The sequence below is a fragment of the Streptomyces sp. CBMA152 genome (genome assembly GCF_014596475.1).
GTDB lineage: Bacteria > Actinomycetota > Actinomycetes > Streptomycetales > Streptomycetaceae > Streptomyces.
The window spans coordinates 1-56,824 of the sequence record NZ_MECJ01000036.1; the positions used below are offsets into that span (position 1 = coordinate 1).

A 56,824-nucleotide genomic window follows, 5' to 3' on the forward strand; every position below is an offset into this window, starting at 1 on the left:
CCCCCCCCCCCCCCCCCCCCCCCCCCCCCCCCCCCCCCCCCCCCCCCCCCCCCCCCCCCCCCCCCCCCCCCCCCCCCCCCCCCCCCCCCCCCCCCCCCCCCCCCCCCCCCCCCCCCCCCCCCCCCCCCTCCCCCCCCCCTTCCCCCCCCCCCCCCCCCCCCCACCGCCCCCTCCGGCCCCCCGCCCCGGACGGCACGGCCGTGCTCGGCACCGGGCCGCGCGGCCCGGTCGGCGTCGACCTCGCCTCCGACGGCCCGCATCTGCTGGTCGAGGGACCGGCGGGCAGCGGCCGTACGGAGCTGCTGCGGGCGGTCGCGGCGTCGCTCGCGGCCGGGGCGCGGCCGGACCGGCTGGGGATGATCCTGGTCGACGGGGCGGGCGGGGAGCGCGGCGACGGCCTGCGCGCGTGCACCGAACTCCCGCATGTCTCCACGTACTTGGTGGCCTCCGATCCCGTCCGGATGCGGGAGTTCGCGCAGGCGCTCGGGGCGGAGCTGAAGCGGCGGGCCGAGCTGCTCGACGGCGTCGGGTTCGCGGAGTGGGTGGCGCGGGCCGCCTCGGACGCGCAGGAGTCGGCCGGGCGGTCCGCCGGTGAGCAGCGCGGGTCCGAGCGCGGGGATGTGGACGGGCCGTCCACCAGCACGCTGCGACTGCGCCCGCTGGCCCGTACGCGTACGGAGGCGGGGCCGCCGCCGCTGGCCCGTCTCGTCGTCCTCGTCGACGACCTGGACGCGCTGGTCGCACCCGCGCTCGGCAGCCCGGGGCGGCCCGCTGCGGGGTCGGTGGTGCGGGCGCTTGAAGCCGTGGCTCGGGACGGGGAGCGGCTGGGGGTGCATCTGGTGGCGACGTCGGCGCGTCCTGAGCGTACGGGGGACACGGAGCTGGCGCGGGGGGTACGTCAGGTGGTGCGGCTCGACGCGCCGCCGCTCGTCCCTTCGCCGGACGAGCCGTCGCCGGGGCGGGGGCGGCTGTTCGGGGCGGACGGTGTTGTCACGCCCTTCCAGGGCGGGCGGGTCACTGGGCGGATACCGCGTACGGCGACGCTGCGGCCCACGGTCGTGCCCCTGGAGTGGGAGCGCATGGGCGACCCCCCGGCCCGTCGGCCGGTCCGTGAACTCGGCAATGGGCCTACGGACTTGGCGCTGCTTGCGAGTGCGCTGGATCGTGCGGCGAGACTGGTCCACGCGGCCCCGCCCGCGGCGCTTTAGCCCCCACCCCGCCCCTTCCCTAAACCCTGCCGGGGGCGGGTGGGGGTGGTTACCCGGGCCCCTTTTGCGGGGCCTGCGGCCCCTGCACCCCGCTTTCGTCTGCGGACCATGCTGGGTCGCTCGCGCAGTTCCCCGCGCCCCTTAATGGGCCCTTCGGGCCCTCCTAGGGGCGCGGGGAACTGCGCGACCAGCCCCCACCGGCCCGCAGACAAACGACACCCGCCGGAGGCTTTCGGGAAGGGGCGGGGTGGGGCCAAACCCGCCTGACGTAACGTCACGAGCCCATCACGATCGACCCGTTGGGGGCGAGAGCGGTATTGCGGGGCCCCCGCGCCCGGCGTAGGACTGTCCGGACGGGACGACCTCGGCGGCGAGAGGCGGACAGCTCATGCGTACGGGTCGGACAGGGCGGACAGGGCGGAAACTGGCAGGGGTGGCGGCCATCGGCGCGCTGGCCCTCGTCGCCACCGCGTGCAGCAGCGACAGCAAGACGGTCGGTGGCAAAGCCACCCCCTCCAAGAGCGGCGGCGCCCCCGCCCTCCAACTCCCCCGGCTCGACGGCCAGAAGATCGAGGTCGCCGCCGTCTGGACCGGGCCCGAGCAGGCCAACTTCCTGAAGGTGCTGAAGGAGTTCGAGGGCCGTACCGGGGCCAGTGTCACCTTCGTCCCCGCTCAGGACCCCATCGTCAACTTCCTCGGCACCAAGATCGCCGGTGGCAGTCCCCCCGATGTCGCCATGCTCCCGCAGGTCGGCGCCATCCAGCAGGCCGCGCAGAAGAAGTGGCTCAAGCCCGTCGGCGCGGACGCCAAGGCGCAGCTCGACAAGAACTACGCCAAGGTGTGGCGCGACCTGGGGCAGGTCGACGGGACGCAGTACGCCGTGTACTTCAAGGCCGCCAACAAGTCCCTCGTCTGGTACAACACCAAGGTCTTCGAGACCGCGGGCGCCCAAGTGCCCAAGACCTGGAAGGACTTCCTCGCCGCCGCCGACACCATCTCGGCCTCCGGCGTCACCCCGGTCTCCGTGGGCGCCGCCGACGGCTGGACCCTCACCGACTGGTTCGAGAACGTCTACCTCTCGCAGGCCGGGCCGGACAAGTACGACCAGCTCGCGCAGCACAAGATCAAGTGGACCGACCCGTCCGTCAAGGACGCGCTCACCACCCTCGGCCAGCTCTTCGGCAAGCCGGATCTCATCGCGGGCGGCACCACCGGCGCCCTGCAGACCGAGTTCCCGGCCTCCGTCACCCAGACCTTCACCGGCGGCGACCAGCCCAAGGCGGGCATGGTCTTCGAGGGCGACTTCGTCAGCGTCAACATCGCGCAGACCTCGGCGAAGATCGGCACCGACGCCAAGGTCTTCCCGTTCCCGGCCGTCGGCGCCAAGGCGCCGGTCGTCACCGGCGGCGACGCGGCCGTGGCCCTCAAGGACACCAAGGGCGCCCAGGCCCTGCTGACCTGGCTGGCCTCCCCGGACGCGGCGAAGATCTGGGCGGCGGCGGGCGGATACGTTTCGCCCAACAAGGCCACGGACCTGGCCGCCTACCCCAATGACGTGCAGCGCGACATCGCCAAGGCGCTCGTCGGGGCCGGGGACGACGTCCGGTTCGACATGTCCGACCAGGCCCCGCAGTCCTTCGGCGGGACGCCGGGCAAGGGCGAGTGGAAGGACCTTCAGGACTTCCTGAAGAACCCGAAGGACGTCGCCGGCGCCCAGGCCAAACTGGAGGCCGACGCGGCCGCGGCGTACAAGAACTGATCCGGCGATGACCACCGCGCCCGCCACCGGGTCCACCACCCCGGTGCCCGCCCCGCGTCCGCGCCGCAGCGTGACCGGGACGCGGAAGTACCTCGCCGCCGCCTTTCTGCTGCCCGCGCTCGTGCTGCTCGGCGCGCTCGTCGTGTATCCGATCGGCTACTCGGTCTACCGCTCGTTCTTCGACCAGTCCGGCAACGGATTCGCCGGGTTCGACAACTACAGGACGCTCTTCACCGACGACACCATCCGTACGGCGGTCAAGAACAACGCCATCTGGGTCGTCTGCGCGCCCACGATCGCCACCGCGCTCGGGCTGATCTTCGCGGTGCTCACCGAACGGGTGCGCTGGGGAACGGCGTTCAAGCTGATCGTCTTCATGCCGATGGTGATCTCGATGCTCGCCGCCGGGATCATCTTCCGCCTGGTGTACGAGCAGGACCCGGACCGGGGGGTCGCGAACGCCGTCTGGGTGGGCGTGCACGACACGTTCGCGCAGTCCGCCGGGTTCCCGCGCGCCCATCCACTGCCCTCCGCGCCCCTGAAGGCGGGCGGCGGCGGCTCGTTCGTCACGAAGGACGTCGTCCACGCCGGGACCCCGGCGCTGCTCCCGCTCGTCGGGGTCGCCGCCGACAAGATGCCGTCCTCGGCCAAGCCCGCGAAGGCCGCACAGCCGGTGCCCGGGCAGATCACCGGTACGGCCTGGCTGGACTTCACCAAGGGAGGCGGCGGCACCCCCAACATCGTCGACCCCAAGGAACTGGGCCTCAAGGGCCTGAAGATCGAGGCCGTACGAGACGGTTCAGTCGTCGCCACCGCCACCGCCCGCGCGGACGGTACGTTCACGCTCCCCGCCAAGGCCGACGGGGCCCAACTGCGGCTTCCGCAGAGCAACTTCCACGAGCCGTACAACGGCGTCAACTGGCTCGGCCCGAACCTCGTCACCCCGGCCATCATCGGCTCGTACATCTGGATGTGGGCCGGTTTCGCGATGGTGCTCATCGCGGCCGGGCTCGCGGGGCTGCCGCGTGAGCTGCTTGAGGCGGCGCGGGTGGACGGCGCCAACGAGTGGCAGGTGTTCCGGCGGGTGACGGTGCCGCTGCTCGCGCCCGTGCTCGCGGTCGTCCTGGTCACGCTGGTGATCAACGTACTGAAGATCTTCGACCTGATCTTCATCATCGCCCCGGGCTCCAGCCAGGCCGACGCCAATGTGCTGGCGCTCCAGCTCTACCGCTCCTCGTTCGGCACGGACGCGGACCTCGGCATCGGCAGCGCGATCGCCGTACTGCTGCTGATCCTGGTCCTGCCGGTGATGCTCTTCAACATTCGCAGGATGCGGCGGGAGGCGCGGCGATGACGGCTGTCGACGGAATCGTCCGGGCCAAGCAGTCCCTCCCGGCCCGGATCGCCGCGCGGGCCGGCGGCGGGGCGATGCGGGTCTTCCTCATCCTCGTCGGGCTGTTCTGGCTGATGCCGACCGTCGGGCTGCTGCTCTCCTCACTGCGCGGCCCCTCCGACATCGCCTCCAGCGGCTGGTGGAAGATCTTCAGCCACCCCTCCCAGCTCACCTTCCACAACTACTCCACCCTGCTCGACAACAAGACCGTCACCGACTCGCTGCTCTCCACGGTGATCATCACCGTCCCGGCCACCGTCCTGGTCGTCGTGATCGGCTCGCTCGCCGGATACGCCTTCGCCTGGATGGAGTTCCCCGGCCGCGACTGGTGGTTCATGATCGTGGTGAGCCTGCTCGTCGTGCCGGTCCAGATCGCCCTCGTACCGGTCGCCAAGCTCTTCGGCAAGATCGGGATCTTCGAGACGACGGTCGGTGTGATCACCTTCCACGTCGCCTTCGGACTGCCGTTCGCGATCTTCCTCCTACGGAACTTCTTCGCGGAGATCCCGCGCGAGCTCCTGGAGGCCGCGCGGCTCGACGGGGCGGGCGAGATACGGCTGTTCACCCGGGTCGTGCTGCCGCTGGGCGGCCCGGCGATCGCCTCGCTGGGCATCTTCCAGTTCCTGTGGGTCTGGAACGACATGCTGGTCGCGCTGATCTTCGCGGACTCCAAGCACCCGCCGATCACGGTCGCCCTCCAGCAGCAGGTACGGCAGTTCGGCAACAACATCGACGTGCTCGCGCCCGGCGCGTTCGTCTCGATGGTCATCCCGCTGGCCGTCTTCTTCGCCTTCCAGCGCCAGTTCGTCTCCGGCGTGATGGCGGGCGCCGTCAAATAGCCGCCGCGGGTTTACCCCGTCTGCCGCGAGCGGCGTAACCCGCTCGCGGCATTCGCCGTTCTACGGGCCATGCCCCGGTTCAGCGTGATCGTTCCCGTGTACAAGGTCCAGGCGTATCTCCACGACTGCCTGGGTTCGGTGCTCAGCCAGACCTACGACGACCTGGAACTGATCGCGGTGGACGACTGCTCACCGGACGCGTGCGGGGCGATCATCGACGAACTCGCCGCCCGCGACCGCCGCGTCACCGCCGTCCACCTCGACGTCAACACGGGTCTCGGCCCCGCCCGCAACGCCGGACTCGCCCACGCCACCGGCGACTACATCGTCTTCCTCGACGGCGACGACACCCTCACCCCCGGCGCCCTCCAGGCCATCGCCGACCGCCTCAAGGAGACCGGCGACCCGGACGTGCTGGTCTACGACTACGCGCGGACGTACTGGAACGGCGAGCGGGTCCGCAACAAGTCGGCCGCCCAACTCGCCGAGACCGGGCCCGCGAGCTTCACGCTCGCCGACCGGCCGGGGCTGCTCAAGCTGCTCAGCGTGGTGTGGAACAAGGCGTACCGGCGCGAGTTCGTCGAGGAGCAGGGCTTCCGCTTCGCGCCCGGCTTCTACGAGGACGCGCCGTGGACGTATCCGGCGCTGATGGCGGCCGGTTCGCTCAGCACGCTCGACCGCGTCTGCGTCCACTACCACCAGCGCCGCCAGGGCAGCATCCTCTCGACCACCAGCCACCGCCACTTCGACCTCTTCGACCAGTACGACCGAGTCTTCGCGTTCATCGACTCCCGCCCGGAGCTGGCCTGCTGGCGGCCGCTGATCTTCCGCAAGATGGCCGACCACGTCCTGACGGTGTTCACCACGCGGGTGCGGCTGCCGCGCGGGAGCCGGGCCGAGTTCTTCCGCCGCGCCCGCGCCCAGTACCGCCGCCACCGCTCCCCCGGTGCAGGCCCGCGCACCCTGCGCGTACGGGTGCGGCACGGTCTGGTGCGGCTGGGCGCCCACCGTACGTATCGCAGCCTGGGGGCGCTGCGGGCACTGCGCGCCCGCGTGGTGCGGCACACCCCGGCGCTCGGGCGGATGCTGCGCGCCGCCGTGCTGCGCCTGCACTACCGCGTCCAACTGCGCCTGCCGCTGCGGGAGGAGGCGGTCTTCACCGCGTACGGGAACCGGGGGTACGTCTGCAACCCGGCGGCGATCGAGGCGAAGGTGCGCGAGCTGGTGCCCCGGGTGCGGACCGCCTGGATCGCGGCGCCCGAGCATCTGCACACCGTGCCGCCCGCCACCCGCAAACTGCGACCCGCCACCTTCGCGTACTGGACGGCGCTGGCCCGCGCCAAGTACCTGGTCAGCAACGCCGACTTCGACCACCGGCTGGTCAAGCGGGACGGCCAGACGCTGCTCCAGACCCACCACGGCACCCCGCTGAAGACGATGGGCCTGGACCTGATGGACCGCCCGGCCGCCGCCCGCGACACGGACTTCTCCGCCCTCGTCGCCCGCGCCGACCAGTGGGACTACAGCCTCTCCGCCAATGTGCACTCCACCCTCACCTGGGAGCGCACCTACCCCTCGGGCTACACCACGCTCGAATACGGCTACCCGCGCAACGACGTGTTCCAGGAGGCGAACGCCGCCGACGTGGCCCGGCTGCGCGAGCTGATCGGCATCCCCGCCGACGCCACCGCCGTGCTCTACGCCCCGACCCCGCGCGACTACCGGCGCGGCCAGCACCTCCCGCTCGACCTGGAGCGCGTGGCTCGCCGGCTCGGCCCCGGCTTCGTCCTGCTCACCCGCGCCCACTTCTCCTACGGCGCCCCGCTGACCGGCGACGACACCCACCCCCGCGTCATCGACGTCAGCGCCCACCCGTCGGTCGAACAGCTCTGCCTGGCCGCCGACGCGCTGCTCACCGACTACTCGTCCCTGATGTTCGACTACGCCAACCTGGACCGCCCGATCGTCGTCCACGCCGACGACTGGGAGGCCTACCAGGCGGCCCGCGGCACCTACTTCGACCTGCGCGCCTTCCCGCCCGGCGCGGTCGCCAGGACCGAGGACGAGCTGATCGACATCTTCTCCACCGGCCACTGGCGCGGCTCCCGCTCGGCGCAGCTGCGGGCCGCGTTCCGGGCCCGCTTCTGTCCGTACGACGACGGGCACGCCGCCGAGCGGGTGGTGCGCCGGGTCTTCCTCGGCCAGAACGCGAACCTGCCCGCGTTCGTCCCCGTCGAGGACCGCCGCCCGGCCCCCTCGGCCGTCCTTCGCACGTCCGCGGCCCAGCGCGAACTCGCGGGCCTGGTCTGACCCCCCTGTAATCCCCCGACCCCGGAAGAGGTCCCTCCTTGCCCCGTTTCACCGTCATCGTGCCCGTCCACGACGTCCGCGGACAGCTGCGGGAATGTCTGGAGTCGGTGCTTGGCCAGTCGTACGGGGATGTCGAGGTCATCGGTGTCGACGACGGCTCGACGGACGGCTCGGGGCGCCTGCTCGACGAACTGGCCGCCGCCGACCGCCGGGTGCGGGCGGTGCACCTGCCGCTGACGGTGAGCGCCGGGGAGCGCCGCGACGCGGGGGCCGGGCAGGCGCAGGGCGACTATCTACTCTTCCTGGAGCCGGGGCTCGTCCAGCTGCCGGGCGCGCTCGCCGCGCTCGCGGACCGGCTGAAGGAGGCCGGGGACCCGGATGTGCTGCTGTTCGGCCACCTCCGTACGCCGTTCCTGGGCACCCCCGAGCCCAGCCGCTCCCTGGACGTGCTGCGGGCGGCCGGGGACGCGGTGACGACGGCGGCCGCGCGGCCGGGGCTCCTCGATGTGGCCCCGGTGAGCTGGAACCGCGCGGTGCGCCGCACGTTCTGGCGCGCCGAGGGCCTGTCGTTCGGCTCCGGCGAGCGGGCCGAGGCCAGGTGCGCGCTGACGACGCTGATGGCGGCCGGGTCGGTGGCCTGCCTGCCGACGCCGTGCGTGGACCACCGCGGGCAGCGGGCCGTCACGCGCCCCCGCGTCGACCGCCGTGACATCGTCGCCGAGTACGCGCGCCTGCTCACCGAGACCGCCGCGCGCCCCGGCACCGAGAAGCTGCGCGGCCCGCTGTACGCCCTGGCGGTACGGGAGTTGTTGAAGCTGTACCCGGGCGGGCGCCGGGGGCGGGCGGCCTATGTGCGGGCGGTGGCCGCGTTCTGCCGGACCCACCGCCCGGCCGGGCACCGCACCCCCGGCGGCCGCGCCGGGCTGCGCACCCGACTGTTCACCGAGGGCCGCCCCTTGGCGCTGGCCGCCCTGGACGGGGCCCTGGCGAGCCGTCGCAGGCTGCGCTCGCGCGTACGGGGCCTGCGAAAGTCCGTACTGCGCACGGCGTTTCGGCACTACTACCGCCTTCAGCGGCTGCTCCCCCTCGACCCCCGGCTCGCGGTGTACGCCGCGTACTGGAACCGGGGCGTCAGCTGTAATCCGGCCGCCATCCACAGCGCGGCCGCCCGGCTCGCGCCGCACATCAAGGGCGTGTGGGTGGTCGGCAAGGCGGAGGCGGCCGCCGGGCACGCGTTCGTGGTGCCGGACACACGCGCGTACTGGCGGCTGATGGCCCGTGCCACGTACTTCGTGAACAACGTCAACTTCCCCGACCACCTGGTCAAGCGGCCCGGCCAGATCCACCTCCAGACCCATCACGGCACCCCGCTCAAGCGCATGGGCCTGGACCAGCTGGCGCACCCGGCCGCCGCCAAGGGCTTCAGCTTCCGCCGGTTCCTGGCCCGGGTGGACCGCTGGGACTACTCGCTCTCCGCCAACGCGCACACCACCGAGACCTGGTCGCGCGCCTACCCGAGTGCGGTGAAGCACCTGGAGACGGGGTATCCGCGCAACGACGTGTACGCCACGGCCACCGCCGAGGACATCGCCGCCGTCCGCCGCACCCTCGGCATCGCGCCGGGCCGCCGGGTGATCCTGTACGCGCCGACGCACCGCGACTACGAGCGCGGCTTCCACAGCGCGCTCGACCTGGCCCGGGTCGCCGACGCGCTCGGCCCGGACTCCCTGCTGCTGGTCCGCGCGCACTACTTCTACGCCTCCGCCGCCCTGCCCGAGCACCCCGGGCTGCTCGACGTCTCGGACCACCCGCGCGTCGAGGACCTGTGCCTGGCGGCGGACGCGCTGGTCACCGACTACTCCTCGGTGATGTTCGACTACGCCGACCTGGACCGCCCGATCGTGGTGCACGCCCCCGACTGGGAGGTCTACCGCACGGTCCGGGGCGTCTGCTTCGACCTGCTGTCGGGCCGCCCCGGGGACACCCCCGGAGCGGTCACCACCAGTACGGACGAGCTCATCTCCTGCTTCCAGAGCGGGAGTTGGAACAGCCACGCCAATGCCGCACTGCGGGCCGCCTTCCGCGAGCGGTTCTGTACGTACGACGACGGGCGCGCCGCCGAGCGGGTGGTGCGCACGGTCTTCCTCGGCGAGGAGGCCGAGGCGCCGACGCCGATGGAGCGAGCCGTGGCGCCGCTGCCGGGCCAGAGCGGCGCCCGGCGGGTCAGCCCTGCTGGCCGGCCATCACCGTGACGAGGCCGACCACCACGAGCAGCGAGCCCGCCCACGTCCACACCGAAGTCCGCTCGTGCAGCACGGTGGAGCTGGCCAGGACGATCAGCAGATAGCCCAGGGCGTTGAACGGGTAGGCGATCGACAGCGGCACCCGGGCCAGCGTCGACATCCAGGCGACCGCCGAGACGGCGAAGACCACCAGGCCGATCACGATCCACGGGCTGGTGGCGGCCCGCAGCGCGATCGAGCCGCCGCCCCGCTCCACGGCGGCGGCCGCCGTGCGCATCCCGTGCTTGAGCATGATCTGGCCGCCTGCCGAGGAGAACACCGCGAACAGCAGCAGGGCGAGGCTGGACAGGTTCAACAGCGGCCTCCTGACCGGGACTTGAGATGCAGGCACCGGCTCGGGCTCAGACGCCCACGCGGTCGGCGGGGGTGTACTGACGGTTGAGGATGTCCTGTACATCGACGTGCTCCCCGGCGATGATCGTCTCGGCCGCGTGCGGCGTGAGAACGGCGACGTGCTGATAGCCGAACAGGGTGGGCCGCAGCCGGGTCAGCAGCCGCGAGATCCCGCCGAGCGCTCCGGCGAGCGCCCCCTTGAGACCGCGCCCGCCGAGCAGCGCCCAGAAGGGTGCGCCCGTCGAGGTCAGATGGAGGACGTCGTACCCCGCGTCGCGAACCGTGCGGCGCAGGCTGGCCCGGGTGAAGAAGCGCAGATGCGTCTCGTCGAGGATGCCGCGCCGGTCGTACCCGAACACCCCGAGGACGACGCGAAGCCGCGCGTACCAGTGCCCGAAGTTCGGTACGGACAGCAGCACTTGACCGCCCGGGCGCAGCACCTGGGCGATCTCGGCGAGGACGCGCTCGGGCCGGGAGAGGTGTTCGACGACGTCCCCGGCCACCACATAGTCGTAACCGCGCCCGACGCTCTCCGGCAGCCCCTCCTCCAGGTCGGCGAGGAGGAACCGCGAGCACTTCTCGCGCACCCCCGCCACCTCGACGCAGTCGACGCCGGTCACCTCGTGCCCCAGGGCCTCCAGGCGCTCGGCGAACAGGCCGCCGGAGCAGCCGAGATCGAGCACACGGCCCGGCGGCAGGCCCCGCATGCGCTCCAGGATGACGGAGTGCGAGGAGCCGTCGCCCTCCTTGAAGGCGTATCCGTCGGGCTTGGGAATCCATGGGCAGGTGCCGAACCCCTTGACCGCGAGCCGGTATTCGAGGACGTCCTTCACCACGTCCTTGGCGTACTTGAGACCGTTCACGTAGCAGATCTCGTCGCCGTAATAGGTGGGAATGGGGATCTCCTGGATCCGCATTCCGGCGTCGATGAGCTGGACGATGATCTGGGTGTCGAAGTCGAACGCGTCGGTGTTGCGCCCGATGGGGAGCTTTCGCAGCGCGGCCATGCTGTAGGCGCGGTAGCCGGAGTGGAATTCGGTGAGCCGGGAGCCGAGGAGGGAGTTCTCCAGACGGGTGAGAATCCGGTTTCCCAGCCATTTGTAGAGCGGCATTCCGCCGCGCAGCGCCCCGCCCTTGTGCATCATGCGCGAGCCGAACACGGCGTCGGCCTCGCCGTTCACGAGGGGCGCGACCATCTCGGGGAGCAATTCGGGGGCGTACTGCCCGTCGCCGTGCAGCAGGACCACGATGTCGAGCCCGCGTTCCGCCGCCAGCGCGTATCCCGCTTTCTGGTTCCCGCCGTATCCGAGGTTCTTGGTGTGCCGCATGACGACGGTTCTCGGCATTCCCTCGGCCTGGGACCAGCGGCATCCGGCGGTGAAGGTTCCGTCGTGGCTGGCGTCGTCGAGGATGAGGATGTCCGCGATACGGGAGCGGAAGTCGACCGGAATGCGGTCGAGGGTCTTCTCCAAGGTGGTCTCGGCGTTGTACGCGACGACGAGGATGCCGATCCGGGGGCTGCGGGCGGGGGCGGGGATTTCCTGCACGGGCGTCTCCAGGGACCTTTGCGGGGCGGTCAGTTGACGGAGGTGGGGGTCTGCTCGGCGCGCGGCGCCGGGGCGGGAACGGCCGTCCCGCCGGGCTGTGCCTGGTGTTCGGCGAAGATCGCCCGGTACCCGGAGGCGATCCCGAGGAGCAGCGCCGCCCAGGCGTACGCCCCCAGGACCTGCTGGTCGTACGTCCAGCGGGTGGGCTTCTGGATCGTGTAGACCCAGGACGCCAGCACCCCGGCGAGCACGCTGTAGGCCAGGCCCTCCCAGACGCCGACGGCGAAGAGCGCGGCGACCGGCCAGGCCAGGTACTGCACGCCGGACGCGGTGCTGAGCAGCAGCAACACGCTCAGGGTGACCGCGACCGCCAGCGGCAGCCGGTCCGGGCGGCGCCAGGCCGGCCAGACGCCCGCCGCCACACAGATCAGGACCACCACGAAGTGGCCGGGCCCGCGCAGCGTGGCGATCGACTCGTTGGTGAAGCCCAGCCAGTCGGCGAACTTGACGATCCCCCACAGCCGGAAGTTGCCGCCCTTGTATTCGAGGACGTTGGCCCGCAGCGCGCCCGGCACGGTCAGCAGCACCGGCCCCCACAGCACCAGGAGCACCGAGCCGAGCCCCGCCGTGAAGCGCGCGAACTCCCGCCGCCCGCCGCGCCAGGCCGCCACCGCCAGCGCGGGCAGGGCCACCACGGGCACGAACTTGATGCTGACGGCGACCGCCGCGCACACCCCGGCGGCGAGCGGCGACTTGCGGTCCGCGAGCAGCCAGGCGGCGGCCAGGGCCAAGGTCACCGCCACCGAATCGGTGTTCCCGTGATATCCGGAGGCGGGAATGAGTACGGGCGAAAGCGTCACGCCGATTCCGCACGCGACGGCGATTCGCACGGACTGGCGCCGCCGTACGATTTCGAACACCAGCAGCGCGGCGGCGAAGTCGGCCAGACACGCGGGCGTACGAATGAGTGTGCCGAACTCGATGCCGAGCCGGGCGATGCGGTCGAGTCCCAGGAGCATCCAGCCGGCCAGCGGCGGATGGTTGTAGACCGGCAGCCCCCGCATCGGATGGGCGTAGATGCGGATCGGGCCGACTTTCTCGATGTGCCGCGCGAACTGCGAGAAGAAGTAGACGTCGGCGGGCCCCCGGGTGTTGGCGGCGAGCACCATTTTGGCGAGAAACCCGACCGCGGCGACGGCCCCGACCAGGACCCTGCCCCGCCGTACGTCCCAGTTCATCCCGAATGTCTGCGCGCTCATGGCGGCCGAACGTATCAACCACCGGACGGTACGCGCCGGAGCGATCAAAGCACTTTCACCCCGGGGCAGTTGCTCCGCCTGCGGATCTTGGGCAAAAGCACCATGCGGTGAATCACCCGTATGGTTCACCACCAGGCGTAATCCCCGGCTTCAGCCGTCGTTCACTACCTGTCCCTCGCCTCTCGGAATCCGGTGGTCTGAAGTGAAAGCACTCGTACTCTCCGGCGGCGCCGGCACCCGGCTACGGCCGATCACGCACACCTCGGCCAAGCAGCTGGTGCCGGTCGCCAACAAGCCGGTGCTGTTCTACGGCCTTGAGTCGATCGCGGCCGCCGGGATCACGGACGTCGGCATCATCGTCGGGGACACCGCGGGCGAGATCCGGGCCGCCGTCGGCGACGGCTCGCGGTTCGGGCTCCGCGTCACCTACATCCCGCAGCACGCCCCGCTGGGCCTGGCCCACGCGGTGCTCATCGCCCGGGAGTTCCTGGGCGACGAGGACTTCGTGATGTACCTGGGCGACAACTTCGTGGTCGGCGGGATCACCGATCTGGTCGACGAGTTCCGGGCCGAGCGGCCCGACGCGCAGATCCTGCTCACCAAGGTGCCCGACCCGCGCTCGTTCGGCGTCGCCGAGCTGGACACGGACGGGCGGGTGGCGCGCCTGGAGGAGAAGCCGCTCCACCCCAAGAGCGACCTGGCGCTGGTCGGCGTCTATCTCTTCACCCCGGCCGTGCACCGGGCCGTCCGCGCGATCAACCCGTCCGAGCGCGGCGAGCTGGAGATCACGCACGCGCTGCAGTGGCTCATCGACCAGCGCCTGAAGGTGAGTTCGACGGTGATCTCCGGCTACTGGAAGGACACCGGGAACGTCGAGGACATGCTGGAGGTCAACCGCTCGGTGCTGGAGCTGCTCACCCCCGAGGACGAGGGATCGGTCGACGACGCCACCGAGATCATCGGCCGGGTGCGGATCGGCAAGGGCGCCACCGTGCGCGGCTCGCGGATCGTCGGCCCGGCGATCATCGGGCCGCGCACGGTGGTGGAGAACTCCTACATCGGCCCGTCCACCTCGATCGCCGAGAACTGCCGGGTGACCGACAGCGAGATCGAGTACTCGATCGTCCTCAGCGGCTCGTCCCTGCACGGCGTCGGCCGTATCGAGGCCTCCCTCATCGGCCGCGACGTGGAGATCACCCCGGCCCCGCACATCCCCGCCGCCCACCGGCTCGTCCTCGGTGACCACAGCAAGGTGCAGATCTCGGCATGACGACCACATCCCGCATCCTCGTCACCGGCGGCGCCGGGTTCATCGGCTCGCACTACGTCCGTACGCTGCTCGGCCCGGCGGGGCCCGGCGGCGTCGCCGTGACGGTCCTCGACAAGCTCACCTACGCCGGCTGCCCGGCCAACCTCGACGCGGTCCGCGCCCACCCGCGCTTCGCCTTCGTGGAGGGCGACATCTGCGACGCGCGCCTGGTGGACAAGCTGGTGGGCGAGCACGACCAGCTGGTGCACTTCGCCGCCGAGTCGCACGTCGACCGCTCGATCCTGGGCGCCGCCGAGTTCGTACGGACCAACGTCCTCGGCACCCAGACGCTGCTCGACGCCGCGCTGCGCCACCGCCTCGGCCCGTTCGTCCTGGTCTCCACGGACGAGGTGTACGGCTCGATCGCGTCCGGCTCCTGGCCGGAGGAGCACCCGCTGCGGCCGAGCTCCCCGTACGCGGCCTCCAAGGCGTCCGCCGACCTGGTGGCGCTCTCCTACCACCGCACCCACGGCCTGGACGTGCGGGTGACGCGCTGCTCCAACAACTACGGGCAACACCAGTTCCCGGAGAAGGTGATCCCGCTCTTCATCACCCGGCTGCTCGACGGAGGCACGGTGCCGCTGTTCGGGGACGGGCTCAATGTCCGCGACTGGCTGCACATCGACGACCACGTCCAGGGCGTCGAGCTGGTGCGGACCGGCGGGCGGCCCGGCGAGATCTACAACATCGGCGGCGGCACCGAGCTCACCAACAAGGAGCTGACCGGACTGCTGCTCGCGGCGTGCGGGGCGGACTGGGACCGGGTCGAGTACGTCGAGGACCGCAAGGGCCACGACCGGCGCTACTCGGTCGACTGCGCCAAGATCCGCGCCGAGCTCGGCTACGCGCCCCGCCGGAACTTCACCGAAGGGCTCGCCGAGACCGTCGCCTGGTACCGCGACAACCGCGCCTGGTGGGAGCCGCTGCAAGCAAAGGCCGCCCTGTGAGCGGGAGTTGGCTGGTCACGGGCGCGGGCGGGATGCTCGGCCGGGACGTGGTGGCCCGGCTCACGGACCATCCGACGCATGCGGCCGACCGCTCGGCGCTCGATCTCACCGACGCCACGGCGGTACGGGACACGGTCGCGGCGGCCCGCCCGGCCGTCGTCGTCAACTGCGCCGCCTGGACGGCCGTCGACGACGCCGAGACCCGCGAGCCGGAGGCGCTGCGGATCAACGGCGGGGGCGCGGAACATCTGGCGCGCGCCTGCGCCGAGACGGGCGCGCTCCTGCTGCATGTCTCCACGGACTACGTCTTCACGGGCGACGCCACCACCCCGTACCCGGAGTCCGCGCCGACCGGCCCGCGCACCGCGTACGGCCGGACCAAGCTGGCGGGCGAGCGGGCGGTGCGCGCGCTGCTGCCGCACTCCGGCCATGTGGTGCGCACGGCCTGGCTGTACGGGGCGGGCGGCGCCAACTTCGTACGGACCATGATCCGGCTTGAGTCGGCGCGCGAGCATCTGGACGTGGTCGACGACCAGCGCGGCCAGCCCACCTGGACGGCCGACCTCGCCGACCGGCTTGTACGGCTCGGCGAGGCGGCGCTCGCGGGCGCCGCGCCCGCCGGGTACTGGCACGGCACCAGCGGAGGCCACGGCACCTGGTGCGAGCTGGCCCGTGAGACGTTCCGGCTCCTTGGCGCGGACCCGGCACGGGTGCGGCCCACCACGAGCGCGGCCTTCGCACGCCCCGCGCCGCGCCCCGCGTACAGCGTCCTGGGCCATGACCGCTGGCCCGAGGCGGGCCTCGGGCCGATCAGGCACTGGCGGGAGGCGCTGGCCGAGGCGCTGCCCGCGCTCGTGGCGGCCGAGCGGGTGGGCGCGGGCGCCTCCGGCTCGGCCGCCTGAACGTCACTGCGGGGCGCCCGGACCGAACGTCACTGCTGGGCCGGGATCAGGGCCGCCCGCTGCCGCGCGTACCAGGCCGTGCAGGCCGCGTACGAGGGCAGCAGGCCCCGCTCCCCCGCCTCGGCGAGGCTCGGCGCCCCCGCGTCCTTGGGCGAGAGCAGCGGGGTGAGATGGGTCGGCCATTCGATCGCCAGGTCGGGGTCGAGCGGATGGATGCCGTGCTCGCGGGTGGGCGCGTACCCCTCGGAGCAGAGGTAGACGACCGTGGCGCCCTCGGTCAGCGCCATGAACGCGTGGCCCAGACCCTCGGCGAGATGGACGGAGCGGTGGTCGCGGTCGTCGAGCAGGACCGGCTCCCAGCGCTGGAAGGTGGGCGAGCCGGTCCGCAGGTCCACGACGACGTCGAGGACCGCTCCCCGTACGCACTTCACGTATTTCGCCTGGCCAGGGGGCACATCGGCGAAGTGGACGCCGCGCAGGGTGCCGCGCGCGGAGACCGAGCAGTTGGCCTGCGCGAGGCCCAGCGCGTGGCCGGTCGCGGAGTGGAAGTCGCCCTCCTTGAACCACTCGTGGAAGCTGCCCCGACTGTCCAGGAAGACCTGCGGCTCGCTCACCCAGGCACCCTCGATGCTCAACTCGCGCATACCGACGCCCCCTTGGAGACGACGAGCACCAGCTGGTCGTGGCTGCGGCGCTCGACGGAGAAGGCGCGGCCGCCGATCCTTCGTGCTGCGGGCAGACCGGGGTGCGCGGCGACCGGGACCCGGACCGGCGCGTCGCCGACGTACAGCTGCCAGGTCCCCTCCGCGAGCAGCGTCAGCGCCTCGTACGCCGACTCGACCCGCAGCCGGTCGCCCGCGTGCCGCACCGGCAGCTCGACTTCTTCCTCGGTGGTGGTGCGACAGAGCCGGAGTGGCAGGTCCTCGCCGCCGCCGTAACACCCGTCGACGACCAGCGAGTTGTCGGTCCAGGTGACGCTTTCCGCGTACGCGTGCGGGAGCTGGTCGGCGACGAGCGCGTTGCCCCAGGCGCTGACGGTGACGGCGAGTTCGCGCCCGCCGGGGACCGTGTGGCGACCCAGCGGGAGCCCGGGGGGCGCGGCGACGGCGAGGCGTTTGCCGTCCGGTCTGACCAGCTGGACGCTGTACGAGTCGGCGGGCCGCGCCTCGCCGTGCGGGGCTCTGACCGGGCCCCGGCCGCGTACCTGGGCGAGTTCGTCGAGCGGCACCTCGGCGGTGAACCGCTCGCCGTCGCGGGCCAGCGGGACCTGGATCGCCGCGTCCGAATGCCAGTGGCCGAGCCGCAGCGCCACCGCCCGGCTCTTCGTCTCGCCGGTGAGCGTGAGGCGGCCGTCGTGGCTGTCGTGGCCGGTCAGCCAGGTGTGGACGCGTTCGGCGGTCAGCTGGAACCGGCCGCTAGCGAAGACCGGGACGATACGGGTGTGCTCGTCGAGGTAGTGCACGCCGAGGTGCGCGCCCGCGTCCGCGACCCCGCCCCGGCGCGCGACGCCGTGACCGAGCACCCCGAGGACGAGCTTCCAGGTGGTGGAGGCGGCCTCGGTGAGCAGCCGCGCCGGATCGACGGTGACCTCGAAGCCCGCCCAGTCGTAGCGGTGCAGCTCCTGGCCCGAACGGGCGGTGATGGACGGGTCGTTGACGCGGCGCAGACGCAGCGGGAGCGCGCGCCGGTCGGGGGCGCGCAGCCACGCCGCCTTCAGCGCGTGCCGCCGCACCTGGGCGGGGATGTTGCGGACGTATCCGTACCCGGTCAGCCTGAGCATGCCCTCGTGCCATTCGGCGCCGGTCAGGCAGGCCTCCAGCGGCAGGTCTCCGGGCGCGAGCGCGAGGACGTCGCGCGGGACGGGCGCGGTGAGGACCGGGTACTCGGCGCTGCGCCGCCGCAGCCCGCGCACCCGGTGCGTACGGGGACTGCGGCGCTCGAACTCAAGCAGCGCCACGAGCTCTTCGAGCCGTTTCTCGCGGGCCAGATGCCACTTCACCCGGTGGTGCGGCGGCAGCCCGGCGAGCACGTCGGGGTCCACCTGATCGGTGAACTCCCCTGCGTACCGCAGGAACGCTTCCCGATACGCCGGGTCGCCGTCGGGCAGGACCTGCATGAAGTACCAGAGGTCCTCGCGCAGCACGGACTCGTCGTAACGTTTCTTGTGCCCCGGTGTCCCCATGAGCCCCCGGCTCACCCCGAGCACCGCCGCCGTCCGGTCCGCCACCCCGCGTACGACCGCGCGCTTGTTGGTGATCGAACTGTCCCGGAAACGCCAGTAGTAGACGGCGTCCTGGAGCACGTCGACCGAGCGGGCGGCGAAGTGCGCGCGCAGGATCACCGGGATGTCCTCGTACAGGACGCCCTCCGGGAACGCGAAGGAGTGCGCGTCCCAGAACTCCCGGCGGAACACCTTGTTGCAGGCGATCCGGTCGAGCAGCAGCGGCCAGTGGCCGGTCACATGGGTGGCGCGGCGCGTCGAACGCATCGGCTCGGTGAACAGCGGGTGCTGACGCAGCCGTCCGCCCACGCCCAGGCGCAGCACATTGCCGGACGCGAAGTCGGAGCCGGACTTGTCGAGCGAGCCGACCAGCAACTCGAAGGCGCGCGAGGGCAGTACGTCGTCGCTGTCCACGAAGGCGAGGTATTCGGCGCCGGGCGCGGTGTGCCGTACGCCCGTGTTGCGGGCGGCGCCGAGGCCGCCGTTCTCCCTGCCGACCACGGTGAACCGGTCGTCCCGCGCGGCGAACTCACGGGCGACGGCGGCACTGGCGTCCGTAGAGCCGTCGTCCACCAGGACCACTTCGAGGTCGTCGAGACTCTGCCGGGCCAGCGACTCCAGACACGCGCCCAGATACTCCTCGACGTTGTGGACGGGGACGACGACGCTGAGGCGGGGCGTCATACGGGGAGTACCTTCCTGCCGGCGGGCGGGGCGCTTCCCGCCCCACGCGTGCTCAACCCCCCAACCCGGGGCCGGTCACCTCAGCCCGTCCATCCGGGTGACGGGAGCCTGGGCGGCTTTTCGCCGAGGAAGACGCGGCGCACGACCCGCTCCGCCGCGCGCCCGTCGTCGTACGGGCAGAACCGCGCCCGGAACGCCGTGCGCAGCTTGTCCGTCGCGTCCGTGTCCCACGCCCCTTCGCGGAAGATCCCGATCAGCTCGTCGTCGCTGGTGGCGACCGCGCCCGGGGTCTCGCCGGGGCGCCCCGAGAGCAGGTCGAAGTAGGTGCCCCGGGTGGCCCGGTAGGCGGCCCAGTCGGGGGCGTGCACGACGATCGGCCGGTCCAGGCAGGCGTAGTCGAACATCAGCGACGAGTAGTCGGTGATCAGCGCGTCCGCCGCCAGGCACAGGTCCTCGACGCGGGGGTGCCCGGTGACGTCGAGCAGCCCCGGGTGCTCGGGCACGGCGGCCGACGTCCCGTGAAAGTAGTGCGCCCGCACCAGCAGGACGTACGCGTCGCCGAGTTCCCGTACGAAGGCGGCCAGGTCGAGCGGGGACGCGAACCCGTCAGTCCGCCCTTCCCGGTGAGTGGGCGCGTACAGGATCGCCCGACGGCCTGACTCGATGCCGAGCGAGGCGCGGATCGCGGCGATCTCGTCCGAAGTGGCCGTGAAATAGCGGTCGTTGCGCGGATATCCGAGGTTCAGGTGCGCGTACGAGGAGGACGGATAGACCCGCTCCCAGATCTCGGTGGAGTGGGGGTTGGCGGAGAGGCTGAAGTCCCACTGGTCGACATGGGCGAGGATCTTGTCGAAGTCCATGGTGGCCGCGAGCGCCGGGTAACGCCGCTGGTCGAGCCCCATCGACTTCAGCGGCGTGCCGTGATGCGTCTGGAGATAGACCTGCCCGGGCCGCTTGGTGAACCCGCCGGGAAAGCTGGAGTTGTTCACGAGATACGCGGCGGTCGCCATGGCCCGCCAGTACGCCCGCGACCCCGCCACCACATGATCGGTCCCGGGCGGCAGCCGCTCGGCGTGCCTCGCCCCCACCACCCACAGGTGCCGCAGCTGCGGCGCGAGTTCACGAGCCTTGGCGTGCACGGCGGCGGGATTGCAGGCCACACCCCGGTTCCAGTACGCGCCGTGGACGACCAGATGTGGATCGAGCGGGCGGTGGAGATCGACGCGATAGGCGGTCCGCAGGATGCGGGAACGCGCACTCTTCTTGGCCCGTGTCACCACCTCCCTTGCTTTTAGCGCCTGTTGATCGATTGCCAGCTGTACGCGATGGACGGTGTACGGGCCGAGGGCTCCGCCGAGGAGGCGGTCGGCCGCGTGGTGGAAGGCGCGGCGGTCGGCGGGGCGGATGCGGCCCGGGTCGTCCCGGATCGCCCGCAGGTGCGCGACCGCCGTCGGGCGCAGCCCGGGGTCGGCGGCGAGCAGCGGCGCGTACGCGTCCAGGACCCGGAAGTGCCCGCGCCCCGGCGTGGCCGCGAAGCCCCCGGCACGCCGCTCCCGCACGCGCACGCAGACCCGGTCGAGCGAGGCCGCGCGCCCCTCGGCGACCAGCCGCTCGGCCCGTACGACCGGGTCGATCTCTTCGTACGGCCCGTCGGTGAAGGCGAGTTCGTGCCGCAGCCAGAACTCCCGCCGGAACAGCCGGTTCCAGGCGACCGGCGGGCTCGGGGCGTCCGGGAACGCCGGGCCACCCGGCGTGACCCGCTCCCACCAGTCGATCCGGTCGTGCCCGAACCGCAGCACGTCCAGGGCGTCGTCGCCGCTTTCCCGCAGCCGCTCGGCCAGCGCCCTGAGCGCGCCGGGCAGGAGCAGGTCGTCGCCGTCGAGGAAGAGCAGATGGTCCCCGCACGCGTGCGCCGCCCCGGCGTTGCGGGCCGGGCCCGGACCCCGATGGGTGGACAGGGCCAGCGGCAGCACGCGCGCGTCGACCTCGGCGCACTCGGCGACGATCGCGCCGCAGTCGTCCGGCGAGCGGTCGTCGACGGCGATCAGCTCCAGGTCCCCGTACGACTGGTCGAGCACCGACTCCAGGGTCGCGCGCAGGAAGCCCTGCACGCGGTGGACCGGGACGACGACGCTGAAGAGGGGGCGCGAGCGCGACATGGCAGCCGAGCGTAACCACCGGTCACGGCCCTGCGTACGCCCTCTCACCCGATCGGGTCAGCATCGGTAACCAGTACGGTGGGGCCGGGTTGACCTGGCGTGAACCCACCGCACGCCGTTCCCCCGAAGGCGCTCGTCCCCCCGAACACGCTCGTCTCCCCGAAGCCCCTCGTCCCCACGGCCGCTGAGACGAACGCCCTCGTTCCCCTGGCCGCCAGGACGAACGCACTCGTTCCGACGGCCGCCGCGCCAAGGCTGAGCGTGGTCGTCCCCGTCCACAACGTGGCCGCGTATCTGGAGGAGTGTCTGGCGTCGCTGGCCGCGCAGACGATGGGCGCCCTCGATGTGGTGGTGGTCGACGACGGCTCCAGCGACGACAGCCCGCGCATCGCCCAGGAGTTCACCCGCCGCGACGCCCGCTTCCGCTGGCTGCGCCAACCGCACGCCGGACTGAGCGCCGCCCGCAACACGGGCGTCGCGCACACCGCCCCCGGGACCGAATATCTCGCCTTCGCCGACAGCGACGACGTGCTCGCGCCCGACGCGTATGCCCGCCTGACCTCCTCCCTCGACGCGTCCGGCTCGGACTTCGCCTCCGGCAATGTGTGGCGCCTGGACGCCTGGGGCCGCCGCCAGGCCTGGCAGTACCGCTGGCTGACCGCCGACCGGCCGCGCACCCACATCACCCGCGACCCCCGGCTGCTCACCGACCGGGTCGCCTGGAACAAGGTGTTCCGCCGTTCGTTCTGGGACCGTCACGCCTTCTCCTTTCCGGTGGGCAGGCTGTACGAGGACACGCCGGTGGTGATCCCGGCACACTTCCTGGCCGACGCCGTCGACGTCGTCAGCGAGCACGTCTACTACTGGCGGGTGCGCGAGGGCTCGATCACCCAGCGGCGCACGGACCCGCAGGGCGTCCGGGACCGGATCGCGGGCTGCGAGGACGTCAGCCGCTTCCTGGCCGGGGCCCTGCCCGAGCAGCGCCGCCGCTATGACACCTCCTGTCTGGGGGACGACTTCGGTTACTTCCTGCAGGGCCTGCCGCTGGGCGGCCCGGACTACCGGGAGGCGTTCATGACCGGCGCGCGGGCCTTCCTGGAGCGCGCGGGCACGGACGCCACCCACTGCCTCTCCCCCGACCTGCGGGTCAAGTGGCAGCTCGTACGCGAGAACCGGCTCGACGAGCTGGTCGAGGTGCTGGCCTTCGAGCAGGCCGGCGGCGTGGGCGTCTTCCCGGTGCGGGCGGGCCGGGTGACGTATCCGGGAGTGGGACCACTCACCGGGCGCGCCGCGCGGGTGCGACGCGGCGAACTGCCGGTGGTGGCCCGGCTGTCGGGAGTTCAGCGGCGGCCGGACGGAACCCTGCGGCTGACCGGCTTCGCGTATGTACGCAACGCCGGCCCGGGCAGGCTTCTTCTCGCGCTGGGCCAGGAGCGCGGCGGCCGCCGACTGCGCCGCTTCCCGGTCCGTGCAATCAGCTTGCCACCCACCACTGACAACGCGTCCCCGGAGCCCGCCGCCCCGGCCCGCGCGGGCTTCGAGCTGACCCTCGACCCGGCCCATCTCCGCGACGGCGAGTGGCTGGTGGGCATGGTGCTCGCCGGTGCCGGAGGCGGCGCGGGGATGGTGCGCCGGGCCGCGCTGCGCCCGCTGGAGCGGTGCGGCGACCCGGTTCTGGTGCGGGAACTGCCGGACGGACGGCGGCTGTTGATCGGGGCGCGGGAGGGGCGGGTCGTGGTGTCCGTACGGCGGTACGGGGCCGTGGTCGACACGCATGGGCTTGTGGACGCGGACGTGGACACGGATGCGGATGCGGGCACTGGCACTGGCGCGGTCGAGCTCGGGGGGCGGTTGTGGGGGCCGGGGCCGCATCCGACGCAGCTGGCGGTGCGGCATGCACGGTCGGGGACGGAGTTCGCGAGTGCGGTGCGGGTGGACGGGGGCCGGTTCGCGGTGCGGGTCGCGCTGTCCGGGCTCACTGGTGTGCCGCGTGCGCCGCACGTAGTCCCCCGGGGCGTACGGGCGCCGGACACGGACCGGTGGGAGGCCCGGCTGGTCTACCCCGACGGCGGTCGGCGCGAGATCCCGGCGGCGCTGGACCTCGACTCCGGGCACTACCCCGGCGGCCTGAGCGTGCGGGCGGACGCGTCCGGCGGCCTGGCCCTCGAACTCACCGACCGCCGACTCACCGGCTCCTGACGCACCGACTGCTGATCGGGTGATCGGCGCGGGATGCCGGGACAGAAGCGCACCCCCACGGAACCGATGATCTGTGCGCACGTTTCCTCCCACCGGCCCCGCCCGCCTTCCGGCGCCCCGGCGCGCCCCCGCCCGGCCCGCCGACGAGCCGCCGGCCGGGCCGAACTGGCGCATCACGCCGTACCTCGTCCTCGGCGGGCTGTTCTGGGTGGTGGTGTCGGCGGCGGCCTGGCGGGTGCCGATGTGCTGCGACTTCGGGACGCACGCCGCCGTGGTCGAACGGTTGCGGGCGGATCTGCTGCACCCCGCCCACCCGATGGCCGACCTGCCGGGCGCGGGCAGCCCGTACTACTCGCCGTACTCGGTGGTCCAGGGGCTGTTCGCCCGGCTCACCGAGCTGCCGGGCCGGGTGGTGGTGCGGCTGTGGGGGCCGCTCAACCTGCTGGTCCTGATCACCGGGCTCGGCCGCTTCACCCGGCTGTTCTCCCGTCGCCCATGGGCACCGGTGTTCGCGCTGGCCTTCTCGGTGGTGCTGTGGGGCACCGATGTGACGTGGTGGAGCGGGTTCCTCGGGCTGCTGTCGATGACGGGGAACCTGTCGTACCCGAGTACGTTCGCCATCGGGCTGACCTTCCACATCTGGGCGCTGACGGGTCGTATGACGGCGGCGGAACGTTCATCCCCGACCGCCGCCCGGTCCGCCGGGCCCGCCCGACCACTGGAGTACGCGGCGCTCGGCGTGCTCACCGGTGTGGTCGTCCTCGTCCACCCGATCACCTCGATCGGCGCGGTGCTCGGCATGGCCGGTCTTGCCGTCGCACGGCGCGGGGCGCGGCACCGCGCGGCGGCCGCCCGCTGGGCGCTGACGGGCGCGGCCGCGCTCGTGGTGGCGGCGAGCTGGCCGTACTGCGACATCTTCACACTCGTCGGTGACACCGGCATCGATTCCATGCACAGGGTCCTGTACGAAAATCTGATCGGCCGCTACTGGCTGATCGTCCTGCTGGGCGTGCCCGCGCTGCTGCTGCGCCTGCGCCGCGACCGCCGCGATCCGCTGACCCCGATGACCGTGCTGTTCCTGCTGGTCGTCCTGTACGGCTGGGTCAGCGGCCACTACACGTACGGGCGGCTGCTCGCGCTCGCCCCGGTCCCGGCGCAGGTCGCGCTCGCCGTCGAGCTGGCCCGGCCGCGCCCGTGGTCGACGGCCCGCCGCGTGCTGGCCCCGCTCGCCGCGGCCGGGGCGTGTCTGGGGTTCTTCTGGGCGCAGGCCGGGGCGCTGGCGCCGGGGCTGGGCGTGCGGGGCGTGGAGCGGCCGCCGCGCTGGGACACGTACGGGTGGGCGGCGCGGCACATTCCGCCGGGCTCGACGGTGCTTGCGGACGACTACTACGTAGTCCGTTCGTTGCCGGGGTACGGGCCGTTCCTGGTAGCGCCCGTCTGGCCCGATCCGGCGCTCGCGGAGCCGGAACGCGTGCGGCGCAAAATGGACGTTTCGACGTATCTGGCGCCGTCGACGTCTCGTGCCACGCGCGCGGGGATCGCCCGGCGGTACGGCGTGCAGTGGTTGCTGCTCACTGCCGCTGAGCGGTTGCCGAAGGAGGCGGTCGTGGTGGCGTTCAACCCGCGCAGCGGGGAAGTGCTGGCTCGCGTGGCGTATTGACCTGGACAGCGGTCATTTCAGCTGCGGGCCGGTGGGGGCTTGTCGCGCAGTTCCCCGCGCCCCTTCAAACCCTTACGCGCGCCCCGTCGCCCCCAGTGCCGCCACCGCCGACTTCGCCAAGTCGTCCAGGTACCCCTTCGGGAGGTCCCCACGGACGACCACGAGGCGCCAGTACAGGGGGCCGACGATCAGGTCCAGGGCTCGGTCGGGGTCGGCGCCCTCGGGGAGTTCGCCGCGTTCGACGGCCTCGCGCACCACGACCGCCGCGACGCCCTTCTGGCCGTCGAGCAGCGCCTCCTTGATGGCGTCGGCGATCTCCGGGTGACGCACGGACTCGACGAGGAGGTCGGGGATCACCTGGGAGGCGACCGGGTGGCGCAGGGCCAGTGAGGCCACCGCGAGCAGCGCCCGGATGTCCCCGTACAGCGAGCCCGTGTGGGGCACCGGAAGCCCCTGTGCGGCGAACGCGGAGACCAGGTCGAGGACCAGGCTCAGCTTGGACTTCCAGCGGCGGTAGACGGCCGTCTTGCCGACTCCGGCCCGCCGCGCGATGCCCTCGATCGACATCCGGGCGAACCCGACGGCCGCCAGCTCCTCGAACACGGCCTTGCGGATGGCCTCCGTCACGTCCGAGCGCAGCACGGCGGCTCCGGCGGGCGTGCGACGTGGGGTTTCCGTTCCGGCGGCGTCCGAGTTGGTCATGTCTTGAGCATAGCGATACGACGAGACGGTTGCGTTGCGACGTGATCACGTCCTACTCTCACCGTTACGACGATACGGACCCGTTCCGTCGTAAGACGCCACAAGGGCTCGTACGAACCCGTACGAACTTCTCGTAACACTCGTAAAAGCCCGTCGCCCGCGAAGACCCCCGTCCGCGAAGCCACGTCGAAAGCGACCGTTGTGAGTCAGACCGCAGCACCGCCGGCCCCGCCGGCCTCCGCGCAGGACACCCGGCCGGCCGACCCCGACCAGGGCCTGACCGGCGCCGAACTGGCCGCCAAGTACGGCCTCACCGTCAGCGGCGCCCGCCCGTCGCTGCGCGACTACGTGCACCAGCTCTGGGAGCGGCGCCACTTCATCTCGGCGTTCGCCACCGCCAAGCTCACCGCGCAGTACAGCGAGGCGAAGCTGGGCCAGATCTGGCAGCTGATGACCCCGCTGCTGAACGCGACGGTCTACTACTTCATCTTCGGCATCCTGATGGGCACCAAGCAGGGCGTCCCGGACTACATCCCGTTCCTGGTCACCGGCGTCTTCATCTGGACCTTCACCGCCCAGTCGATCATGACGGGCACCCGCGCGATCAGCGGCAACCTGGGCCTGGTCCGCGCCCTGCACTTCCCGCGCGCCTCGCTGCCCATCGCGCTCGCGCTCCAGCAGCTCCAGCAGCTGCTGTTCTCGATGGCCGCGCTGGCGATCATCATGGTCTGCGTCGGCGTGTACCCGTCGCCGTCCTGGCTGCTCGCGATCCCGGTCCTGACCCTCCAGGCGATGTTCAACACCGGCCTGTCGCTGGCCATGGCCCGGGTCGCCGCCAAGACCCCGGACATCTCGCAGCTGATGCCGTTCATCCTGCGCACCTGGATGTACGTCTCCGGCGTCATGTGGAGCCTGCCGCTCCTGATGACCCGCAGCTCGCTGCCGCACGGCGTGGTGAAGGTCCTGGAGTACAACCCGGCCGCCGTCTACATCGACCTGATGCGGTTCGCGCTGATCCACAGCTTCAAGGCCAAGCAGCTCCCGGCGCACATCTGGGTCGCCGCGAGTGGCTGGGCGATCGTCGCCCTGCTCGCCGGGTTCATCTACTTCTGGAAGGCAGAGGAGCAGTACGGCCGTGGCTGAGAACAACACCTCCACCGACACCCTCGAAGCGCCGAGCGAGCCGCGTGTGCTCGGCGCCCCCACCGTGATCGCCGAGGACGTGCACATCGTCTACAAGGTCAACGGCGGCGCCGGCAAGGGCAAGGGCAGCGCCACCTCCGCGCTCAGCCGGATCACCTCCCGCAGGGGCACCCCGGGCATCCGCGAGGTGCACGCCGTCAAGGGCGTCAGCTTCGTCGCCCGCAAGGGTGAGGCGATCGGTCTGATCGGCTCCAACGGCTCGGGCAAGTCGACCCTGCTCAAGGCGATCGCGGGGCTGCTCCCCACCGCCCAGGGCAAGATCTTCACCCAGGGCCAGCCGTCCCTGCTCGGCGTCAACGCGGCCCTGATGAACGACCTGACCGGCGAGCGGAACGTCACCCTCGGCGGCCTCGCCATGGGCATGTCACGCGAGGAGGTCCGGGACCGCTACGACGACATCGTCGAGTTCTCCGGGATCAACGAGAAGGGCGACTTCATCTCGCTCCCGATGCGCACGTACTCCTCGGGCATGGGTGCCCGGCTGCGCTTCTCCATCGCCGCCGCCAAGTCCCACGACGTCCTGCTGATCGACGAGGCCCTCTCCACCGGTGACGCCCGCTTCCAGCGGCGCAGCCAGGAGCGGATCGAGGAGCTGCGCGCCGAGGCGGGCACGGTCTTCCTGGTCAGCCACGGCAACGGCACCATCAAGCAGACCTGCGACCGGGCGATCTGGCTGGAGTCGGGCGTGCTGCGCATGGACGGCCCGGCGGACGAGGTCGTCGACGCATACGAGGAGTACACCAAGAAGAAATAGGGCAAATCTGCCTAAACTGCTGATCGATGACGATCCAGCAGCTGCGCATCCCCGCCCCGTCCGCCGCCCCCGACCCGGGCGCCGCCGGCCGCCGCACCCGGTACGCCGCCGTCGCCGCCACCTGGCTCGCCACGCGCGCGCTGATGCTGTACCTCCTCGTCGACGACTCGATCGGCGTCGGCGGGGTCACCGGCGAGGTGTACGTCCTCTACCGCCAGTGGTACGACCAGCTGATCACGGGCCACTTCCCGTACGGCGACTCCACCTGGCAGTACCCGCCGGGCGCGGGCGCGGTCATCCTCTCCCCCGCCCTGCTGCCGTTCCTCACCTTCTTCCAGGCGTTCGTCGCCCTCACCCTGGCCGCCGACGCGCTGATCGCCTTCGCACTCGTACGGGCCGGAGCCCGCGCGGGCGGCAGCCCCGCCGGAGCCTGGATGTGGGTCGGCGGCCTCCCGCTGCTGCTGCACCTCCCGTACGGCCGTTACGACGTCCAGGTGACCGCCCTGGCCGTGGGCTCGCTGCTCTGTGTACGGCGTCGGCCCCGGCTCGGCGGGGCGCTCGCGGGGGTCGGCGCCCTGGTGAAGGTCTGGCCCGCCCTGACCCTGCTCGGCACCCCGCGCGGCCGCACCACGCGCGCGTCGTGGACGGCGGCGCTCGCCTCGGCCGGCGCGCTGCTCGCCGTGCTCGCCCTCGGCTTCAGCAACAGCCTGGACTTCCTGCGCCAGCAGGGAAACCGGGGCGTGCAGATCGAATCCGTCGGCGGCACCGCCCTCCAGCTCGCCCGGCTGCTGCTGCACTGGCCCGGCAAGGTCGTCTACCGGTACGGGGCCATGGAGTTCATCGGCCCGTATGTGTCGAGCGTGGCCGCCCTCGCGCTCTCGCTGACCACCGCCGCGTTCTGCTGGCTGCTGCTGTGGCGGGTCAGGGCGTGGCGCTGGACTGCGGCGACCCCGGCGGACGCGGCCCTCTGCGCGGTCCTGCTGTTCACCGTGACCAGCCGCGTGATCAGCCCCCAGTACCTGATCTGGCTCCTCGGCCTCTCGGCCGTCTGCCTCACCTCCCGCCACACGACCCAACGCCCGGTAGCACTCCTCCTACTCCCCACAACGGCCCTGAGCGCACTCGCGTTCCCGACGCTGTACGAGGAGGTGATGGCGGGAACGGCACTGGGGACGACGCTGATGGCGACGCGCAATGCGTTGCTGCTGACAGCGGCCGCACTGTCCTGCCGGAGTCTGTGGCGAGCAACGGCATCCCGCCCGACGGCCGGAGGCCGTTCTTAGGGGCGCGGGGCTGTGACATTTGCGGCTCCGCCGCGCGGGCGCGACCAGCCCAATGCGGCCCGCAGACAAAGGCCGGTCCCCGCGCACGCGGAAGGGGGCGCCCACCAAGGTGAACGCCCCCACGCACGTACGCGCGCGTACAGCTCGTACTAGCTGTGCGACCGCAGCAACGTCCGCATCGTCCGCATCGCCACGGACAGGTTCGCCAGATCGAACGCGTCCGAGCCCTGGATCTCCTCCAGCGTGGTGCGGGCGCGGCCGAGGATCGCCGCGTTCTTGTCCTCCCACGCCTTGAACCGCTGCTCGGGCGACGACTTGCCGTTGCCGACCGAGAGCACGTCCTGGGTGAGCCCCGCGTGCGCCGCGTACAGGTCCTCGCGGATGGACGCGCGGGCCATGGACTGCCAGCGGTCGGCCCGCGGCAGCTCGATGATCCGGTCCATCAGCTGGGTGATCCGCAGGCGGTCGCCGAGGTCGTAGTAGACCTCCGCGACGGCCAGCGGCTCCTTGCCCGTGCGGGCCGCGATCGCCACGATGTCGAGCGTCGGGAAGGCCGAGGAGAACCCGGCGACCCGGCGCGCGAGCTCATCGGGCACCCCGGCAGCGGTCAGCTCGTCGAGGATCGACTGGTACCACTCCAGGTCCGCGCCCTTGAGCATCTTCGCGAGCTCGGACCAGACCTTCTCGACGCCCTCGCCGAAGTCGGCGATGGTCTCGGCGATCTGGAGCGGCTGCGGCCGGTTGTTGAGCAGCCAGCGCGTGCCGCGCTCGACGAGGCGGCGCGAGTGCAGCCGGATGCGGGTCTGGACGCCGGCGTCGACCTTGTTGTCCAGGGCCTCGACCGCGTCCCACACCGCGTTCAGGCCGAAGATCGCGCGGGCCGCGGTCTGCGCCCGGACGATCTCCTCCAGGGACGCGCCGGTCTCCTCCCGCAGCCGGTGCAGGAAGGTCGAACCACCGGTGTTGACCGTGTCGTTGACCAGGACCGTGGTGACGATCTCGCGGCGCAGCGCGTGCCCGTCGATGGCCTCGGGGAACTTCTCGCGCAGCTGCTGCGGGAAGTACGCGTGCAGCAGCCCCTGCAGGTACGGGTCGTCGGGCAGGTCCGTGTGGATCAGCTCGTCGGCCACCGTGATCTTGGTGTACGCGAGCAGGACGGCGAGCTCCGGCTGGCTCAGGCCCTTGCCGCTGTTGAGCAGCTCACGGATCTGGCGGTCGCTCGGCAGGAATTCGAGGCCCCGGTCCAGGTGCCCGTCGCGGCCCAGGCGGCGCATGAACCGCTGGTGCGCGTGGAGCAGTGACGGCGACTGCGCGACCGCGTTGGCGAGCGCCACGTTCTGCGCGTAGTTGTTGCGCAGCACCAGCTTGCCGACCTCGTCGGTCATCTGGGCGAGGATCTTGTTGCGCTGCTTGACGGTCATGTCGCCGTCGGCGACCAGGCCGTTGAGCAGGATCTTGATGTTCACCTCGTGGTCGGAGGTGTCCACGCCCGCGCTGTTGTCGATCGCGTCGGTGTTGACCTTGCCGCCGTTGCGGTCGAACTCGATCCGGCCGAGCTGGGTCAGACCCAGGTTGCCGCCCTCGCCGACGACCTTGACCCGCAGGTCCTCGCCGTTGACGCGGATCGCGTCGTTGGCCTTGTCGCCGACGTCCGCGTTCGACTCGGCGCTCGACTTCACGTACGTACCGATGCCGCCGTTCCACAGCAGGTCCACCGGCGCCTTGAGGATCGCCTTCATCAGGTCGGCGGGGGTCAGCTTGGTGACGCCCTGCTCGATGCCGAGGGCCGCGCGCATGTGCGCGTTGACCGGGATCGACTTGGCGGTACGCGGGTGGATGCCGCCGCCCGCGGACAGCAGCTCCTTGTTGTAGTCGGCCCAGGAGCTGCGGGGCAGGTCGAACAGCCGGCGGCGCTCGGCGTACGAGGTCGCCGCGTCCGGGTTCGGGTCGATGAAGATGTGGCGGTGGTCGAAGGCCGCGACCAGCCGGATGTGCTCCGACAGGAGCATGCCGTTGCCGAACACGTCACCGGACATGTCGCCGACGCCGACGACCGTGAAGTCCTCGGTCTGGGTGTCGTGGCCGAGCTCGCGGAAGTGCCGCTCGACGGACTCCCAGGCACCGCGCGCGGTGATGCCCATGCCCTTGTGGTCGTATCCGGCGGAGCCGCCGGAGGCGAACGCGTCGCCGAGCCAGAAGCCGTAGGAGACGGCCACCTCGTTGGCGATGTCAGAGAAGGTCGCGGTGCCCTTGTCGGCGGCGACCACGAGGTACGTGTCGTCCTCGTCGTGGCGCACCACGTCGGCCGGCGGGACGACCTCGCCCGCGACCAGGTTGTCGGTGATGTCGAGCAGCGCCGAGATGAACGTCTTGTACGAGGCGATGCCCTCGGCCAGCCACGCGTCGCGGTCCACGGACGGGTCCGGGAGCTGCTTGGCGACGAAGCCGCCCTTGGCGCCGACCGGCACGATGACGGTGTTCTTCACCATCTGCGCCTTGACCAGGCCGAGGATCTCCGTACGGAAGTCCTCACGGCGGTCGGACCAGCGCAGGCCACCGCGCGCGACCTTGCCGAAGCGCAGGTGCACGCCCTCGACGCGCGGCGAGTACACCCAGATCTCGAACGCCGGGCGGGGCGCCGGCAGGTCCGGGATCGCCTGCGGGTCGAACTTCATCGAGACGTACGCGTGGGGGTTGCCCTCGGCGGTCTTCTGGAAGTAGTTCGTCCGCAGCGTCGCCTTGATGACGGTGAGGAAGGAGCGCAGGATGCGGTCCTCGTCGAGCGAGGCGACCTGGTCGAGCGCCCCGTCCAGCTCCTCCAGGAGGCCGTCGATGAGCTCGGTGCCGGCGCGCTGGCGGCCCGGCGACATCCGCGCCTCGAAGAGCGAGACCAGCAGCCGGGTGGTGTGGACGTTGTCGCGGAGGGTGTCCTCCATGTAGTCCTGGCTGAAGGTCGAACCGGCCTGGCGCAGGTACTTGGCGTACGCGCGCAGCACCATCGCCTGGCGCCAGCTGAGCCCGGCGCGCAGCACCAGGGAGTTGAAGCCGTCGTTCTCGGCGGCCCCGGTCCAGGTGGCGGCGAACGCCTCCTGGAAGCGCTCGCGGGCATCGTCGGCGAGGTAGTCGCCGTTGCCGTTGATCTTCTTGGGCAGCCGCAGACCGAAGTCGTAGATCCACGCGTGCGTACGGTCCGCACAACGCAGCTCGTACGGGCGCTCGTCGGTGACCTCGACGCCGAGCCGCTGGAGCACCGGCAGCACGGCCGACAGGGAGACCTGCTCGCCGATGCGGTAGATCTTGAAGCGGCGCTCGCCGGGGGCCGCGTTGACCGGCTCGTACAGCGAGAGCGCGAAGTCCTTGCGGCCGTGGGTCAGCTGCTCCAGGTGGACCAGGTCGGCCACTGCCGCGCGCGGCGAGTGGTCGGCCTTGTAGCCCTCGGGGAAGGCGTGTCCGTAGCGGCGCAGCAGCTCGGCGGCGCGCTCCTCGCCGCACTCGGCGTTCAGCGCGTCCTGGAAGCCGTCGGCCCAGGAGCGGGCGGCCTCGACGAGGCGGGCCTCGATGCGCTCGGTGTCCGCGTCGGTGAGGTCGGGCAGCTCGGTGCCGGCCGGCACCCGCACCACGAAGTGGAGGCGGGAGAGGATCGACTCGGTGTTCCAGGCGGTGAAGTCGACGCTGGTGCCGCCGAGTTCTTCCTTGAGGATGTCGATGAGCCGCAGCCGCACACCCGTGGTGTAGCGGTCGCGGGGCAGGTAGATCAGCGCCGAGTAGTAGCGCCCGTACTCGTCCTGGCGCAGGTAGAGGCGCAGGCGGCGCCGCTCCTGGAGGTAGAGCACGGAGGTGACGATGGCGCGCAGCTGGTCGGCCGGGGTCTGGAACAGCTCGTCGCGCGGGTAGGTCTCCAGGATCTGGAGCAGGTCGCGGCCGTCGTGGCTGTTGGGCGAGAAGCCCGCGCCCCGCAGCACCTCGTCGACCTTGCGGCGCACGACCGGCACCCGGCGCACCGACTCGGTGTACGCGGCCGAGGAGAACAGGCCGAGGAAGCGGCGCTCGCCGACGACGTTGCCGTTCTCGTCGAACTTCTTCACCCCGACGTAGTCGAGGTAGGAGGGCCGGTGCACGGTGGCGCGGCTGTTGGCCTTGGTGAGCACCAGGAGCTTGTGCTCGCGGGCCTTGGCGCGCGCGTCGGCGGGCAGCCGCTCGAAGGACAGGCTGACCGGGTGGCTGTCGTCGCCCGCGTGGTGCGGGTCGGAGCGCAGGATGCCGAGACCGGTGCCGGGCACGGCCACCAGCGAGTCGTCCTCGTGCAGCTCGTACTCGCGGAAGCCCAGGAAGGTGAAGTGGTCGTCGGAGAGCCAGCGCAGCAGCTCCCGGGCCTCGTCCACCTCCTCGTCGCGCAGGTCCCCGGCCTTGGGCTCCTTGGGGAGCTCGTCGGCGATGCGCAGCGCCGCGTCGCGCATCTTCTCCCAGTCCTCGACGGCCTCGCGGACGTCGGAGAGCACCCGCAGCAGATCGGCGGTGATCTGCTTGAGGTCGGCGCGGTCGGTCTCGCGGTCGATCTCGACGTGGATCCAGGACTCGATGAGCGCGTCGTGCGGCAGACCGCCGGTCTCCAGGATCTCGATCAGCTTGCCGGTGACATCACGGCGGACGACGACCTGGGGGTGGATGACGACGTGGATGCCGCGGCTCTGGCGGGACAGCTCGTTGGTGACCGAGTCCACCAGGAAGGGCATGTCGTCGGTGACGACCTCCACGACCGAGTGGCTGCACGTCCAGCCGTTCTCCTCGACCGTCGGCGTGTGCACCCGGACGTTGGCCGTGCCCTGGGGGCGGTTCTCGGCCAGCCGGTAGTGCGAGAGAGCCGCACCGAAGACGTCGACCGGGTCGCGGTCGGCCAGGTCCTCCGGAGCGGTGTGCAGGTAGTAGCGCTGGAGGAACCCGAGAACGGCGTCCTGGCCCGGACCTTCCTCCCCCGTGGACCCGGTAGTGGCTGCCCGGTCCTGGGGGGCGCCCCCCAGACCGCCGGGACCCCCCACCGGGCTGTTCTCAGCTACCCGGGCGGCCCGTGCGAGCAGCTCGGCCTTGGCTTCGTCCAGCTTGGTCTGCATGTCCTCTGGCTCCTGTCGCGCGCCGTTGCGTGACGTAGGTATGCGAAGCGACGCAACGCCTCGACGCGGGGTGTCCGGTCGGAGTCGACGTTATGCCGCGATGAGAGATGCCCGGGTCGTTATTGGCCATCTTCGGCGAAGGGCCCGGGTAGCGGGAATCAGCGAGAGCCCGGGCACTGTGGCACTCCGGGCGCAGGGCAGGGGCGTCAGTGCCCCTGCGGGATATCGCGCTGATCACGGGTCAAGGCTATCGCCCCGCCCCCCCGACCCGTCATGAGCCGTATGTGTACAAAAGCAGGGCCCGAAGTTTGACACTCTGGACAGCGACGCGGAGGCCGGGTGCGCACTCTTGGCAAACAGGCCGGACAGAGGCAGGTTTGCGGCGTACGCACCGTGCGCGCAGCGGCACGGTGGGCAGCGCCGTGGACCCTCCGCCGGACAGGGGATTTCGCGCCAAGCGAAGCCCCGCGCGCGACACGGCGCACAGAACGTCTTGGAGCATGTCGCACAGCACGACGATTCCCGTTACGCATCAGGTACGCACCGTCGACCCCGGGAGCACCCATGGCAGCCAAGATCCTGATCGTGACCGGCGACGCGGCGGAGTCGCTGGAGGTCCTGTACCCCTACCAGCGGCTGCGCGAGGAGGGCTACGAGGTCCATATCGCCGCCCCCGCCCGGAAGAAGCTCCAGTTCGTCGTCCACGACTTCGAACCGGGCTTCGACACGTACACCGAGAAGCCCGGCTACACCTGGCCGGCCGACCTGGCCTTCTCCGAAGTCGACCCCGGCCAGTACGCCGCACTGGTGATTCCGGGCGGCCGGGCCCCCGAATACCTCCGCAACGACCCCGAGCTCCGCAAGATCCTCAAGGCCTTCTTCGACACGGACAAGCCGGTCGCACAGATCTGCCACGGTCCCCTCCTGACCGCGGCGATCGGCGGCCTCACCGGCCGCCGGGTCACCGCGTACCCCGCCCTCGAACTCGACATGCAGGCCGCCGGCGCCACCTTCCGCGACACGGAGACGGTCGTCGACGGCACCCTGGTCTCCGCCCGCGCCTGGCCGGACCACTCCACGTGGATGCGGGAGTTCCTCACGGTGCTGCGGGCGAAGGCGCCGGTGACGTAGGCGTCGGGGGCGGGCCGGGAGGCCCGGGCCGAGCCAGGCCGGGCCGAGACGCCCGCCGCGGGGCCGGGCAGGGTCCCCGGCGGGCCTCAGCCCGCCAGGCGTTCCGCCACTTCCACCGCTTCCGCCAGCGTGTCCACCACCGGCACGCCCGCCTCCGCGAGGCTGTCGCGGCTGTGCGATCCCCCGGTGTACAGCACCGCCCGCGCCCCGATGTGCGCGGCGGCCACGGCGTCGTCCACCGCGTCCCCGATCACCACGATGCGGTCGGCGGATATCGCCTCGTCCGCCGCCCGCAGCGCCGTCAGATGCCGCACCATGTGCTCGGCCTTGCTGCCGTGGGAGGGGCCGGTGCGCCCGTCCACCCGCAGGAAGTGCTCCGTGATGCCGTGCCGCCGCACGATCGGCACCAGGTGCTCGTGCGGCGCCATCGACAGCAACGACTGGCCGAGCCCGGACGCCGAACGATCGGCGAGCAGTTCGGCCGCGCCCTGGGTGAGCGCGCAGGCGTCCGCGCGCAGCCAGTAGTGCTTGTGGAAGGCCTCGTCCATGACCAGCCACTCGGCCTCGGTCGGCAGCCGCCCCATCAGCCGCTGGTAGAAGCGGGGGATCGGCACGCAGTACAGCTCGCGGTAGCGCTCCAGCGTTATGGGCTCCAGGCCGAGCTCCGCGAAGGCGGCGTTGGTCGCCTCGATGACCGCACCGATGTCGTCGAGCAGTGTGCCGTTCCAGTCCCAGACCAGATGCGTGCGCTTCCCCATGCCAGAAACGGTACCCACCCCCACTGACAACGGACCGCCCCGCCTTCTCCGGCAGGCGAAGTCCGCAGGTCAGCCGGGCTGTCAGGCGATCAGGTTGGGAATCTCCTGCACCCCGAACCACAGCAGCTCGTGGTCCTCGGCCCCGTCGACGGTGAACTGGGCGTCGTCGTCGCCCTGGTCCGCCGCGCCCAGCGCTTCGGCCGCCGCCGTCACGTCCGCCACCGCGTCGTCGGAGTCCACGTGCACCGCGGCCGCCTTGCCCAGCGGCACCGGCCCGGCGATCCGCACCTCGCCCAGCGCGCTCGCGTCCAGGCCCCGGTCCGGGTCGGCCGAGGCCGCCCCGTCGGGCACGTCGAGGGCGACCACGACGCGGCGCCGCGCGGCCTCCGGGTCCCCGGCGAGCAGCCGCAGCGAGGCAGCGGCGGCCCGGCTGAGCGCCGCGTACTCCAGCTCCTCGATGTCGTCCGAGACGTACCACTCACGCAGTCCGGGTGTGACGGCGTAGGCGGTCAGCGGCCCGGAGCCGAGCTCTCCCGCCGTGTGCGCCGTCGCGAGACCAGGGAGGGTCAGAGGGAGGTACACGCGCATGACAGGCCGCTCTTTTCTCGTCGGAAGACGCACTCAGGATACGTGCGGGAGTCCCCCTTCGGGTTGCCCGTAGGGGGTGGGACGGATCGGAGGGCCGACGGCCGCTTCCCCGGCCCCCACCAGCCCTGCAGAGCCCTCCATCACCCAGATAGGTGAATCTCCGGAGGCCCCGGGCGCCCGCCCCGCCGCCCTTGCGACCCGCTTCGCCGCCCCCGTACAAGATCCCCAACAGAAAGCTACTCGCCGGTATCAAAGGGGGCGACGGAGATGAACAGGACCGACAGGACGCGAGCGGGCGCGGCGCGGACGGACCGAACCAGGCCCGCGGGGCGCCACGACCGGGTCGGCCCCGCCAGGCCCGGCGGCGTCACCAGCGCGTACGCGCGGCGCCAGCGGCTGCCCCGCTACTGGTTCGCCGAACGCCTGCTCGCCGTGCTCAGCGGCCGCCGACCGGTGCACTGGATGCTGGGCCACACTGTCGGCGAGGCGTACGAGCAGCTGGTGCTCCTTGCCCCGGCGAGCCCCCTGGGGGCCGTCTCGCAGCCCGTGGTGCGGCACTGCGACGAGTACGTGCCCCAGGCCGGTGTCATCGAGGCGTTCGCCCGTATCGGCGCGGGCGACCGCGTCCGCGCCATGGCCTTCCGCCTGGAGCAGGGCGCCGACCTGCGCTGGCGCTGCGCGGCAGTAGAAGTGGGGCCGGGCACCCATGCGGTGCCCGGCCCCACCCGGTGACTCTCCAGCCTTACGGCTACTTCTTGCGGCGGCGGCCGGCGCCCTTCTGGGCCTTGCGGCGCTCGGCGCGGGTCATCCCGTCCGCCTCGGAGCGGGACGGCTCGTCGTCGCCGTTGTCGAAGTCGCCCTCGACGACCCCGCCCTCGCCGTCCACCGTCGGAGCCGAGAAGTGCAGCCGGTCCGGGCGCTGCGGGGCGTCCAGACCCTTCGCCCGGATCTCGGGACGCGCGACCCCGGCGGGCACCGCGTCCTCCTTCTCCAGCGAGGCCTTCACCTCGGCGTCCTCGACCGGGACCTCCTCGACCTGCTGCTCGACCTGGACCTCCAGGTTGAACAGGTAGCCGACGGACTCCTCCTTGATGCCGTCCATCATGGCGTTGAACATGTCGAAGCCCTCGCGCTGGTACTCGACCAGCGGGTCCTTCTGGGCCATCGCCCGCAGGCCGATGCCCTCCTGGAGGTAGTCCATCTCGTAGAGGTGCTCGCGCCACTTGCGGTCGAGCACCGAGAGGACCACGCGCCGCTCCAGCTCACGCATGATGTCGGAGCCCAACTGCTCCTCGCGCGCCGCGTACTGCTCGTGGATGTCGTCCTTGATGGACTCGGCGATGAACTCGGCGGTGATGCCCGCGCGGTCGCCCGCCGCCTCCTCCAGCTCCTCCACGGTGACCTTCACCGGGTAGAGCTGCTTGAAGGCGCCCCACAGCCGGTCCAGGTCCCACTCCTCGGCGAAGCCCTCGACGGTCTCCGCCTGGATGTACGCGTCGATGGTGTCGTCCATGAAGTGCTGCACCTGCTCGTGCAGGTCCTCGCCCTCCAGGACGCGGCGGCGCTCGCCGTAGATGACCTCGCGCTGACGGTTCAGCACCTCGTCGTACTTCAGAACGTTCTTACGCGTTTCGAAGTTCTGCTGCTCGACCTGGGACTGGGCCGACGCGATCGCGCGCGTGACCATCTTGTTCTCGATCGGCACGTCGTCCGGCACGTTGGCCATCGACATGACGCGCTCGACCATCTGGGCCTTGAACAGGCGCATCAGGTCGTCGCCGAGCGACAGGTAGAAGCGGGACTCGCCCGGGTCGCCCTGACGGCCGGAGCGGCCGCGCAGCTGGTTGTCGATACGGCGCGACTCGTGCCGCTCGGTGCCGAGCACGTACAGGCCGCCGAGCTCCTTGACTTCTTCGAACTCGGCCTTGACGGCCTGCTCGGCCTTCTCCAGGGCGGCGGGCAGCGCGTGCGCCCACTCCTCGACGTGCTCCACCGGGTCCAGACCCTGCTGGCGCAGCTCGGCCTCGGCGAGGTCGTCCGGGTTGCCGCCGAGCTTGATGTCGGTGCCTCGGCCGGCCATGTTCGTGGCGACCGTGACGGCGCCCTTACGGCCCGCCTGGGCGACGATCGTCGCCTCCCGGTCGTGCTGCTTCGCGTTCAGCACTTCGTGCTGGATGCCGCGCTTGGAGAGCTGCTGCGAGAGGTACTCGGACTTCTCGACCGAGGTGGTGCCGACCAGGATCGGCTGGCCCTTCTCGTGCTTCTCGGCGATGTCGTCGACGACCGCCTCGAACTTCGCGACCTCGGTGCGGTAGATCAGGTCGGACTGGTCCTTGCGGACCATCGGGCGGTTGGTCGGGATCGGGACGACACCGAGCTTGTAGATCTGGTGGAACTCGGCGGCCTCGGTCATCGCCGTACCGGTCATGCCGCAGAGGCCCGGCTCTTCCTTGCCGTCGTGGTCGTGGCGCTTGTAGAGGCGGAAGAAGTTCTGCAGGGTGATCGTGGCGAGGGTCTGGTTCTCGTCCTTGATGTCCACCCCTTCCTTCGCCTCGATCGCCTGGTGCATGCCCTCGTTGTAGCGGCGGCCGGCGAGGATACGGCCGGTGTGCTCGTCGACGATCATGACTTCGCCGTCCATGACGACGTAGTCCTTGTCCTTCTTGAACAGTTCCTTCGCCTTGATGGCGTTGTTCAAGTAGCCGACGAGGGGGGTGTTGACCGACTCGTAGAGGTTGTCGATGCCCAGCCAGTCCTCCACCTTGGCGACGCCGGGCTCGTGGATGGCGACGGTGCGCTTCTTCTCGTCGACCTCGTAGTCGCCGGTCTCCTCGATGCCCTTCAGCGGGTTCCCCGCCTCACCCTTGGTGAGGCGCGTGACCAGCTTGGCGAAGTCGCCGTACCACTTGGTGGCCTGGTCGGCCGGGCCGGAGATGATCAGCGGCGTACGCGCCTCGTCGACCAGGATCGAGTCGACCTCGTCGACGATCGCGAAGTTGTGGCCGCGCTGGACGAGCTCGTCCTGGGACCACGCCATGTTGTCGCGCAGGTAGTCGAAGCCGAACTCGTTGTTCGTTCCGTACGTGATGTCGCAGGCGTACTGCGCGCGGCGCTCGGCGGGCGACATGTTGGCGAGGATGCAGCCGACCTCGAGACCGAGGAAGCGGTGCACCCGGCCCATCATCTCGGAGTCGCGCTCGGCCAGGTAGTCGTTCACCGTGATCAGGTGGACGCCCTTGCCGGAGAGCGCGTTGAGGTACGCCGGCAGCGTGCCGACGAGGGTCTTGCCCTCACCGGTCTTCATCTCGGCGACATAGCCGAGGTGCAGGGCCGCGCCACCCATCATCTGCACGTCGTAGTGACGCTGGCCGAGGACGCGCTTGGCGGCCTCGCGGACGGTGGCGAAGGCTTCCGGGAGCAGGTCGTCCAGGCTCTCCCCGTTCGCGTACCGCTCCTTGTACTCGTCGGTGAGGGCACGGAGCTCGGCGTCGGAGAGGTTCGCGAAGTCCTCTTCGATGGAGTTGACCTGGTCCGCGATGCGGTGCAGCTTGCGCAGGATCTTGCCTTCGCCTGCACGCATGAGCTTTGAAAGGACGGACACGGGGGTTGGTCTCCTTGCCGGTCGGGCCTGGCGCGGTCGAGTACGGTTGATTACTTCTGAGCAACGGCCATCGTATGCGAGGACCCGCCCGCGCCGGGAGGTCTGCCATTACGACAACGGACAGCGGGCCCGGAAGGTGCCGGGAACGTGCCCGGAAGTGCCGGGAACGTGTGAAAAGCCCTGGCGCCCGTTCCACCCCCGCACGGAGAATCGGCCGATGGAACCAGTCACCCTCAGCACCGAGCGCCTGATCCTGCGCCCCGTCGGCCCGCAGGACGCGGACGAGGTGTACGCGGCCTGTCAGGACCCCGACATCCAGCGCTGGACCACCGTCCCCTCGCCCTACCTGCGCGAGCACGCGATCTCCTTCACCGAGACCTTCGGCCCGGGCGGCTGGCGGGACGACTCCGACTACACCTTCACGGTGCGCGTCCGGGACACGTCCCAGGGCGAGGAGAGCGCTCGCGAGGGCGCGCTGGTGGCGATGGTCGGCGTGATGCGGCGCGGCGAGGGCGTGGCCGAGCTGGGCTTCTGGGCGACGAAGGAGCACCGGGGGCGGGGCTATATGACCGAGGCCTCGCTGGCGGCGGCCCGCTGGGCCTTCGCGTCGGCCGGGGTCGAACGCCTGGAGTGGCGCGCGGAGGTCGGCAACGCGGCCTCGCGCGCGGTGGCCGAGAAGACGGGCTTCACCATGGAGGGCACCCTGCGCGCCGCCCTCGTCCACGGCGGCACCCGCCGCGACAGCTGGGTGGGCGGCCTGCTCCCTTGCGACCTCGGCCTGCCCACCACGCGCGCGTACCTGCCGTCTCGGGGGTGACGCGCGCGTAGGTGTCGGCACGGGGTGAGCGGCGGGTCCGCGCGGGCTCTGGCGGGCGCGCGCGGAGTCAGGGGTTCCGTCCCGTGGGCGGCCTGCGCCAGGGCCCGTTGTCAGTGCCGCCGTCTATCGTGCGGAACATGACCAGCCTGCCGCGCCCCACCGCCGAACTCTCCGCCGACGAGGCCCGCCGCATCGCCCTGCGCGCCCAGGGTTTCCTCGGCGCCCCCGACCGCCGGGGCGGAGTGCGCGGCGTGCTGCGGCACCTGGGCGCGGTGCAGCTCGACACCATCTCCGTGCTCGCCCGGTCGCACGAGCTGATTCCGTACGCACGCCTGGGCGCCGTCGGCCGAAAGGCGGTGGACGAGGCGTACTGGAGGGACGGCCACGCCTTCGAGTACTGGTCGCACGCGGCCTGCATCCTGCCCGTCGAGGAGTGGCCGCACTTCGCCTTCCGCCGCCGCGCCTACCGCGCGCGCCCGCACTGGAACCACGAACTGCCGGACGGCTCGTACGAGCAGGTGATCAAGCAGCTCCAGGCCGAAGGCCCGCTGACGGCAACGGACTTGGGCGGCGCCAAGAACAAGGGCGAGTGGTGGGACTGGTCCGCCTCCAAGGTCGCCGTCGAGCGCGCGCTGATGTACGGCGAGGTGGTCTGCACCGAACGGCGCGGCTGGAAGCGGGTGTACGACCTGGCCGAGCGCGCCATCCCGGACGCCTTCCTCCACGACGAGCTGGACGACGCCGAGTGCCTGCGCCGGCTCGTACGGCTGGCGGGCCAGTCCCTGGGCGTCGGCACGCGCGCGGACATCGCCGACTACCACCGCCTGAAGGGCGAGCAGGTGGACGCGGTGATCGCCGAGTCGGGCCTGGTGCCGGTCACGGTGCAGGGCTGGGACAAGGCCACCTGGGCGGACCCGGACGCGCTGGCCGCCGAGCCGCGCGGCCGCCACCGTACGACGCTGCTGTCGCCCTTCGACTCGCTCATCTGGGACCGCGCGCGCACCGAGCGGATCTTCGGCTTCAGCCACCGTCTGGAGGCCTACACGCCCAAGCCCAAGCGGGTGTACGGCTACTTCGCGATGCCCCTGCTGGCGGGCGGCCGGCTGCTGGGCCGCGTCGACCCCGCCCGCGAGGGCCGCACCCTGGTGGCCAAGCAGGTCTCCCTGGAATCGCCGAAGGCGATAGAACCCATGGCCCAGGCACTGCTGGAGGCGGCGAGCTGGGTGGGCTGCGACGCCGTGCGCATCGAGCGCACCGACACCCCGGAAGTGGCCCGGGCGCTGACCGCGGCGGTCGCGGTCTCGGCGGGCTGACCGGAACGCCGCGAGGGGGCGGTGGCCAGCGCTGTCGGCTAGCGGATCTCCAGGATCTTCTCGCGCATCGCGTACACCACCGCCTCCATCCTGGAGTGCAGTTGGAGCTTCTCCAGGATGTTGCGGACATGGTTCTTCACGGTGTTCTCGGAGATGAACAGCTCTTTGGCGATGTCCCGGTTGTTCATCCCCGTGGCCACCAGCTTCAGCACCTCCAGCTCACGGTCGGTGAGCCGCGGCGCGGGCACCAGCCGGCGCTCGTCGGTGCGCTGGATCATCGACTTGAACTCGGTGAGCAGCTTCGACGCCATCGACGGGCTGATCTGGGACTGGCCGTCCGCCACCGCCCGGATCGCCGTCGCCACCTCGTCCGTGGAGATCTCCTTGAGGAGATAACCCGTCGCGCCCGCCTTGATCGCGTCGTAGAGGTCGGCCTCCTCGTCGCTGATCGTGAGCATGATGATCTTCGCGCTGGGGGCCACCTCCTTGATGGAGGTGCAGGCCTCGATGCCGCCGCGCCGGGGCATCCGTACATCCATCAGCACGATGTCCGGCAGCAGATCCGCCGCCTTGTCCACGGCCTCCGCGCCGTCTCCCGCCTCGCCGACGACCTGGATGTCCTCCTCCGCGGCCAGCACGATCTCCAGTCCCCGGCGGAAGAGCGCGTGGTCGTCGACGACCAGGACACGGATCGGTTCCTTGCGCGACCCGGCCGCTTCCATGCCGGTGGGAGCCCCGTCAGAACCGTCCGGGGCCGACCCGTCGTGCACCGGCCCGAAGCTGTCCGCCATCGTTCCTCCCCCTGAAGGCCATGGCCCGAGTTGGTGTGGCTGCACCAACCCCGCTCCTCGGAGCAGCGGTTGGCGTGCGACGCCATGATTTCATGCCCGGCCGTCAGAGCGGTGGTCCAGTGGTCGCACAGTGGTGCCCCTGGGGGCGCACAAGCACTCCCGGGGCACCACCACACTGGTGTACGGCGCACCGCACGCGTCCGTTCAGCGCGCCGCCCACCTGGTCATCCGCCGAGCGCACCGCCGGCGCCGCTCGCGTCCTCACCGGCGAGCGGGTCACTTTCCAGATGAATGACGCCGTAGTCGTAGGCGTGCCGTCGGTAGACGACACTGGGCTGCTTCGTCTCGGAGTCGACGAAGAGGTAGAAGTCGTGCCCGACCAGCTCCATCTCGTAGAGCGCCTGGTCGAGCGTCATCGGGGCTGCCAGGTGGGTCTTCTCGCGGACCACCAGCGGGCCCTCGCCCTGCACTTCGAGCGAACCCATCCGCGTGGTGGGAACGCGCTCCTCCAGCGAACTGCCCACCGGCTCACCACTTCCGTTCAACTGAGCCACGCCCGGCACGACGTCGGCCACTTCGGAGGCCGACAGCCGTCCATTGCCCCGGCGGGTGTGGCGCTTGTCGTGCTGCTTGCGCAGCCGCGCCTCCAGCTTGCCGGTGGCCAGGTCGAGGGCTGCGTACGGGTCGCCTGCCGCCGCTTCCGCCCGGATCACGGGGCCACGCGAGTGCAGCGTGATCTCCACTCGGTCGGAACGGTCGGCCTGCCGCGGGTTGTGTTCCTTGGACACCTCGACGTCGAGGCTGATTACCTTGCCGTCGAGCTTCTGGATCTTCTCCAGCTTCAGCTTCTCGGCCACGTGCTTGCGGAACCGCTCGGGCACCTCGGTCTTGCGGCCCTTGACGACGATGTCCACGCAGAACTCCGTTCCCGGATCACTCCGCCTTCGCTGCGGAGCATCTCCCTCTTGCACCAGACTCCGGTAGGCACCGGAGCCTCGGACTGGGCGACTTTCACCTCCTCCTCCCCCGTCGGGAAGATCGCCACCCCACCAACCTCGGGGCCGGGGACCTACCCGGACGCGAGGCAGTGCATTCAGCGAGGCCGGCTCTCGCCATTCCTCACAACCGAACATAGCTCGGTCGGACGGATGTCGGCACCCGCTACCCGCACGTACCTCCGTTCAGGTGTTTTTCCCCTCTCACTACCTGCAACGATGCAAGTTCGCTGTCAGTTCCGGTTTATTTCGAAGGACGCCGGCGTCGAGGCCACGACAGCGGCCGCCGCCGACCGCTGCGCGCATCCCCCAACGGCGTACGCCGAAACATCACCGACCGTCCCGGGCACGGTCGCCGCGCCCGCGGCAGCCACCGCGCGCGCCGCCTCCACCAACGACGCCCCGGTCGTCATGAGGTCGTCCACCAGGACCACCCGACCGCCCTCCAGGAGCCTGTCACCGCCCGCCGACACCTCCAGTGCTCCGGTCAGATTCGCCAGCCGCTGCGGGGCGCTCAGTCCCGACTGGTCCAGCACCGCGCGCCGCTGCCGCAGCACGGCCGCCACGCGCGCGTCCGTCCCCGTGCGCCGCAGTTCGCCCGCCGCCGCCAGGGCGATCCGCCGCGCCGCGTCATGCCCGCGCGCCCGCACCGCCTTGCGCGCCGAGGGAACCGGCACGAGCAGCAGCGGCCCGTCCCGGGGCACCCCGGCGACCGCACGCACCGCGCCCGCCAGCGCCTGCCCGAGGACCCCGGCCAGACCCAGGGCCCCGCGCTCCTTGTGCGCGAGCAGCACCGCCCGTACGGCGTCCTCGTACTCGGCCGCCGCGTACACCACCGGCAGCCCCGCCGGTTCGGGGGCCGGCCGGACCCGCCGCGCCCGCGCGTCGAGCAGCGCCGCCGCGCACCGCTCGCACAGCGCCGTACGGGGACTGCCGCAGCCACCGCAGGCAGCAGGCAGCACCAGCCCGGAGATCTCCTGCCACCATCCCCGCATGGCACCCACTCTGCCAACAGGAAGGCGACCCGGCCACCCCTGTGGAAAAGCCGCCCCGCCGTCCTGTGGACGGCGGGGCGGGTTCGTCTTCCCTGCGCCCAAGGCGCGTTCCCGGCGCGAAAGGCGCGCTCGTCAGCCCGGGTAGACCGGCGAGGAGCCCGTCTTGACCGCGGTCTTCCAGTTCGCGCCGGGCGGCAGCCGGACGATGCCGTCCTCCTTCGAGTGCGCCACCAGCGGCAGCCGCTCGTCGTCCGCGGCGGCGATCTCCGTCACCCGGTTGGCGCCCGGCACATTGCCCGCAGCCGATGTCGAACCGTCCGTCTGCATATAGCGCAGCTGCTGCTGGAGCCCGCCGGACTCCTTGCCGACCACGACGAGGCGGCTGCGTCCGGCCCAGGACACGGCCGTCACGTCTTCCATCTGCGGTGCGCCGGGGCGCAGTTCCACCACGGAGACCTGCGGGTGCTCCGGGTCGCCGATCCGCTCCACGCGGCCGATCCGCAGCGTGGTGTGGCCGCCCTCGGCCACCAGGAGCGCGATCCGCACCCCGTCCGCCGACATCCGCACCTGCTCGATGCGCGCACCGTTCAGACCGGCGACATCGACCTCCTGGGGCTGTCCCGCGCCCTTCTCCAGGCGCAGCAGCCGGGAGTGGTCCGGGTCCCGGTCGGCCACCCAGAGATCGCCGCGCCCGTCCCAACTCGGCGCCGAGAGCCCGTCCTTCGCCGGGTCCTTGCTCTGGCTGGTGACCAGCGTCTTGACCAGCTCGCCGTCGGACACGATCGGCGCCACGTACAGCGAACGGCCGTCTGTGCTCACACCGGCCGCGTCCTGCTCGTTGCGCGCCACCGCGACCGTACGCAGCTTCTGCTCGCCCCTGCCGAGCGGCCCCGCCACCTGCTGGGTGACGACGTCGCCGTCCGTACCGCCGCTGGTGCCGGTGCTGTCCGTGCCGTCGCGCACGGCGTCCCGCATCCGCGCGAGGCGCCCCTGCGAGTCCAGGAAGTACTGCCCCGGATTGGAGGAGATGTGGTCCGGCGCGTAGTCGGCCTGGTCCCCGCTGAGCACACACAGCTGCGAGCCGTCGGCCCGGTCCAGCTCCACCTGGCTGACCCGGGTCGCCGTCAGATCCCGCAGTGTGAACAGCACTTGGGCCGCCATCTTGCGGCACTGCCCACCGCCGACATTGGACGCCCGCTCGTTGAGCGGCACCTTCAGCGCGTTGCGGTCGTCGAACGACAGCGCCGTGGTGCCCTCCTTCAGCTCCGTACCGCTCGGGAAGCGCGAACTCACCACCGGCCGCAGCCAGTTGGTCGGCCCCTCCAGGACGGTCATGACCGTCTGGGTGACCAGGTTCATCTGCGTCTCGGGGTCATTGCGCTGACGCACGTACACCGGATCGGCGACCAGCAGACGCTCCTGACCGGACGCGAAGTAGTACTTGTTGACGGAACGGTAGATGCGCTGGAAGTCCGACTGCCCCAGGAGCAGCCCCTCGGGCAGCGAGTCGATGCGCCACTCCTTGCCGCCGGGCCCGCTCTCCCGTACGAGATGGATCGTCTCGTTGTACGTCGTCCTGGGCCTGGCCGGCTGGTAGGCGTGCTGCTTGTCCACCACGGCCACCGGCTTTCCGGTCACCGTGAAGGTGAAACTCGAACTGTCGCCCTTGTCGTTGGTCCGGTTCGGCTCCGGGTTCGGCCCGTCGGCCAGCACCGTGGTGGCCAGATCCGGCTTCCACGCGCGCGCGGCCTGCGGCGTCAGATACTTGCGGGCCGTCGCGAACTGCGGGTCGTCACTGGTCATCGCCTCCAGGAACCCGTCGACGATCTCGTCGGCGGCCGCCCCCTCGCGCGGCGGCACCGCGTACACCTGCACCTGCGAGTCGGCCCGCTGCGAGGCCTGCACCGCGTGCACGTCCCCGCTGTCGGGCATCGACGCACAGCCCGCCACCAGCACACCGCCGCAGCCCAGCAGCGCGGCGGACCGCAGCCGACGGCCGCGCCCCCTCCCCGGATCAGCGCCCACGAGCCGTTTCCTCCTGGTCCGCGGCTGCCGGGGCAGCCGCTGCGTCAGCAGCCTGCGATGGTACGGATTCGCCGTCCCCGCGCCCGTCCGCGACCCGGGGCACCACGCGGGCCCCGCCGCCACCGGGCAGCGCGGTCGGATCGGCGGCCGGACCCGATGTCCTGGGCGGTATCGGGGGCCGGGGCGGCCCGGGCAGCGAGGAGCGGTCGGCGACCGGCTGGACCGGCACGCTCGTCAGCCGCAGCCCGTTGCCCTGCCCTGCGGCCACGCCCTGGCGGGCCCGCTCGCGAACGGAGCGCGAGTCCTCCGGCTCCAGGGGTATGGGCGATCCGCGCAGCGGCTCGTCGGCCGTACGCGGCAGCGTCAGCCGGAACTGGGAGCCGCCTCCCGGCTCGCCCCAGGCCTGCAACCAGCCGCCGTGCAGCCGCGCGTCCTCGACCGCGATCGACAGCCCGAGTCCGGTGCCGCCGGTGGTCCTGGCCCGTGCCGGGTCGGCCCGCCAGAAGCGGTTGAACACACGGGTCGCCTCGCCGGGCTTGAGGCCCACGCCGTAGTCGCGCACGGCGACCGCCACAGCGCCGCCGGCCGTCGCCATCCGCACCACCACGTCCCGGCCCTCGCCGTGCTCCACGGCGTTGACGACCAGGTTGCGCAGCACCCGCTCGACTCGCCGGGCGTCCGCCTCGGCGACCACCGGCTGGTCGTCGCCGACCACCCGTATCCGGGTGCCCTTGCGCTCGGCCAGCGGCTCGGCGCCCTCGATCACCCGTCGTACGACGTCACGCAGGTCTATCGGCTCGGCCTCCAGGGCCGCCGCGCCCGCGTCGAAGCGGCTGATCTCCAGCAGGTCGGCGAGCAGCGACTCGAACCGGTCCAGCTGCCCGGCGAGCAGCTCGGCCGACCGCGCCGTCACCGGATCGAAGTCGACCCGCGCCTCATGGATGACGTCCGCCGCCATCCGTACGGTCGTCAGCGGCGTACGCAGCTCGTGCGAGACGTCCGAGACGAACCGCCGCTGCATCCGCGACAGCTCCTCCAGCTGCTGGATCTTGATCTGGAGGTTCTGCGCCATCTTGTTGAAGGCCTCGCCGAGCCGCGCGATGTCGTCCTCGCCGGTGACCTTCATGCGTTCCTGGAGCTTGGCGGCGGAGAGCCGCTCGGCGATCTGCGCCGCCATCCGCACCGGTGTCACGACCTGGCGCACCACCAGCCAGGCGATCGCGCCGAGCAGCACGACGAGGAACAGCCCCGCGGTCGCGAGGGTGCCCTTGACCAGGCTCAGCGTCTTCTCCTCCTGCGCCAGCGGGAAGAGGTAGTACAGCTGGTACGCCTGCCCGTCGACGTCCTTGAGCCGGGTGCCGATGACCAGACCCGGCTTCGGCTCCTGCCCGTCGAGGTACTTGATCGAGGCGTACGTCTTGTACGCGCCCGTCCCCACGTCGACCGAGTCCCGCAGGCTCTGCGGCACGCTCGCGACCGGGTCCACCCCGCCCGAGGCGCGCGGCCCGCGGTTGCTGGACCCCGAGTCCTCGGAGTCGGCGCTCAGGGCCACCACGTAGAACGCGCCCTGACCGCCACTGGCGAGCTGGGTCACCAGCTCACTGCGCCAGGTCACCGAACTGCCGGCCCGCCCGTCCGAGCTGCCGTCGTCCTGCCCGCCCGGCGCCGCCGGGGCGCTCGCCTTGTCCTTGGCCACGGCGAAGCCGCCCGCCGACTGGCTCTCGGCCGCCTTCTCCTTGGTGACCAGAAGTCCGTTGCGCACCTGACCGATGACAACGAACCCGAGCAGCAGCACCACACCCAGCGACATCAGCAGGGTGGAGGCGACGACCCGCAGCTGGATGTTGCGCCGCCACAGCCGCAGCGCGGGCAGCAGCGGACGCCGCACCCAGCGCACGAAAAGGCGCAGCACAGGGCTGCCGGGCGTCCCCTCCTGGAGGATTCGCCCGCCCCAAGACGTCTTCCGTCCCTCACCAGCAGCCCGCCCCCCACGGACCCCGGGCTTCCCGGGCTTCGGAGCAGCACCGCCGCGGGACATGTCAGCTCGGTCCGGCCTTGTAACCGACACCACGGACGGTCACCACGATCTCCGGGCGCTCCGGGTCCTTCTCGACCTTCGAGCGCAGCCGCTGGACATGCACGTTGACGAGCCGCGTGTCCGCCGCGTGCCGGTACCCCCACACCTGCTCCAGGAGCACCTCACGGGTGAACACCTGCCACGGCTTACGGGCCAGCGCGACCAGCAGGTCGAACTCCAGCGGGGTCAGGGCGATGGACTGCCCGTCCCGCTTCACGGAGTGACCCGCCACGTCGATCACCAGATCGCCGATCGCCAGCTGCTCCGGCGCCGGCTCCTCCGACCTCCTCAGCCGCGCCCGGATACGGGCGACGAGCTCCTTGGGCTTGAACGGCTTCACGATGTAGTCGTCCGCCCCGGACTCCAGGCCGACCACCACATCCACGGTGTCGCTCTTGGCGGTGAGCATCACGATCGGCACACCGGACTCGGCCCTGATCAGCCTGCAGACCTCGATGCCGTCCCGTCCGGGCAGCATGAGGTCCAGCAGTACCAGGTCCGGCTTGGCCTCACGGAATGCCGCCAGTGCCTTGTCGCCGTCCGCTACGAACGACGGCTCAAAACCTTCTCCACGCAGCACAATGCCGAGCATCTCGGCCAGCGCGGTGTCGTCGTCGACGACAAGGACGCGTCCCTTCATAAACGTCATCATCCCATTAGCTAATCGTTACCTGGCGTGACCTGGCACACAGCTCTCTCAGCCCGACCCCGGTCACAGGGGAGAGCACACCTTCCTCGGTGACGATCGCCGTCACCAACTCGGGGGGTGTCACATCGAAGGCGGGGTTGTACGCCTGCGTCCCGAGCGGCGCCACGGGCAGTCCGCCGCCGGTCCCCCACCCGGCCGCCGAAATCTGCGGTCCGGTGAGCTCCGTCACCTCTTGCCCGGGCCGCTGCTCGACCTCGATCGCCGCCCCGTCGGGCGTCTGAAGATCCACCGTCGTCACGGGCGCCACCACGATGAACGGCACATGGTGGTACTTCGCGAGTACGGCGAGCGGATAGCTTCCCACCTTGTTCGCCACCGAGCCGTCGGCGGCGATCCGGTCCGCCCCGATCAGAACAGCGTCCACCTCTCCCGCCGCGAACAGTGAACCCGCGGCATTATCAGTCAGCAAGCTGTACGCCATCCCACTGCGCGCCGCCTCGTACGCGGTCAGTCTGGCCCCTTGCAGCAGCGGCCGAGTCTCGTCCACCCACAGCCGACGCAGCCGGCCCGCCCGGTGCGCGGCCAGCGCGACCGCGAACGCGGTGCCCTCGCCGCCCGACACCAGCCGCCCGGTGTTGCAGTGCGTGAGCACGCTGTGGCTGCCGCCGGGCAGCAGCTCGTCGAGCAGCGCCAGACCGTGCGCCGCCATCCGGGCACTGGCCTCCGCGTCCGCCCGGTGCAGCGCCCGCGCGGCCGCCAGCGCCGCCGCCCCGGCCTCCTGTGGGCCCGCGCCCTTCTCGACCGCGGCCCGGTACGCGCCGAGGGCCAGCCGCACCCCGTACCCGAGGTTCACCGCGGTGGGCCGCGCCCCCGCCAGCAGAACAGCGGCCTCCTGTACGTCGAAGCCACGCACCCCGGCCAGCGCCACTCCGTAGGCCCCGGCGATCCCCAGCAGCGGCGCCCCGCGCACCGCCAACGTCTGGATCGCCCGCACCAGCCCCGGCACGTCCGTACAGACCAGCTCGACCTCCTCCGCCGGCAGCCGGGTCTGGTCGAGGAGCACCAGCACCGGCCCTTCGGGCGGCTCGTCCCAACGCAGCTGGGGCAGTCCCTGCGGCTCTGCACCCACGGTGGATCGCACGTCCTGATCAGCCATCCGCCCAGTCTGCCCGGTGAGCCGCCGACAATTGAAGGTGCCAACGAGATACAGGGCCCGGTCCACTGCCCCGAACCGCATGGCACGATGGCTGCCAACCCGAAGGAGCCGGCTCGCCGAGCCGGTCCCGCGACCAAGCCACGAGGTGGACGACCGTGAACGACTCTCCGGGCTGGGCTTCGCCCGGATCGGCCCCCTCCGACGGCGAGGACTCCGGCGCACCCCGCCCGCCCGAGCCCTCCGACCGGGCCCGCGCGACCTCGCAGTGGTCCCGGAACCAGCCTCCGGCGGGCCAGTGGTCGCCTCCGGCCGGCACACCGGGCCAGGGTCCTCCGCCGCCTCCGCCGGGCCGTCCAGGGCCCCACCAGGGCGGCGGATGGGGGCAGCCGCCCGCTCCCGGCGGCTGGAACTCCGGCTGGGGCCGGCCGCCGGCTGCCAAGCCCGGCGTCATCCCGCTCCGCCCGCTCGGCGTCGGCGAGATCCTCGACGGCGCGGTGTCGACGATGCGCGCCCACTGGCGCACGGTCCTCGGCCTCACGCTCACCGTCGCCGTGATCACCGAGTTCGGGAACATCCTCGCCCAGCACTACCTGCTCCCGGCCGCGCCCGAGATCGATCCCAACGCCACGGGCACCGAAGCCATCAACCAGGCCTTCGACTCCCTGCGGTCGAGCATGCTCGACCTGCTGCCCATCGCCGTCCTGGGGCTGATCGGCACCCTGTTCGTCACAGCCGTACTCACCGTGGTGATCAGCCGCTCCGTGCTGGGCCGCCCCGTGACGCTGCGGGAAGCCTGGGCCGAGGCGAGCCCCCGCCTGCTGACGCTGCTCGGCCTCCTCGTGCTGATGCCGCTCATGGCCGGTGCGATCGTGGGGATCGGCATCCTTCCCGGCCTGCTCATCGGGTCCGACGCGGGTGCGGGCCTGGCCGCGCTCGGGGGGCTGGCGGCCTTCGTGGTCGTCGTGTGGCTGATGATCCAGTTCAGCCTCGCCGCCCCCGCGCTGATGCTGGAGCGGCAGGGTCTCGTGAAGTCCCTGCGCCGGTCGGCCAAGCTGGTCCGCGGCGCCTGGTGGCGGATCTTCGGCATCACGCTGCTGACGCTGCTCCTGACGTTCATCGTCTCGATGATCATCGCGATCCCGTTCACCGTGATCGGCACCCTCGTCGACGACGGCGGTGCCAACAACCTCTTCGGTGGCGCCACTTCCGACTACGGCTGGCCGTTCCTGATCATCACCGGGATCGGCGCGGTCATCGGCTCGGCCATCACCTACCCGATCTCCGCCGGCGTCGCCGCGCTGCTCTACATCGACCAGCGCATCCGCCGCGAGGCACTCGACCTCGACCTCGCCCGCGCCGCGAACCTGCCGGGCCACGAGACTACCGGGAGCTGATGCGGTGTCCGCAACGGGGGGCACAACCATGGTGCGACTACTGCTCCATGGGGGCGGCGAGCCACCGGTGGACACTCCGCGCGTCCCCGCCCGCGAGGCGGCGCAGCGCGAACTGTCCAAGTCGATGTACCACGAGAACGACCCGAACCTCCTGCAACGCGCCCTCAACCGCTTCTGGGACTGGGTCGGCGGCCTCTTCGACGCCGCTTCGGGCGCGGCACCCGGCGGCGCGCTCGGCCTGGTCGTCATCGTGCTCTTCGCCCTGGCGCTCGTCGCGGCCCTGTGGTGGCGGCTCGGCACCCCGCAGCGCACCGCGTCGGCCGCCGGCTCGGTGTTCGAGGACCGCGTACGCAGCGCCGCCGAGCACCGTGCCGTCGCCGAGGCCCATGCCGCCGCCCGTCGCTGGACGCAAGCCGTCCAGGAACGGATGCGGGCCGTCGTCCGCTCCCTGGAGGAGCGCGCCCTCCTCGATCCGCGCCCCGGCCGTACCGCCGACGAGGCAGCAGCCGAGGCAGCCCGTCCGCTGCCCGCCCACGCCGACCGACTCCGCGCCGCGGCCCGCGAGTTCGACGACGTCACATACGGCGGCCGTACGGCGAACGAGACCGCGTACCACCGTCTGCGTGACCTCGACATCGATCTGGAACGCACCAAGCCGGAGCTGAGCGCTCTCACCCAGGCCTCCGCCACGCAGGTGGCCACTCGGGGAGCCGCAGAGTGACCGACACACAGTCCTCCGCAGCCGCTCCTCCCGCCTCCTCCGACCGCACGTCGACTGACGCGACACCCCGTCAGATCTGGACGCGCACGCGCGGACTGCTGCTCGCCGCGGTCATCCTCCTCACCGCCGGCATCGCACTCGCCGCCGCCCGCTCCGGTGACCAGCACGGCCGCCTCGACCCCCGTTCCGCGGACCGCTACGGCAGCCGCGCGGTCGCCGAACTCCTCAAGAACCAGGGCGTCTCCACCCGCGTGGTCACCAGCCTCGACGAGGCCACCCGCGCCACCGGCCCCGACACCACGCTCCTGGTCACCGGCCCCGACCTGCTCACCGAGTCCCAGCAGCGCCAACTCCACGCCGCCACCGCCGAGTCCGGCGGACGCACACTCCTGGTGTCGCCCAGGTCGGCCTCCCTTCCCGTACTCGCCCCCGGCGTCCACGAGGAGGGGTCGGCCTCCGTCAACGCCCGCGACCCCGACTGCTCTCTGGCCTCGGCCGTACGCGCCGGCAGCGCCGACACCGGCGGCGTCCGCTACTCGGCCAACGGGCAGGCAAGCGAAGCCTGTTACCAGGCCGCCGGGCTGCCCACCCTGCTCCGGATGGAGACACCCGCCAACGGTGACACCGTCCTGCTCGGCGCCCCGGACATCCTCTACAACCACCGTCTCGACAAGCAGGGCAACGCCTCGCTCGCCCTCCAGCTCCTCGGTTCCCGTCCTCATCTGGTCTGGTACCTCCCCTCGCTCGACGATGTCTCGGCCACCGACGGCGGTGACCGCAGCTTCTTCGACCTCACCCCGTCCGGCTGGCTCTGGGCCACTCTCCAACTCACCCTCGCGGCAACCCTCGCCGCCATCTGGCGCGCCCGGCGCCTCGGCCCTCTGGTGACCGAACAACTCCCGGTCGCCGTACGCGCGTCCGAGGCGACCGAGGGCCGCGCCCGTCTCTACCGCAAGGCCAACGCCCGCGACCGCGCGGCCGACGCCCTGCGCTCGGCCACCCGTATGCGTCTGGCCCCCCTCCTCGGCGTGCCCGCCTCGGCGGCGCACGCGCCCGAACTCCTCGTCCCCGCCGTCTCCGCCCGGCTCCCCGCCACCGAACGGGACCTTCAGGTTCTACTGTTCGGCCCGGCGCCGGCAGACGATGCCGCACTTGTCCGCCTCGCGGACGAACTCGACGCCCTCGAAAGAGAGGTACGCACCTCATGAGCGACCGAACCCCGGCGACCGCAGCGAACCCGGACAGCGCCCGCGCCTCCCTGGAGGCGCTGCGCACCGAGATCGCCAAGGCCGTGGTCGGCCAGGACTCCGCCGTCACGGGCCTCGTCGTGGCCCTGCTCTGCCGCGGTCATGTACTGCTCGAAGGAGTCCCCGGCGTCGCCAAGACGCTCCTCGTGCGCTCGCTCGCCGCCTCTCTCGAACTCGACACCAAGCGCGTCCAGTTCACCCCCGATCTGATGCCCAGTGATGTCACGGGCTCGCTCATCTACGACGCCCGCACCGCCGAGTTCTCCTTCCAGGCCGGCCCGGTGTTCACCAACCTCCTGCTAGCGGACGAGATCAACCGCACGCCGCCGAAGACGCAGTCCTCTCTCCTGGAGGCCATGGAGGAGCGTCAGGTCACCGTCGACGGCACCCCACGACCGCTCCCCGAGCCCTTCCTGGTCGCGGCGACGCAGAACCCGGTCGAGTACGAGGGCACCTATCCCCTGCCGGAAGCCCAGCTGGACCGCTTCCTGCTGAAGTTGACGGTGCCTCTTCCCTCCCGCGCGGACGAGATCAACGTCCTCGCCCGCCACGCGGAGGGCTTCAACCCCCGCGACCTCCAGGCTGCCGGAGTCCGCCCCGTCGCGGGCGCCGCCGATCTGGAAGCGGCGCGCGCTGCCGTCGCCAAGACCTCGGTCTCCGCCGAGATCACCGGCTATGTCGTCGATATCTGTCGTGCCACGCGTGAATCCCCCTCGCTCAGCCTCGGTGTCTCCCCCCGAGGCGCCACCGCTCTGCTCTCCACCGCTCGCGCCTGGGCCTGGCTCACGGGCCGGGACTATGTCATCCCCGACGACGTAAAGGCCTTGGCCCTCCCCACACTTCGCCATCGCATCCAGCTGCGGCCCGAAGCGGAGATGGAGGGCGTCACCGCCGACTCCGTCATCACCTCGGTCCTCGCCCACGTCCCCGTCCCCCGCTGAGGCGGCGACCGTGGCTCTCACCGGACGCACCGCTCTGCTCGCCGCACTCGGCTCTGTCCCCGTTGGCGTACTGGCCCCGAGCTGGGCGGGAATGCTCGCGGTCAACGCCCCCCTCACACTCGCAATGATGTGCGACTACGCCCTCGCCGCGCCAGTGCGAAAGCTCCAATTCACCCGAAACGGTGATACGTCAGTTCGATTGGGTGACGCCGCCGAGGTCGTCCTCACCGTCACCAATCCCTCGGGCCGCCCCCTGCGCGCCGAGCTCCGCGACGCCTGGCCGCCCAGCAGCTGGCCGTCCGGCGCCGAACAGGCCGCCTCCCGGCATACGGTGAAGATCCCGGCCGGCGAACGCCGCCGTCTCGCCACGACCCTGCGTCCGACCCGGCGAGGCGACCGCCACTCCGAGCGGATCACCGTCCGGTCGTACGGCCCACTCGGCCTCGTCTCCCGGCAGGGCGGCCACCGCGTCCCCTGGACTGTGCGCGTCCTGCCGCCTTTCACCAGCCGCAAGCACCTGCCGTCCAGACTGGCGCGGCTCCGCGAACTCGACGGCCGCACGAGTGTGTTGACCCGAGGTGAAGGAACCGAGTTCGACAGCCTGCGCCCCTACGTCCCCGGCGACGACACCCGTTCCATCGACTGGCGCGCCACCGCCCGCCAGAACACCGTCGCCGTACGCACCTGGCGCCCCGAGCGCGACCGCCACATTCTCGTCGTCCTCGACACCGGACGTACGTCGGCGGGCCGCGTCGGGGACGTCCCCCGGCTCGACGCCGCCATGGACGCGACGCTGCTCCTCGCCACGCTCGCCTCCCGCGCGGGCGACCGCGTCGACCTCCTGGCGTACGACCGCCGTGTGCGCGCCCAGGTCCAGGGCCGCGCCGCCGGTGAGCTCCTGCCCGCCCTGGTCAACGCGTTCGCACCGCTCGAACCCGAGCTGGTGGAAACAGACGCCCGCGGCCTGAGCGCCGCCGCGCTGGCCAACGCCCCCCGACAATCACTGATCGTGCTCCTGACAAGCCTGGACGCGGCACCCGTCGAGGAGGGCCTGCTCCCCGTGCTCCCTCAGCTCACCCAGCGCCACACCATCCTGGTCGCCGCTGTCGCTGACCCCCACATCAAGAAGATGGCGGAGGCTCGCGGCACTGCGGACGCCGTTTACGATGCCGCCTCGGCCAGCAAGACCCAGGAACAGCGTCGCCGTACAGCTGAAAAGCTGATGCGTCACGGTGTCACGGTCGTGGACGCCACCCCGGACGAGCTCGCACCGGCCCTGGCCGACGCCTATCTGGAGCTGAAGGCGGCGGGTCGGCTCTGACATCGGAAGGCGGGCCATGGACTCAAAGGAAAAGGGTCCTGAACGCAAAAATGCCTCAGTCCCCGACCATAAAGGCCGGGGACTGAGGCTAAAAATTGTTCGGCGGCGTCCTACTCTCCCACAGGGTCCCCCCTGCAGTACCATCGGCGCTGAAAGGCTTAGCTTCCGGGTTCGGAATGTAACCGGGCGTTTCCCTAACGCTATGACCACCGAAACACTATG

Annotated in this window: 41 protein-coding genes and 1 rRNA gene; 23 read left to right on the top strand and 19 right to left on the bottom strand. The window is 71.6% G+C overall.

All coding sequences use genetic code 11. The annotated features are described in order from the left end of the window. The 6 genes from BG418_RS36885 to BG418_RS36910 form a co-directional block, all read left to right on the top strand. Window positions 1-1,208 (top strand): FtsK/SpoIIIE domain-containing protein (locus BG418_RS36885; RefSeq protein ID WP_399001737.1); only part of this gene is annotated, 1,208 nt, incomplete at its 5' end. A gap of 388 nt (window positions 1,209-1,596) precedes the next feature. Then, window positions 1,597-2,967: an ABC transporter substrate-binding protein gene (locus BG418_RS36890; protein WP_188278437.1), complete on the top strand. Its 1,371-nt coding sequence runs from the start codon at window positions 1,597-1,599 to the stop codon at window positions 2,965-2,967. A gap of 7 nt (window positions 2,968-2,974) precedes the next feature. Further along, the gene (locus tag BG418_RS36895; protein WP_188278438.1) at window positions 2,975-4,321 is read left to right on the top strand and encodes a carbohydrate ABC transporter permease; all 1,347 of its coding nucleotides are present in this window, start codon (window positions 2,975-2,977) and stop codon (window positions 4,319-4,321) included. Continuing rightward, window positions 4,318-5,199 (top strand): carbohydrate ABC transporter permease, encoded by an 882-nt coding sequence (locus BG418_RS36900; protein ID WP_188278439.1) that lies wholly within the window; start codon window positions 4,318-4,320, stop codon window positions 5,197-5,199. Before BG418_RS36895 ends, BG418_RS36900 begins: the two co-directional genes overlap by 4 nt. 69 nt (window positions 5,200-5,268) lie before the next feature. Further along, the gene (locus BG418_RS36905; protein ID WP_188278440.1) at window positions 5,269-7,509 is read left to right on the top strand and encodes a bifunctional glycosyltransferase family 2 protein/CDP-glycerol:glycerophosphate glycerophosphotransferase; all 2,241 of its coding nucleotides are present in this window, start codon (window positions 5,269-5,271) and stop codon (window positions 7,507-7,509) included. Window positions 7,510-7,547: 38 nt separating this feature from the next. After that, window positions 7,548-9,761, top strand: a complete 2,214-nt coding sequence (locus tag BG418_RS36910) for a bifunctional glycosyltransferase family 2 protein/CDP-glycerol:glycerophosphate glycerophosphotransferase (RefSeq protein WP_188278441.1) — start codon at window positions 7,548-7,550, stop codon at window positions 9,759-9,761. On the opposite strand, the gene BG418_RS36915 is transcribed toward BG418_RS36910, so the two are convergent. From BG418_RS36915 to BG418_RS36925, 3 genes are read right to left on the bottom strand one after another with little or no spacing between them, the layout of a single operon-like run. Next, a complete protein-coding gene (locus BG418_RS36915) occupies window positions 9,733-10,107 on the bottom strand; it encodes an EamA family transporter (RefSeq protein WP_223185980.1) in 375 nt (124 codons plus the stop codon). The two genes, BG418_RS36910 and BG418_RS36915, sit on opposite strands and share 29 nt — an antisense overlap. A gap of 46 nt (window positions 10,108-10,153) precedes the next feature. Continuing rightward, window positions 10,154-11,692 carry a methyltransferase domain-containing protein gene (locus BG418_RS36920; protein ID WP_188278443.1) on the bottom strand — a complete coding sequence of 513 codons (1,539 nt, stop codon included), beginning with the start codon at window positions 11,690-11,692 and terminating at the stop codon, window positions 10,154-10,156. Between the two features lie 29 nt (window positions 11,693-11,721). Continuing rightward, complete coding sequence (locus tag BG418_RS36925) at window positions 11,722-12,951, bottom strand: glycosyltransferase 87 family protein (protein ID WP_223185981.1); 1,230 nt, start codon at window positions 12,949-12,951, stop codon at window positions 11,722-11,724. 202 nt (window positions 12,952-13,153) lie between these two features. Here BG418_RS36925 and BG418_RS36930 point away from each other — a divergent pair, with 202 nt between their 5' ends. From BG418_RS36930 to rfbD, 3 genes are read left to right on the top strand one after another with little or no spacing between them, the layout of a single operon-like run. After that, window positions 13,154-14,221, top strand: a complete 1,068-nt coding sequence (locus BG418_RS36930; protein WP_188278444.1) for a glucose-1-phosphate thymidylyltransferase — start codon at window positions 13,154-13,156, stop codon at window positions 14,219-14,221. Continuing rightward, window positions 14,218-15,207: a dTDP-glucose 4,6-dehydratase gene (rfbB, locus tag BG418_RS36935; protein WP_188278445.1), complete on the top strand. Its 990-nt coding sequence runs from the start codon at window positions 14,218-14,220 to the stop codon at window positions 15,205-15,207. The genes BG418_RS36930 and rfbB overlap by 4 nt, the downstream gene beginning before the upstream one ends. Continuing rightward, entirely contained in the window at window positions 15,204-16,109 is a 906-nt protein-coding gene (rfbD, locus tag BG418_RS36940; protein WP_188278446.1) for a dTDP-4-dehydrorhamnose reductase, read from the top strand. Before rfbB ends, rfbD begins: the two co-directional genes overlap by 4 nt. 29 nt (window positions 16,110-16,138) lie before the next feature. On the opposite strand, the gene BG418_RS36945 is transcribed toward rfbD, so the two are convergent. From BG418_RS36945 to BG418_RS36955, 3 genes are all read right to left on the bottom strand, one after another. Continuing rightward, the gene (locus BG418_RS36945; RefSeq protein WP_188278447.1) at window positions 16,139-16,753 is read right to left on the bottom strand and encodes a dTDP-4-dehydrorhamnose 3,5-epimerase family protein; all 615 of its coding nucleotides are present in this window, start codon (window positions 16,751-16,753) and stop codon (window positions 16,139-16,141) included. Further along, on the bottom strand, window positions 16,741-19,014 hold the full coding sequence (locus BG418_RS36950) for a glycosyltransferase (protein WP_188278448.1): 2,274 nt from the start codon (window positions 19,012-19,014) through the stop codon (window positions 16,741-16,743). The genes BG418_RS36945 and BG418_RS36950 overlap by 13 nt, the downstream gene beginning before the upstream one ends. Window positions 19,015-19,094: 80 nt before the next feature. Next, entirely contained in the window at window positions 19,095-21,173 is a 2,079-nt protein-coding gene (locus tag BG418_RS36955) for a CDP-glycerol glycerophosphotransferase family protein (RefSeq protein WP_188278449.1), read from the bottom strand. A gap of 99 nt (window positions 21,174-21,272) precedes the next feature. Here BG418_RS36955 and BG418_RS36960 point away from each other — a divergent pair, with 99 nt between their 5' ends. Together BG418_RS36960 and BG418_RS36965 are read left to right on the top strand one after the other, a co-directional pair. After that, entirely contained in the window at window positions 21,273-23,372 is a 2,100-nt protein-coding gene (locus tag BG418_RS36960) for a glycosyltransferase (RefSeq protein ID WP_188278450.1), read from the top strand. A gap of 73 nt (window positions 23,373-23,445) precedes the next feature. Continuing rightward, window positions 23,446-25,032 carry a hypothetical protein gene (locus BG418_RS36965; RefSeq protein WP_399001749.1) on the top strand — a complete coding sequence of 529 codons (1,587 nt, stop codon included), beginning with the start codon at window positions 23,446-23,448 and terminating at the stop codon, window positions 25,030-25,032. A 72-nt stretch (window positions 25,033-25,104) separates the two neighbouring features. On the opposite strand, the gene BG418_RS36970 is transcribed toward BG418_RS36965, so the two are convergent. Continuing rightward, entirely contained in the window at window positions 25,105-25,734 is a 630-nt protein-coding gene (locus BG418_RS36970) for a TetR/AcrR family transcriptional regulator (protein WP_188278451.1), read from the bottom strand. 201 nt (window positions 25,735-25,935) lie between these two features. Here BG418_RS36970 and BG418_RS36975 point away from each other — a divergent pair, with 201 nt between their 5' ends. The 3 genes from BG418_RS36975 to BG418_RS36985 are packed head-to-tail and all read left to right on the top strand — an operon-like array spanning window position 25,936 to window position 28,974. Then, window positions 25,936-26,877 (top strand): ABC transporter permease, encoded by a 942-nt coding sequence (locus tag BG418_RS36975; RefSeq protein WP_188278452.1) that lies wholly within the window; start codon window positions 25,936-25,938, stop codon window positions 26,875-26,877. A 46-nt stretch (window positions 26,878-26,923) separates the two neighbouring features. After that, window positions 26,924-27,691 carry an ABC transporter ATP-binding protein gene (locus BG418_RS36980; protein ID WP_399001768.1) on the top strand — a complete coding sequence of 256 codons (768 nt, stop codon included), beginning with the start codon at window positions 26,924-26,926 and terminating at the stop codon, window positions 27,689-27,691. Window positions 27,692-27,717: 26 nt separating this feature from the next. Then, on the top strand, window positions 27,718-28,974 hold the full coding sequence (locus BG418_RS36985) for a glycosyltransferase family 87 protein (RefSeq protein WP_223185982.1): 1,257 nt from the start codon (window positions 27,718-27,720) through the stop codon (window positions 28,972-28,974). Window positions 28,975-29,123: 149 nt separating this feature from the next. Here BG418_RS36985 and BG418_RS36990 read toward each other — a convergent pair whose 3' ends face one another. Further along, window positions 29,124-34,082, bottom strand: a complete 4,959-nt coding sequence (locus BG418_RS36990; protein WP_188278454.1) for an NAD-glutamate dehydrogenase — start codon at window positions 34,080-34,082, stop codon at window positions 29,124-29,126. Window positions 34,083-34,646: 564 nt separating this feature from the next. Here BG418_RS36990 and BG418_RS36995 point away from each other — a divergent pair. Then, on the top strand, window positions 34,647-35,213 hold the full coding sequence (locus tag BG418_RS36995; RefSeq protein ID WP_188278455.1) for a DJ-1/PfpI family protein: 567 nt from the start codon (window positions 34,647-34,649) through the stop codon (window positions 35,211-35,213). Window positions 35,214-35,299: 86 nt separating this feature from the next. Here BG418_RS36995 and BG418_RS37000 read toward each other — a convergent pair whose 3' ends face one another. Both BG418_RS37000 and BG418_RS37005 read right to left on the bottom strand, forming a co-directional pair. Then, window positions 35,300-35,971 (bottom strand): HAD family hydrolase, encoded by a 672-nt coding sequence (locus BG418_RS37000; RefSeq protein ID WP_188278456.1) that lies wholly within the window; start codon window positions 35,969-35,971, stop codon window positions 35,300-35,302. 81 nt (window positions 35,972-36,052) lie between these two features. Next, the gene (locus tag BG418_RS37005; protein ID WP_188278457.1) at window positions 36,053-36,559 is read right to left on the bottom strand and encodes a DUF6912 family protein; all 507 of its coding nucleotides are present in this window, start codon (window positions 36,557-36,559) and stop codon (window positions 36,053-36,055) included. Window positions 36,560-36,826: 267 nt separating this feature from the next. On the opposite strand from BG418_RS37005, the gene BG418_RS37010 reads away from it, so the two are divergent. Continuing rightward, window positions 36,827-37,291, top strand: coding sequence for an Rv3235 family protein (locus BG418_RS37010; protein WP_188278458.1), 465 nt, complete (start codon window positions 36,827-36,829; stop codon window positions 37,289-37,291). 16 nt (window positions 37,292-37,307) lie between these two features. On the opposite strand, the gene secA is transcribed toward BG418_RS37010, so the two are convergent. Then, window positions 37,308-40,160, bottom strand: a complete 2,853-nt coding sequence (secA, locus tag BG418_RS37015) for a preprotein translocase subunit SecA (protein ID WP_188278459.1) — start codon at window positions 40,158-40,160, stop codon at window positions 37,308-37,310. A gap of 217 nt (window positions 40,161-40,377) precedes the next feature. On the opposite strand from secA, the gene BG418_RS37020 reads away from it, so the two are divergent. Together BG418_RS37020 and BG418_RS37025 are read left to right on the top strand one after the other, a co-directional pair. Next, complete coding sequence (locus tag BG418_RS37020) at window positions 40,378-40,977, top strand: GNAT family N-acetyltransferase (protein WP_188278460.1); 600 nt, start codon at window positions 40,378-40,380, stop codon at window positions 40,975-40,977. Window positions 40,978-41,114: 137 nt separating this feature from the next. Continuing rightward, entirely contained in the window at window positions 41,115-42,290 is a 1,176-nt protein-coding gene (locus BG418_RS37025) for a winged helix-turn-helix domain-containing protein (RefSeq protein ID WP_188278461.1), read from the top strand. Window positions 42,291-42,328: 38 nt separating this feature from the next. Here BG418_RS37025 and BG418_RS37030 read toward each other — a convergent pair whose 3' ends face one another. The 7 genes from BG418_RS37030 to mtnA all read right to left on the bottom strand — a co-directional run bounded on the left by BG418_RS37030 (window position 42,329) and on the right by mtnA (window position 50,978). Further along, the gene (locus BG418_RS37030) at window positions 42,329-43,081 is read right to left on the bottom strand and encodes a response regulator transcription factor (protein ID WP_067159746.1); all 753 of its coding nucleotides are present in this window, start codon (window positions 43,079-43,081) and stop codon (window positions 42,329-42,331) included. 224 nt (window positions 43,082-43,305) lie between these two features. Continuing rightward, entirely contained in the window at window positions 43,306-43,995 is a 690-nt protein-coding gene (hpf, locus tag BG418_RS37035) for a ribosome hibernation-promoting factor, HPF/YfiA family (RefSeq protein ID WP_188278462.1), read from the bottom strand. A gap of 314 nt (window positions 43,996-44,309) precedes the next feature. Then, window positions 44,310-45,071: a ComF family protein gene (locus tag BG418_RS37040; RefSeq protein WP_188278463.1), complete on the bottom strand. Its 762-nt coding sequence runs from the start codon at window positions 45,069-45,071 to the stop codon at window positions 44,310-44,312. A gap of 132 nt (window positions 45,072-45,203) precedes the next feature. Then, the gene (locus BG418_RS37045) at window positions 45,204-47,003 is read right to left on the bottom strand and encodes an LpqB family beta-propeller domain-containing protein (protein ID WP_188278475.1); all 1,800 of its coding nucleotides are present in this window, start codon (window positions 47,001-47,003) and stop codon (window positions 45,204-45,206) included. An 82-nt stretch (window positions 47,004-47,085) separates the two neighbouring features. Next, window positions 47,086-49,134 carry an MtrAB system histidine kinase MtrB gene (gene mtrB, locus BG418_RS37050; protein ID WP_188278464.1) on the bottom strand — a complete coding sequence of 683 codons (2,049 nt, stop codon included), beginning with the start codon at window positions 49,132-49,134 and terminating at the stop codon, window positions 47,086-47,088. A gap of 1 nt (window position 49,135) precedes the next feature. Continuing rightward, entirely contained in the window at window positions 49,136-49,825 is a 690-nt protein-coding gene (gene mtrA / locus BG418_RS37055; RefSeq protein ID WP_188278465.1) for a two-component system response regulator MtrA, read from the bottom strand. A gap of 4 nt (window positions 49,826-49,829) precedes the next feature. Beyond that, the gene (gene mtnA / locus BG418_RS37060; RefSeq protein ID WP_188278466.1) at window positions 49,830-50,978 is read right to left on the bottom strand and encodes an S-methyl-5-thioribose-1-phosphate isomerase; all 1,149 of its coding nucleotides are present in this window, start codon (window positions 50,976-50,978) and stop codon (window positions 49,830-49,832) included. A gap of 155 nt (window positions 50,979-51,133) precedes the next feature. Between mtnA and BG418_RS37065 the strand changes: the two genes are divergently transcribed. From BG418_RS37065 to BG418_RS37085, 5 genes are read left to right on the top strand one after another with little or no spacing between them, the layout of a single operon-like run. Then, window positions 51,134-52,372, top strand: coding sequence for a glycerophosphoryl diester phosphodiesterase membrane domain-containing protein (locus BG418_RS37065; protein WP_188278467.1), 1,239 nt, complete (start codon window positions 51,134-51,136; stop codon window positions 52,370-52,372). Between the two features lie 4 nt (window positions 52,373-52,376). Further along, the gene (locus tag BG418_RS37070) at window positions 52,377-53,093 is read left to right on the top strand and encodes a DUF4129 domain-containing protein (protein WP_399001763.1); all 717 of its coding nucleotides are present in this window, start codon (window positions 52,377-52,379) and stop codon (window positions 53,091-53,093) included. Continuing rightward, window positions 53,090-54,301, top strand: coding sequence for a DUF4350 domain-containing protein (locus tag BG418_RS37075; protein ID WP_188278469.1), 1,212 nt, complete (start codon window positions 53,090-53,092; stop codon window positions 54,299-54,301). Before BG418_RS37070 ends, BG418_RS37075 begins: the two co-directional genes overlap by 4 nt. Next, the gene (locus tag BG418_RS37080; protein WP_188278470.1) at window positions 54,298-55,281 is read left to right on the top strand and encodes a MoxR family ATPase; all 984 of its coding nucleotides are present in this window, start codon (window positions 54,298-54,300) and stop codon (window positions 55,279-55,281) included. The genes BG418_RS37075 and BG418_RS37080 overlap by 4 nt, the downstream gene beginning before the upstream one ends. Window positions 55,282-55,291: 10 nt before the next feature. After that, window positions 55,292-56,602, top strand: coding sequence for a DUF58 domain-containing protein (locus tag BG418_RS37085; protein ID WP_188278471.1), 1,311 nt, complete (start codon window positions 55,292-55,294; stop codon window positions 56,600-56,602). A gap of 97 nt (window positions 56,603-56,699) precedes the next feature. Here the strand turns inward: BG418_RS37085 and rrf are convergent. Continuing rightward, window positions 56,700-56,816 (bottom strand): 5S ribosomal RNA (gene rrf, locus BG418_RS37090). Between the last annotated feature and the right edge of the window lie 8 nt (window positions 56,817-56,824).

What these genes read in the sequence shown, in the direction of transcription:
- BG418_RS36890 (WP_188278437.1), top strand. Translation starts at nt 1,597, where the DNA reads ATGCGTACGGGTCGGACAGGGCGGACAGGGCGGAAACTGGCAGGGGTG.
- BG418_RS36895 (WP_188278438.1), top strand. Translation starts at nt 2,975, where the DNA reads ATGACCACCGCGCCCGCCACCGGGTCCACCACCCCGGTGCCCGCCCCG.
- BG418_RS36900 (WP_188278439.1), top strand. Translation starts at nt 4,318, where the DNA reads ATGACGGCTGTCGACGGAATCGTCCGGGCCAAGCAGTCCCTCCCGGCC.
- BG418_RS36905 (WP_188278440.1), top strand. Translation starts at nt 5,269, where the DNA reads ATGCCCCGGTTCAGCGTGATCGTTCCCGTGTACAAGGTCCAGGCGTAT.
- BG418_RS36925 (WP_223185981.1), bottom strand. Translation starts at nt 12,951, where the DNA reads ATGAGCGCGCAGACATTCGGGATGAACTGGGACGTACGGCGGGGCAGG.
- rfbB (WP_188278445.1), top strand. Translation starts at nt 14,218, where the DNA reads ATGACGACCACATCCCGCATCCTCGTCACCGGCGGCGCCGGGTTCATC.
- BG418_RS36945 (WP_188278447.1), bottom strand. Translation starts at nt 16,753, where the DNA reads ATGCGCGAGTTGAGCATCGAGGGTGCCTGGGTGAGCGAGCCGCAGGTC.
- BG418_RS36950 (WP_188278448.1), bottom strand. Translation starts at nt 19,014, where the DNA reads ATGACGCCCCGCCTCAGCGTCGTCGTCCCCGTCCACAACGTCGAGGAG.
- BG418_RS36955 (WP_188278449.1), bottom strand. Translation starts at nt 21,173, where the DNA reads ATGTCGCGCTCGCGCCCCCTCTTCAGCGTCGTCGTCCCGGTCCACCGC.
- BG418_RS36970 (WP_188278451.1), bottom strand. Translation starts at nt 25,734, where the DNA reads ATGACCAACTCGGACGCCGCCGGAACGGAAACCCCACGTCGCACGCCC.
- BG418_RS36985 (WP_223185982.1), top strand. Translation starts at nt 27,718, where the DNA reads ATGACGATCCAGCAGCTGCGCATCCCCGCCCCGTCCGCCGCCCCCGAC.
- BG418_RS36990 (WP_188278454.1), bottom strand. Translation starts at nt 34,082, where the DNA reads ATGCAGACCAAGCTGGACGAAGCCAAGGCCGAGCTGCTCGCACGGGCC.
- BG418_RS36995 (WP_188278455.1), top strand. Translation starts at nt 34,647, where the DNA reads ATGGCAGCCAAGATCCTGATCGTGACCGGCGACGCGGCGGAGTCGCTG.
- BG418_RS37000 (WP_188278456.1), bottom strand. Translation starts at nt 35,971, where the DNA reads ATGGGGAAGCGCACGCATCTGGTCTGGGACTGGAACGGCACACTGCTC.
- BG418_RS37005 (WP_188278457.1), bottom strand. Translation starts at nt 36,559, where the DNA reads ATGCGCGTGTACCTCCCTCTGACCCTCCCTGGTCTCGCGACGGCGCAC.
- BG418_RS37010 (WP_188278458.1), top strand. Translation starts at nt 36,827, where the DNA reads ATGAACAGGACCGACAGGACGCGAGCGGGCGCGGCGCGGACGGACCGA.
- BG418_RS37020 (WP_188278460.1), top strand. Translation starts at nt 40,378, where the DNA reads ATGGAACCAGTCACCCTCAGCACCGAGCGCCTGATCCTGCGCCCCGTC.
- BG418_RS37025 (WP_188278461.1), top strand. Translation starts at nt 41,115, where the DNA reads ATGACCAGCCTGCCGCGCCCCACCGCCGAACTCTCCGCCGACGAGGCC.
- BG418_RS37030 (WP_067159746.1), bottom strand. Translation starts at nt 43,081, where the DNA reads ATGGCGGACAGCTTCGGGCCGGTGCACGACGGGTCGGCCCCGGACGGT.
- BG418_RS37040 (WP_188278463.1), bottom strand. Translation starts at nt 45,071, where the DNA reads ATGCGGGGATGGTGGCAGGAGATCTCCGGGCTGGTGCTGCCTGCTGCC.
- BG418_RS37045 (WP_188278475.1), bottom strand. Translation starts at nt 47,003, where the DNA reads ATGCCCGACAGCGGGGACGTGCACGCGGTGCAGGCCTCGCAGCGGGCC.
- mtrB (WP_188278464.1), bottom strand. Translation starts at nt 49,134, where the DNA reads ATGTCCCGCGGCGGTGCTGCTCCGAAGCCCGGGAAGCCCGGGGTCCGT.
- mtrA (WP_188278465.1), bottom strand. Translation starts at nt 49,825, where the DNA reads ATGATGACGTTTATGAAGGGACGCGTCCTTGTCGTCGACGACGACACC.
- mtnA (WP_188278466.1), bottom strand. Translation starts at nt 50,978, where the DNA reads ATGGCTGATCAGGACGTGCGATCCACCGTGGGTGCAGAGCCGCAGGGA.
- BG418_RS37080 (WP_188278470.1), top strand. Translation starts at nt 54,298, where the DNA reads ATGAGCGACCGAACCCCGGCGACCGCAGCGAACCCGGACAGCGCCCGC.